The sequence below is a fragment of the Corynebacterium phocae genome (assembly GCF_008693075.1).
Lineage (GTDB): Bacteria > Actinomycetota > Actinomycetes > Mycobacteriales > Mycobacteriaceae > Corynebacterium > Corynebacterium phocae.
On the sequence record NZ_VXKJ01000048.1, the window covers coordinates 230,687 to 288,357 of the forward strand.

Annotated in this window: 36 protein-coding genes; 16 read left to right on the forward strand and 20 right to left on the reverse strand. The window is 58.3% G+C overall.

Annotated elements, in window-relative coordinates:
• The first annotated feature begins 292 nt into the window (after positions 1 to 292).
• The 4 genes from F4V58_RS10735 to F4V58_RS10750 all read left to right on the forward strand — a co-directional run bounded on the left by F4V58_RS10735 (position 293) and on the right by F4V58_RS10750 (position 3,632).
• Positions 293 to 1,246, forward strand: coding sequence for an ABC-three component system protein (locus tag F4V58_RS10735; RefSeq protein ID WP_211272750.1), 954 nt, complete (start codon positions 293 to 295; stop codon positions 1,244 to 1,246).
• Positions 1,230 to 1,484 carry an ABC-three component system middle component 6 gene (locus F4V58_RS13095; RefSeq protein ID WP_425429748.1) on the forward strand — a complete coding sequence of 85 codons (255 nt, stop codon included), beginning with the start codon at positions 1,230 to 1,232 and terminating at the stop codon, positions 1,482 to 1,484. Before F4V58_RS10735 ends, F4V58_RS13095 begins: the two co-directional genes overlap by 17 nt.
• Positions 1,471 to 3,171 carry an ABC-three component system protein gene (locus F4V58_RS10745; RefSeq protein WP_075735877.1) on the forward strand — a complete coding sequence of 567 codons (1,701 nt, stop codon included), beginning with the start codon at positions 1,471 to 1,473 and terminating at the stop codon, positions 3,169 to 3,171. The genes F4V58_RS13095 and F4V58_RS10745 overlap by 14 nt, the downstream gene beginning before the upstream one ends.
• Before the next feature lie 140 nt (positions 3,172 to 3,311).
• Positions 3,312 to 3,632 carry a transposase gene (locus F4V58_RS10750; RefSeq protein WP_075735879.1) on the forward strand — a complete coding sequence of 107 codons (321 nt, stop codon included), beginning with the start codon at positions 3,312 to 3,314 and terminating at the stop codon, positions 3,630 to 3,632.
• Positions 3,633 to 3,734: 102 nt separating this feature from the next.
• Here the strand turns inward: F4V58_RS10750 and F4V58_RS12735 are convergent, their stop codons facing one another.
• The 3 genes from F4V58_RS12735 to F4V58_RS10760 all read right to left on the reverse strand — a co-directional run bounded on the left by F4V58_RS12735 (position 3,735) and on the right by F4V58_RS10760 (position 7,722).
• Positions 3,735 to 4,436 carry a Fic family protein gene (locus F4V58_RS12735; RefSeq protein WP_211272751.1) on the reverse strand — a complete coding sequence of 234 codons (702 nt, stop codon included), beginning with the start codon at positions 4,434 to 4,436 and terminating at the stop codon, positions 3,735 to 3,737.
• 6 nt (positions 4,437 to 4,442) lie between these two features.
• Complete coding sequence (locus F4V58_RS12740) at positions 4,443 to 4,838, reverse strand: antitoxin VbhA family protein (RefSeq protein ID WP_211272752.1); 396 nt, start codon at positions 4,836 to 4,838, stop codon at positions 4,443 to 4,445.
• 385 nt (positions 4,839 to 5,223) lie between these two features.
• Complete coding sequence (locus F4V58_RS10760; protein WP_150385798.1) at positions 5,224 to 7,722, reverse strand: hypothetical protein; 2,499 nt, start codon at positions 7,720 to 7,722, stop codon at positions 5,224 to 5,226.
• A 534-nt stretch (positions 7,723 to 8,256) separates the two neighbouring features.
• Between F4V58_RS10760 and F4V58_RS10765 the strand changes: the two genes are divergently transcribed.
• Positions 8,257 to 9,012: an ATP-binding protein gene (locus F4V58_RS10765; RefSeq protein WP_084559774.1), complete on the forward strand. Its 756-nt coding sequence runs from the start codon at positions 8,257 to 8,259 to the stop codon at positions 9,010 to 9,012.
• A gap of 168 nt (positions 9,013 to 9,180) precedes the next feature.
• On the opposite strand, the gene F4V58_RS10770 is transcribed toward F4V58_RS10765, so the two are convergent.
• The 7 genes from F4V58_RS10770 to F4V58_RS10805 all read right to left on the reverse strand — a co-directional run bounded on the left by F4V58_RS10770 (position 9,181) and on the right by F4V58_RS10805 (position 30,929).
• A complete protein-coding gene (locus F4V58_RS10770) occupies positions 9,181 to 9,597 on the reverse strand; it encodes a hypothetical protein (protein ID WP_075735886.1) in 417 nt (138 codons plus the stop codon).
• Positions 9,590 to 10,810 (reverse strand): hypothetical protein, encoded by a 1,221-nt coding sequence (locus tag F4V58_RS10775; protein WP_075735888.1) that lies wholly within the window; start codon positions 10,808 to 10,810, stop codon positions 9,590 to 9,592. The genes F4V58_RS10770 and F4V58_RS10775 overlap by 8 nt, the downstream gene beginning before the upstream one ends.
• A 1,152-nt stretch (positions 10,811 to 11,962) precedes the next feature.
• Positions 11,963 to 12,472 (reverse strand): helix-turn-helix domain-containing protein, encoded by a 510-nt coding sequence (locus tag F4V58_RS10785; RefSeq protein WP_169833323.1) that lies wholly within the window; start codon positions 12,470 to 12,472, stop codon positions 11,963 to 11,965.
• Between the two features lie 365 nt (positions 12,473 to 12,837).
• A complete protein-coding gene (locus F4V58_RS10790) occupies positions 12,838 to 22,638 on the reverse strand; it encodes a SpaA isopeptide-forming pilin-related protein (protein ID WP_075735892.1) in 9,801 nt (3,266 codons plus the stop codon).
• A 1,460-nt stretch (positions 22,639 to 24,098) separates the two neighbouring features.
• Positions 24,099 to 25,796, reverse strand: a complete 1,698-nt coding sequence (locus F4V58_RS10795) for a VanW family protein (protein WP_245802989.1) — start codon at positions 25,794 to 25,796, stop codon at positions 24,099 to 24,101.
• Between the two features lie 278 nt (positions 25,797 to 26,074).
• Positions 26,075 to 28,927, reverse strand: a complete 2,853-nt coding sequence (locus F4V58_RS10800; RefSeq protein ID WP_150385800.1) for a hypothetical protein — start codon at positions 28,925 to 28,927, stop codon at positions 26,075 to 26,077.
• 802 nt (positions 28,928 to 29,729) lie between these two features.
• Complete coding sequence (locus tag F4V58_RS10805; protein WP_075735896.1) at positions 29,730 to 30,929, reverse strand: glycoside hydrolase family 3 N-terminal domain-containing protein; 1,200 nt, start codon at positions 30,927 to 30,929, stop codon at positions 29,730 to 29,732.
• Between the two features lie 61 nt (positions 30,930 to 30,990).
• On the opposite strand from F4V58_RS10805, the gene F4V58_RS10810 reads away from it, so the two are divergent.
• The 3 genes from F4V58_RS10810 to F4V58_RS10820 are packed head-to-tail and all read left to right on the forward strand — an operon-like array spanning position 30,991 to position 34,676.
• Positions 30,991 to 31,485, forward strand: a complete 495-nt coding sequence (locus F4V58_RS10810) for a universal stress protein (protein WP_075735898.1) — start codon at positions 30,991 to 30,993, stop codon at positions 31,483 to 31,485.
• A gap of 18 nt (positions 31,486 to 31,503) precedes the next feature.
• Positions 31,504 to 31,701 carry a DUF2613 domain-containing protein gene (locus tag F4V58_RS10815; protein ID WP_075735900.1) on the forward strand — a complete coding sequence of 66 codons (198 nt, stop codon included), beginning with the start codon at positions 31,504 to 31,506 and terminating at the stop codon, positions 31,699 to 31,701.
• A complete protein-coding gene (locus tag F4V58_RS10820) occupies positions 31,701 to 34,676 on the forward strand; it encodes an alpha-(1->3)-arabinofuranosyltransferase domain-containing protein (protein WP_075735902.1) in 2,976 nt (991 codons plus the stop codon). The genes F4V58_RS10815 and F4V58_RS10820 overlap by 1 nt, the downstream gene beginning before the upstream one ends.
• Here F4V58_RS10820 and F4V58_RS10825 read toward each other — a convergent pair.
• Entirely contained in the window at positions 34,609 to 35,646 is a 1,038-nt protein-coding gene (locus F4V58_RS10825) for an acyltransferase family protein (RefSeq protein ID WP_075735904.1), read from the reverse strand. The two genes, F4V58_RS10820 and F4V58_RS10825, sit on opposite strands and share 68 nt — an antisense overlap.
• A 67-nt stretch (positions 35,647 to 35,713) precedes the next feature.
• Here F4V58_RS10825 and F4V58_RS10830 point away from each other — a divergent pair, with 67 nt between their 5' ends.
• Positions 35,714 to 36,799 carry a porin PorA family protein gene (locus F4V58_RS10830; protein WP_075735906.1) on the forward strand — a complete coding sequence of 362 codons (1,086 nt, stop codon included), beginning with the start codon at positions 35,714 to 35,716 and terminating at the stop codon, positions 36,797 to 36,799.
• Between the two features lie 10 nt (positions 36,800 to 36,809).
• Positions 36,810 to 38,240 (forward strand): MmpA family trehalose lipid delivery protein, encoded by a 1,431-nt coding sequence (locus tag F4V58_RS10835; RefSeq protein ID WP_245802991.1) that lies wholly within the window; start codon positions 36,810 to 36,812, stop codon positions 38,238 to 38,240.
• Here F4V58_RS10835 and F4V58_RS10840 read toward each other — a convergent pair.
• Entirely contained in the window at positions 38,185 to 39,285 is a 1,101-nt protein-coding gene (locus F4V58_RS10840; RefSeq protein ID WP_075735910.1) for a glycosyltransferase family 4 protein, read from the reverse strand. The two genes, F4V58_RS10835 and F4V58_RS10840, sit on opposite strands and share 56 nt — an antisense overlap.
• Positions 39,286 to 39,332: 47 nt before the next feature.
• Here F4V58_RS10840 and F4V58_RS10845 point away from each other — a divergent pair, with 47 nt between their 5' ends.
• Entirely contained in the window at positions 39,333 to 40,094 is a 762-nt protein-coding gene (locus tag F4V58_RS10845; protein WP_075735912.1) for a class I SAM-dependent methyltransferase, read from the forward strand.
• Positions 40,095 to 40,120: 26 nt separating this feature from the next.
• Here the strand turns inward: F4V58_RS10845 and F4V58_RS10850 are convergent, their stop codons facing one another.
• Complete coding sequence (locus tag F4V58_RS10850; protein WP_075735914.1) at positions 40,121 to 41,947, reverse strand: phosphoenolpyruvate carboxykinase (GTP); 1,827 nt, start codon at positions 41,945 to 41,947, stop codon at positions 40,121 to 40,123.
• A gap of 333 nt (positions 41,948 to 42,280) precedes the next feature.
• Here F4V58_RS10850 and trmB point away from each other — a divergent pair, with 333 nt between their 5' ends.
• The 5 genes from trmB to F4V58_RS10875 are packed head-to-tail and all read left to right on the forward strand — an operon-like array spanning position 42,281 to position 47,374.
• Positions 42,281 to 43,057, forward strand: a complete 777-nt coding sequence (gene trmB / locus F4V58_RS10855; protein WP_075735916.1) for a tRNA (guanosine(46)-N7)-methyltransferase TrmB — start codon at positions 42,281 to 42,283, stop codon at positions 43,055 to 43,057.
• The gene (locus F4V58_RS10860; RefSeq protein WP_075735918.1) at positions 43,058 to 43,645 is read left to right on the forward strand and encodes an NYN domain-containing protein; all 588 of its coding nucleotides are present in this window, start codon (positions 43,058 to 43,060) and stop codon (positions 43,643 to 43,645) included.
• A 9-nt stretch (positions 43,646 to 43,654) separates the two neighbouring features.
• Positions 43,655 to 46,030: an MMPL family transporter gene (locus F4V58_RS10865; RefSeq protein ID WP_075735920.1), complete on the forward strand. Its 2,376-nt coding sequence runs from the start codon at positions 43,655 to 43,657 to the stop codon at positions 46,028 to 46,030.
• Entirely contained in the window at positions 46,020 to 47,027 is a 1,008-nt protein-coding gene (locus F4V58_RS10870; protein WP_075735922.1) for a lysylphosphatidylglycerol synthase transmembrane domain-containing protein, read from the forward strand. Before F4V58_RS10865 ends, F4V58_RS10870 begins: the two co-directional genes overlap by 11 nt.
• A gap of 2 nt (positions 47,028 to 47,029) precedes the next feature.
• Positions 47,030 to 47,374, forward strand: coding sequence for a DUF3054 domain-containing protein (locus tag F4V58_RS10875; RefSeq protein ID WP_075735924.1), 345 nt, complete (start codon positions 47,030 to 47,032; stop codon positions 47,372 to 47,374).
• Between the two features lie 16 nt (positions 47,375 to 47,390).
• Here F4V58_RS10875 and F4V58_RS10880 read toward each other — a convergent pair whose 3' ends face one another.
• The 7 genes from F4V58_RS10880 to F4V58_RS10910 all read right to left on the reverse strand — a co-directional run bounded on the left by F4V58_RS10880 (position 47,391) and on the right by F4V58_RS10910 (position 57,541).
• Positions 47,391 to 47,831, reverse strand: coding sequence for a hypothetical protein (locus tag F4V58_RS10880; RefSeq protein WP_075735926.1), 441 nt, complete (start codon positions 47,829 to 47,831; stop codon positions 47,391 to 47,393).
• A 9-nt stretch (positions 47,832 to 47,840) separates the two neighbouring features.
• Positions 47,841 to 48,491 carry a type II toxin-antitoxin system antitoxin SocA domain-containing protein gene (locus F4V58_RS10885; protein WP_169833324.1) on the reverse strand — a complete coding sequence of 217 codons (651 nt, stop codon included), beginning with the start codon at positions 48,489 to 48,491 and terminating at the stop codon, positions 47,841 to 47,843.
• Positions 48,492 to 48,922: 431 nt separating this feature from the next.
• Positions 48,923 to 50,467: an acyl-CoA carboxylase subunit beta gene (locus F4V58_RS10890; protein WP_075735930.1), complete on the reverse strand. Its 1,545-nt coding sequence runs from the start codon at positions 50,465 to 50,467 to the stop codon at positions 48,923 to 48,925.
• A complete protein-coding gene (gene pks13, locus F4V58_RS10895) occupies positions 50,451 to 55,202 on the reverse strand; it encodes a polyketide synthase Pks13 (RefSeq protein ID WP_075735932.1) in 4,752 nt (1,583 codons plus the stop codon). The genes F4V58_RS10890 and pks13 overlap by 17 nt, the downstream gene beginning before the upstream one ends.
• Positions 55,203 to 55,473: 271 nt before the next feature.
• Entirely contained in the window at positions 55,474 to 56,013 is a 540-nt protein-coding gene (locus F4V58_RS10900) for a hypothetical protein (RefSeq protein ID WP_075735934.1), read from the reverse strand.
• A gap of 163 nt (positions 56,014 to 56,176) precedes the next feature.
• A complete protein-coding gene (locus F4V58_RS10905) occupies positions 56,177 to 56,404 on the reverse strand; it encodes a hypothetical protein (protein WP_075735936.1) in 228 nt (75 codons plus the stop codon).
• Positions 56,405 to 56,929: 525 nt separating this feature from the next.
• On the reverse strand, positions 56,930 to 57,541 hold the full coding sequence (locus tag F4V58_RS10910; protein WP_075735938.1) for a hypothetical protein: 612 nt from the start codon (positions 57,539 to 57,541) through the stop codon (positions 56,930 to 56,932).
• Between the last annotated feature and the right edge of the window lie 130 nt (positions 57,542 to 57,671).

Consider the following 57,671-nt stretch of genomic DNA (forward strand, 5'->3'; position numbering starts at 1 on the left):
GCCAGCCAGCAACTCAGTATGGATGCTGCCTCGCGTCCGTGTCGAGAATTCCCAGACGGGGTCTGAACGGCGCATGGGGCGTCCGCTTCAACTCTGAGCCCAACTCTCTGTGATCTCAGGTCTCTGCCGGCTCGCCTTGAGGATGCCGTTGACGAGCGGTGACACGAACCGACGGGGAAGACGATGATCGGGCGTGGACAGCTAGACTTGGTTGACAAGGTTACGTAACCTTTAAAGGACGACACCGTTTCGCCGAATGCGCAAATCATCTACAGGAAGGGGGGTGCGGCTCATGATCGACTCGGCATGGAAGATCTGGTATCGAGCACAACATGACCAGCGGTGCCTCGCTTCTGGTGAAGCTTTCGAGGACTACGCCACGGCGCTCTTGGCCCGCCTCCACAATGATTACCTGAACCCATCCCCGATGGGCAAGCACGGCGACGGGGGCTGTGACGGACTCGCTGACAACGGATCGATCCTATACGCCTGCTATGGGCAGCGAGCCACTACCGGGGTTGACCAGAAGACTAAGGACAAGCTGGAGTCTGACTTCGCCAGAGGGCTCGCTTGTTGGGACGGCTTCTCAACTTGGCGGTTCGTCACGAACGCTCTCCTTGGCCCCACGCCGACGCAGAGTGTCCTAGCTCTGCGACAACAACACGCGCCGGGGACGCAACGTCCTATCACTATCGAGATCTGGAAGGTTGACGACCTGTGGTGGCAGGCCGCTAACAAGCTAACTCCAGCGCAGCTAGATGAAGTAATCCCAGGCGTCCCGCATGCCGAGAACGTGGAGCTTGCTGACCTTGTGGAGCTCATCCTCTCTCTGGAGGATGTAGACGGAGATGGCCCTGACCACATCGAATCCATCCGTCCAGTCCCCTCCACCAAGATGGACTTCAATAATCTCCCGGAAACTGCGAGGGCAGAGTTCAATGCGGGAAGGCTGCTTTCGGCACGTATCGACAAATGGTTCTCCGAACAGGCAGATCCTGGGTTGCGTGATGAGAAAGCCCAACGCTTCCGTGTCATCTACGAAGAGGCTCGACAGGCTACAAGGGACGTGCGCGAGGTTGTTCGCCAAGTCTATGGGGCGCTTGGTGGGCAGGACTTCGATCTGTCCACGAAGCGGGCTAATGCCGTGTACGCCGTCACGGCTTACTTCTTTGACTCATGTGACATTTTCGAGGAGCCGCCTGCTGACAATGCTGGAGGCGAGGTGCGGTATGTTGCTACCAACTAAAGGCATCGAGCCTCAGCGTGCTTTGCTGACCATTGGGGCAAGCCTGATCTCGCTTCTGGAATCGCCCGCAACCGTGTCGGGGCTTTGGGAGCGGTTCTCGAAGTGCTCAAGTGAGATTCACGCAGACTCCAAGGTGACCTTCGATTGGTTCGCTTTGGCATTGTCCATGCTGTTTGCGATTGATGCAGTTTCCTGGAATGAATCTGGGCAGTTAGCGAGACGGCATGTTTCTGCATGAACTAGGCTCGTCCGACTCGCGCTTCAAGCGACTGCGGTTTCACGAGGGGATGAACATTCTACTCGCGGACAAAACGACCGAATCCACGTCTGGGGATAGCCGGAATGGAGCGGGGAAGACCAGTTTCGTCAGAATCATGCGCTACCTGCTTGGCGGTCGTATTACCGACAGTCTCAAGGCTGAGGCATTGTCCGAGCACTCCTTCTGGGCAACACTTGACTTCGGAGAGTCGGCAGGGATTAGCCGAGTGGAAAGACCTGTTTCGCCGCAAAAGAAGGTCTATATTGATGGTGCCACGACTAACGTCGAGGACTGGAAACGTGAACTCTCTGCAATTTTAGGTATACCCGATTCTGTCAGAAAGCCGACAGTGGGCCAGTTGTTTGGACAGCTCGCCCGCGACTACTTCGGTGATCCGTTCAAGATTCATCGTGTCGAGTCCGATTGGGAGTCCGGCACCCGGATAGGCTTCTTCCTCGGATTTTCCCCTGAGATTCTCGCGAAAGCAGGCGAAATAACCGCGCTGGAGAAGAATCAAAAAGCGCTCAGGAAGGCCATCTCCGAAGGTGCAATCGGAGCCATCACGCTCAGTGAGCCGGAACTGCGCGCCCGTTTGGCTCAGACACGTGAGAAGTGGTCGCGTTTGGAGTCCAATCTTTCAGGGTTTAGAGTCGACGAGCAGTATGCCGACCACCAAGAGGATGCAGACCGCCTGACCCATGCAATCAGAGAGCTCAACGATGAAGGACTCTCGCTTGAACAGCGGAAGCGCGACCTTGAGCTGGCAATGACAGAAGAGCGTCCAGCAGTGGCAGGAATGGACCTAGCAAAGCAACTGGAGAGTATGTATGCGGAGGTCGGCATCGTCTTGCCAGGAGCTGCAATCCACCGGTTCGCCGAGGTCGCTGAGTTTCATGCTTCAGTAGTGCGAAATCGCCAAATGTACCTTCAAGCAGAGCTTCTGGCCGTCACTCATCGCTTGGCGGAGGTCAACTCGGAACGTCAGGCCCTCGATCAGCGACGGTCGAGCATCATGAATCTATTGAACGACTCAATGGCATTGGAAACATTCCGAACCGCCGAACGTGAACTCACAGATCTGGATGCTCTTGTTGCTGATCTGGAGCGGAAACTCGAACTGGTGCAGTCTGTCAGCGACACCGGCATCCGCCTGCGCGCAATGAAGTCCGAGGCCGAAGCGAACGTTCGAACTGAGATCGCAGACCGCGAGCTTCTTCTGGAATCAGCCATCGTTTTGTTTCAGCAGCTCGGCGAAGAGATCTATACAGACCGCAACGTCTCTTTGCTGATTGAAGCTACACCCAAGGGCGTGCTGAAAGTTGTGCCGAAGATTGATGGTGATGCATCAGCGGGAATTCTAGGTGTCAAGACCTTTCTGCTTGACATGGTGTGCACAGTCACGGCAATTAAACTCGGTCGCGCCCCGCGAATTCTGGTGCACGATAGTCAGTTGTTTGACTCTATGGATGACCGCCAGATTGCTTCTTGTCTCAACATTGGCGCTCGGCTGGCAGATGAGGTTGGGTTCCAGTACGTCGTGACACTCAACTCGGATCGTCTGACAGCGGCTGAATCCGAAGGATTCGACCGGCAGAGTTACGTCATCGATCCGGTGCTCACCGACGCGGGAGAAGAAGGCGGACTGTTCGGGATCCGCTTCATCTAACTCCTGTCCAGTGGTGCGATACCTCTGGCTGCGTCCCGTAGAGTGGTGTAAAAGTCTGGTGGATTTTTGGCGTAAAACGCTAAGGGAGCCACCGTAGGACTCGGTTTAATTTCCTCCAAGAAATGAAAGGACTCACTACGATGGCTCACGACCATTCTGCCCTATCTGAACTGTTTTCGAAAGTTAAAGAAGACCCCGACTACGCCAAGGACATCATTCGCTTGACGCTTCAAGCGACCTTCCAGGACCTCATCAACGAAGAATCCAAGGAATTCATCGGTGCTGGTACCTACGAGCGGTCTGAAGGCCGCACCAACTCCCGAAACGGAACTAGGCCAAGGACGCTCAAGACCAAAGGTGGGGATCTAGAGCTAGCTATTCCAAAGATGCGAAAAGGCTCGTTCTTCCCCTCCCTGCTAGAACCACGCAAGCTTATCGACAAGTTGTCAAGCGACGTTTAAAATGTTCCAACTAGCGTCATTAAATTGTTCCAGCCCACACCACCACTACCCCGGAAATGATAAAACGGCGTACCTGCCAGCGCGTACGCCAGCCCTAGTCCCTCAGCCTTGCCGCCGACGGAACTGATACTTACCTTTACCACGGCCAGACACGGGCTCAATAAGCCCGCGCTCTTTCATCTCCAGAAGGATCTCGGAACTCCTTGTCCGCCCCAGGCCAAGCACCTCCTGAACGTCCGTTCTTCCGAACGCACTCTTAGTCCCTAAAGCCTCTTGCAATTCCCGAACGTGCGAAGCGGTCTTTGCGGAAAAATCTTCCCCAATGTTCGCTTTCCCACGTTCAATGTCCGCCTTTTCGGCCCCAATGTTCGCTTTTTTAAGATCGGCGAATCCGGCGTTAATATGCATGACCCGGTTGCGAAGCGGGTGATTCTCGTTCAGCAGAAGATTGCGCAGGAACAGCTCAAGGAACTCTGTCGTTTCATAGATTCCATTTTTCAGATCATTGAAATTCGCCCGGACCAGAGCGTTTCGAAAATACCAAGCGTTGCCAGCAAAAACGTCGTTTGTTACATCAAAACCCAGGGTGCGCAGATACTTAATAAAGAACACCGACACCGTTCTGGTGTTCCCCTCTCCGAATACATGAATCTGCCACAGTCTGGATACAAAATCCGCGAGGTGCTCAATTGTCTCATCCAACGAGAGACCTTTATAGGAAAATCTTTTCTCCTCAGAAAGGTCATAATTCAGTGTTGCACGAAGCTCCGATGCACTTCCATAAAGAACGGTCGCTCCGTTCAAAACCCATTATTTCTTAGTGATATTGTAGTCCCGAATGCATCCAGCATGAGGATAGATACCGGTAAATAACCTCCTGTGAATGGAGAGAAATTCGTGGGACGTGAAACTGAAAGCTCGCTCCGAAAGCAACGCGGCTAAACGGATAGAAACTTTGTCTGCCTCCTCGGTGCGGTCCTCGCTATCATGAGACGGATTTTCTTCGTAATAAGTCTGCAGGAGCTCGTCCGCCTCGGCGAAGGAGATTTCACCCTCAATATTGCGAATGGCGGTACGCACCAAATATTCTGAAGTCTCCAGGCCATCAACCGCTTGCAAGCCTATCGCGGTATGCCAAACATAGCCCTTGCCCCGCCTACCTGGTTCAGATTCTCGAATGTATTCCGCAAAAGGATCTTCAGTCACGCCCTCGCACCTCCCTACGGTTTGATCTCTGTCGGAAACACCGTTACCGCTAACACTCTACTCGGGAACGCTAGCACTGACGTAGTACTTGCGCCCGCCCCTGGCTCAGATTGATTTTCTCCACGTTGCGCGGCCGTGAATGCTTCCGGGAAGCTAAATACTACGAAGCCAAAAGCATGACCTCACAATGAAACCAGCAGTTTACACCCGTCAGTTGTAACCCAGCCCCTGAGACTTCCCTTTGGTAACGCCTCTATCAACACCCCGGCCACAACAAGACTGAAGGAAAGAAATCGCACCACGCCCGGGGACTTAATCAATGGCGCTAGATGCTCGTTCCAAAATGGCGCTCGACAGTTGGGACGCTCATTGAACAGTCATGGTTCTAGAAGTGCCACGGAAACCTAAGCGGCAAGAATCCACTGGTAAACCGCTGCACAAATGGTGCCAAGAACTTACCCAGCAAGAATGCCAGGGAGGTTCCTCCAAGAATACCGATTAGCCAACCGTTCCCATTGAAAATCTTCCTCTTAAAGCTTGAAATAGGACGTTCGGGATCCTTCGGGGTGGGTTTGACGCCCGGAGACTTCGGCTCCGCAGGCTTCCCCGGGGACTGCGGCGCAGGACCGACCTCTGGGTCCCCTGCGCCGCTCTCGGGGGTCATGGAGCCATCAGCCCCAGGTTGCTCCGGCATAGGAGCTTCAGATTCACCAGGACCATCAACCTCCGGCTGCTTGGGTTCTTCAGTTTCAGGATGCTTGGGGTCCTCAACCTCCGGCTGCTCCACCTCCGGCACCACCGAGTCCTCGGAAATATCAGACTCTGGCTTCTCAGGCTGATCAGACTCCGGTTTCTTGGGTTCCTCAGAACCACCGGCCTCGGGCTCCTCAGGCGTCGGGACTTCAGATTCACCAGGAGCACCAGCCTCGGGCTGCTCCATCTCCGGTACCTCTGGCCCCTCTGAACCTTCCTCAGTCTCCGGCTTAGAGTCACCAGAACCACCATCCTCCGGCTGCCCGGGTTCTTCAGACTCCGGCTGCTTGGGGCCCTCAGTTTCCGGCTGCGAGGGCTCCTCAGTCTCCGGCTCCGCGGGCACCTCAGTTTCCGGCTCCGGCACTACCGACTCATCAGAACCGCCAACCTCGGGCCGCTCCGGCATAGGAGTTTCAGATTCACCAGGACCATCAGCCTCGGGCTGCTCCATCTCCGGTACCTCTGGCCCCTCAGAACCTTCCTCAGTCTCCGGCTTAGAGTCACCAGAACCACCATCCTCCGGCTGCCCGGGCTCTTCAGACTCCGGCTGCTTGGGGCCCTCAGTCTCCGGCTCCGAGGGCTCCTCAGTCTCCGTCTCCGGCACTACCGACTCATCAGAACCGCCAACCTCGGGTCGCTCCGGCATAGGAGTTTCAGATTCACCAGGACCATCAGTCTCCGGCTGTTCCATCTCCGGTGCCTCTGCATCCCCAGCCCCTTCTTCGGTCTCTGGCTGATCGGGCTGGTCATCCTCCGACTTCTTGGGGCCCTCAGAACCACCGGCCTCGGGCTTCTCAGGTGTCAGGCCTTCAGATTCTTGAGGATCACCAGCCTCAGGATGCTCGGGTGCCTCGGTTTCTGGCCCTTCAGGAGTCTCGGAACCGCCAGCCTCCGCCTGGGGCTTTGGAGACTCGGTATCAGCAGATTCACTGTCTCCAGGCTTTACCTCCGGGGCTTCCGGCTGTGATTCCTCGTTAGTGCCCTCATCACCGGACCCAGCTTCACCATCTTTCTCCGGTTCTTTTTCTTCCGGATCCTGAGGCTGTGCCTCATTCTTTGGATCGTTGGGATTTGTTACCTCATCGGTTGCGGTGGAGTCCTTGATGGTCTTCCCATTGCTATCGACAACGGTGTTGAGCTCCTCGCCATCCTTGGCACCGTCATTGTCCGTATCCGCTTTCAGTGGATCGGTGCTGCCGGCCGGGTAGTCCTCCCTAAATGCATGTTTGGTATAGGGATTATGATTTCCAGCCAGTTCGTCGAGGTCGTTGACACCATCTTTGTCGGTGTCAGCCTTCTTCGGATCAGTCCCAAATTCAGCTTCTCTGGCGTCGGGAAGTCCATCGTTGTCAGTATCTAGTGCAACATTCGGGTCCGAAACGACATCGGTGGCATTCTTATCTTTGATTGAGGACTTGGCTTTCTCGCTATAAATAAGGTTGAGCTCATCACCATCGCTGATTCCGTCGTTGTCGGTATCTGCAGACGTTGGGTTGGTATTTCCAGGCCCACGATCTGGGTGGAACTTGGTTTCAAATGAGTTTAACTGACCATTGATTTCAAAATAGTCATCTACGCCATCTCCATCGGTGTCAGGTTTAGTGTCGTCAGTACCAAAAGCCACCTCCAACGCAAGGACCAGACCGTCCCCGTCTTGGTCAACATCCTGGGTATTTGGGTCACTGGGATAATCATAGGGAAAGTTTGGATCCCAGACGGTCTTCTTGGACCTACCATCAACAAGAGTCCCCAACTCCGCACCATCATTTAAGCCATCACCGTCAGTATCAGCGTCAGTGGGATCGGTTGAACCTGGAGCCGTGGGGTAGTACCTAGTCGTGTACTGATTGAAAGTGCCTTGAATCTCATCGTAGTCACTGATTCCATCGCGATCAGTGTCCACCTTCTCCGGGTCTGTCTCGTAATACTCTTCGAGATAGTCCGGCACCCCATCACCATCAGTATCCGTGGGATTGTCCTCCTGCCCAGCCGGGGGATCTGGGAACTTATCTTCCTCAGCCAAAGCCGGGACGCTTACCGTTCCAGTGACCGCCAACGCCATAATCGCGGCAGTGGAAATCCTAGACTTCGCTAGGGTCCTAAGATCGCGCGACCTTGAGATTCTTTTCATCAGTATTCCTTTCTGCGCAGCCCCCAGAGGCATGCGGTACATGTGGGAAAAATGCAGCCAGTCAATCAGGGAGCAGACTTACCTATACAAGAACAGATCGGTCAAACTGAACTGTTCCCCTGTTGCAGACCACTTAGTTCAGGTGCTCTAGAAAGCTACACCGAAAGTTCCCATTCTCCAATTCTCGAATGTATAGACAGGCTCCCACATGGAAAAAGTTGAAGAAACTGTGAGCAAAACCTCACCGATTGAAAGAATTGCGTTGATTTTCCAGGACTTCGGAGGCCCAGCTTTCCGCCCACATGAGGACCTGTTCAAACCTGGAACACCGCGCTGCGCTTTCTGACGAGCACGAGAGGTTCGCACGTGAGATTGCTGCACAGGTGGGCGTTGACCCGCGTCGCGCTGAAGTGGGCTAAGCTTCGTTACTGTTGGATGGATAGATGAGAAAAAGTACCTTTGCCATTTATCGAACAGGGACAAAGCTCAGCGCACATCAGGGAGGGTTTCCTGGGCGGGGTACCTATTTAGTACCTGCAGAGTAGCTACGGGGGCTCCACGGAATGCAGGTACACCACGCTAGCGGACGCTACCCGGGGGCTCTCCCCGGAACAGCTCACCAGCATCGAGCTGACCAAGAGCCCAGTTAACAAGCACCTTTACGAAATAGCGAAGTACCTGAAAACTGCAACTGGGCAACGCGTCATCGAGGGGGAAGGCGGTGGGATCAGAGAAGTACTGATTGCCGCCAAGGAGAACGATCTGCCCGATCCGTTGTTCATTGACACCGGGGTGCAGTTCAAGGTCATCTTCCGGTGGGGGTCGCGCTTCACGCCCCTGGAACGTGAATGGCTTGACGCCCTGGGCGCGCAGCTTTCCCCCATCGAGGAGGACATCCTGGTGAGTTTGCACCGCGGGGAAAAGTATTCGCGGGCACGGTTGCACCAGGAGTACGCTCCTTATTCGGAAGCCAACCTCGACCGTGTGATCGCTGGCCTGACCCGCCGGAAGCTCATAATCGTGCGGCACGAAGAATTTTTCCTGGAACAGCCTACCAAGGAGTCTGCGGCTGCGGCTGCGGTGGATTTTCAGTCACTGGGAAAGAACGTCCCCGCAGTGGCCGCCGTAGTACAGTCTGCGGGAAGAGCCACTATCAAGGAACTAACGCGGCGCACCGGACTTTCCGTCGGCCAGGTCCGTTACGCGCTGACGCCCCTCCTGGAGCACAGCTTGGTGGCAATGGAAGGCGGTCAGGGAACGAAAGTTACCAGCTACGCATGGGAGAACTAGGTGACAGCCACCGCGACCTCTCCGCGACGTCCAGGAAGAAATAAACCAGCAAGCTCACCAACACCAAAACCACCCCGGAACTGGTTTTTTAAACCCCCACCCACGACCATCCCCCAAAGAGGAACCACTACACGGGACTTAATCGAACGGCTGCCCTACAGCAGAACTCTAGGGGTGCAATATCCCGCGTTCAACTGCCACATTTCGTAGCGATTGGGCAATCTTCTTAAGCTTTTTCTTGCCAACCCAACGCTTCATGTTGATGAGGCAGTGACCAGTCACTTTTCCCGGTCCCTCGTCCTCACTCCACCCCAGAATAATTTCATTTCCGGCTTCGTCCCTAACCTTAGGCACTGGAGAAATTTCCCCTTCTGAGATTCCCCACACGCCTCTCGACGCCATGCCAGCCGAAATAAACTCCTGGTAGAACTGTTTGGGGTTTGTCTTGGCGGACTGTGCAACGGAAAGCAGCCCCTCATCGTTGGAATTTAACATGAATAACTGCGATGACGGTCTATCTCTGGCGTCATCCCAGAGAGCGGCGGCGGGGGCGCAACTCCTATAGAACAACAACTCCTCACTCATCGGATTTGCTCCCAGCTTTCGCCGTCATCGATTCCAAGGTTTTGATTACTTTCGCTGTGGTCTCTTGGTATGTCTGAGCTGCTGGGACTTCACCATCGAGGTCGATGCCATCACCGAAAGCACTTAGCTCAACGTTCCCCACATTATCAACCTCAATCGACCAATCCACCCCATCGAAATCCCACTCAAGCTGAATGCCACCGCGAAGCAGCGGGTAGATCCCTGGCCTGTTCCCCTCAAGAATTTCTTCATCATAGAAATACGACAAAATTGCGTCAACAATGCGTTTAGCCTGCACGGACACTGCCTCGCCATTTTGTCCGTCAATCCAGCCATCTGCAAAGTTCATTACAACGGCCATCCTCCGATACCAATCATCCGGATATGATTCCTCAACAAAATCAATGGATCCAGATTTGGAGATTTTCCCGGACGGAGAGGCTAGAAAATTCCCTTCCATTCGGATAGGCCTAGATAGGCGGTCCGGGGCCAACCATTTCTTGTACTGGTTCCATCCCTCGCTCGCAGGATCCTCAAATATCTTTACAGATTGCCCGTCGTAGGTAGAAAGAATCAATTCTCCCTTGGCATCAAGGCTAGCCACCCAACCAGAAATCTGGAGAGTCTGCTCCTCATCTTTCGCTCCATACTTTTCGCGTACGTCTGCCCGCTTGGACCTTGTAAAAACAACACTGTTGAGGCCTCTGCACCCGGGGCGGTATAGCTTAACCTCATCTTCTGGTTCTAAAGTCTTCCCGAATGTCAGCGCCTCATCTAATGCCTTAAAATCGACAACTTCAGATTCATCAGCCTCACCGGCGAGTATCTTCAGAAAAACCTCCGCTGCCTCATCGAACACAGCGTAAGAGTCATCGACAAACAACTCGGTTTGGGACCCCGTGGTGGGGCCGGCTACCAACACGGTGTTCACGCAACCCTGACTCAGCCTATCCAGGAACAAATTGAACTTGCTCGAGAAGCCTTTCGGAACGCGCTGCTTTCGGTATCGCTTAATCCACATCTCGCGGGCCAGGGCTTTAATTGCTGACTCAACTACCCCTAGTTCCTTAGCCGCCGATACGGGAAATTGGATGTTCTTAAACCGGCGCCCCTCCCAGTGAAGTTCCAGAAAAGGTTCACCCGAGTGCCCTGAGCACGCCTGACCAGCACTCAACGCTTGAGCTTCCTTGTTCAGACTCTTCTCCGGCTCCATAACCCACCACTCTAGCGCACCTCCAGAGTTCTGCCATCCCGTAGCGCGCCAAAATACATGACGCTACACGCGCAAAATTAGATGGCGCTTGACATCCGCCAAAGGACTGCCCAAATGGCCCACTTTTCAAAGCCATTTTGGCCCACCTTCACTTGGCAAAACCCATACTCGAAATCTACTCGAAACGACTATGACAGAGCAGGTTTCGAGTAGCACACCCCCAAAAAAGTACGACAACCAGGCATTTCCCGCCAACCAGGCAGGGTACTCGAAATCTACTCGAAACGGCTATGGCAGAGTAAATTTCGAGTAGCGCACCAAAAAACGTGATGACCAGGCAGAATACCCGGAACCTACTCGAAATCTACTCGAAACGACCATGACAGAGTAAGTTTCGAGTAGCCCATGATCAAGTCCCCGTGGACCAGCGCTTGGTTCGGATTTCCGATGGCCAGTTCCTCCTAGTTACCGGTGAGCAACAGGACTTCCCCGATCCCGAAGAACTGAAAGCCCTAGGCAGAACTTCCCCGCCGTAGCGACGCACTTGCAGAGGGCTGGCAGGGTCACCGTCAAAGACCTCAGCAAGCAGACACCGGCTAATCCCCAGACCGTCTTGAGTGACACGTTAGGGTTTACAGCTAGCGACAGAAAAGACGTTCCAGGGTTGGTTCGTGTGGGGCTGTTGGAGAAGCCTTCTACTGGGTCATAGAAGCGCGGTACAAGCGCGCATCACTCGCACTAACGTCCAACTTCCCCCCAGGAGACTTTGACAAAATACTCCCCACCAGCTTAGTAACCTCCCTGGTCAACCGACGAATGTACACACCCACACAATCACAACCCAAGGCGTGTCGGTTCGATACAAACAAGCGAAAGCCGGCCCAAGTGTAAGGCCCCATCACATAACCCACACCACCAACAACCCCCAAACTCCGGAACAATTTCATGTCGCTGACTGGAACGTTTTAAATGTCGCTTGACAATCCGTCGGCGCACTGAGAATAACTACCTCAGACGTCGTCGTGTCTTCGATGACCTTGATGAGGTCATGAATGGGCCCGGTACCAAGACCGTTTTTCCGCCGGAAGCTCTCCGCAGCTGCTTTCCCTTCCAGCTCATTGGAAAAAATCCTTCCACTCATCTTGATGGTCCCTAAAGTCCCATGTCAGTGAGATGAGCTTCGATCTCCAAAAGTTGGACCAGCTGGGCCCTCATCTCATCCATCGCGGAACTGTTGGTGGACCTAGCTGCTACTTCAACCCGGTCAGCGATCTGGCTGCCGCTGAGCTGATCAAACGGCAATCCCAGAGCTTCGGTGATGAGCATTACTTCGCTGATAGTAGGGGTCTTCTGGCCAGAAACAATCTGGCTGATGCTGAACTGAGAAATTCCCGTTTCTGCGGCCAGATCGCGCTCGGAGCACTGCAGCCGTGTAAGAGCTGCTGCAATTCTGTCGTTGATGGTTTGCGCTGGCATGATTTCCTCCTCACTTGAAACAAGCCCCTTGAAATAAATTCGGAACTGTGATTCAGCTGGTATCTTGAATGAGCTTAGCACTGCAAAGGGGAAAGAGTTAGTCCAAGCGTTCGAAGTCAATATTCTGAGAAGAACTTCCTGAGGTCTTGAAGCGGTGAGTACTGCCATATCTTTGTCCGTATTCAAGGATAGGACATGACACGCTAGATGCCCGTCCTTAGCACCCGGCATAAACCCCAGAACCAACAAAACCGAACACCCGAAGCGATCCCCTTTTAAAAAGATGGAATCCCTTGCGGACTCGCAACGGCCCACGCTGTCCGGGCCGAAGACTCCGTCACCGCCCCAACACACCGGGAAAACCTGCAGAGCCGGACACCTTTAGCGCAAAGCCTTGGCCAAATTGGCCAAAAGGGGTCGGGATCTGCAGTCTCCACCGCCATCTGTCCCTACGGGGTGCCCGCAAACGCCGGTTCCAGGGAGCGGAGCAACTAAAACCCGCCACAGCCTTGGAAAGGCTGCGGCGGGGTTAGGTTAGTTGCCGTCGGGGTCTAGTCGCGGCGGCGGCGAAGGAACAGGAGGCCCAGGCCGCTGAGGATGAGTGCCAGCGCAAGGCCAGCTACCAAGCCAACGTTGGCACCGGTGTTTGCCAGTCCACGCCCAGAAATGGATGTCGGTTTCTCAACTGCAGTGTCCGCGGGGCTCTTCACTTCCGAAGTACCCGGTGACTGCGGTTTATCCCCACTCGGATGCGGCGGGGTGCCGGAAGGAGATTTCCCGCCAGAAACGACGCCCTTAATCCAGTCCAGGAATCCGCCTGAGCCTGAAGGTGGTGGCGTGTCTTCAGGGATCGGCTTGTTGGTCACGGTGCCGGCGTCAACAACGGTGCCATCGGTAGTAACCTCGACCTCCACGGCAGCGTCTTTGGACAGCTGGTAGCCCTTCGGAGCCTTGGTTTCAACGATCCGGTAGGTACCGAATTTAAGATTCGGGAAGGTGACCACGCCATCCTTGTCGGACTTTGCGGCTGCCAGGACCTTACCGGGTTCGACGCCATCAACGCTAAGTGCGGAGACTTCAAACTCTGCACCGGCCAGCGGCCGCTTGGTGTCGGCGGCAATCTTGTGAACCTCAACGGTACCCCGGATTGGTTTGTTGGCAATCTTTCCTAGCTCAACCACCTGACCGTCAGAGTCGATGGTTACCTCGAATTCTTCGGCGTTGAGCACGTAGCCCTGCGGTGCCGCCTTTTCACGCACTAAGTACGTGCCAAAGGTACGGTTGAGGAAGGTGACTTCACCATCAGCGTTAGAGCTTTGCGTATCCAGCGCAGTGGACTGTCCACCCTCGCCTTGAGCGAAGATTTCAAAGACTGCACCGGCCAACGGCTTACCCGTCTCGGAATCAACCTTCACAGCGTGGACGCTTCCACGGGTGTGCTTGTTGTTCACCACTCCTAGGTCAACGGTCACGTTGGCCTCGGTGACTAGGACACCCAGTGGGCGGTCAAGTGGTTCGAATCCCTCGAGGGGTTTAATCTCCTGTAGCTCATAGGCTCCGTAGCGAACATCTTCGAAAGTGACGCGTCCGTCTTCACCGGTTACGCCCCGGTATGCCGGGGTCGCGTCAGCCGCGATGGTTCCATCCTCGCCGGCCAGGAACAAACCGAATTCAACGCCGGGTAGAACTGCGCCAGCCTCGGACTGCTTCACTGCAGTCACCGTAGCGCGGATAGCGTTATTGAGTACTTCGCCTGCGTCGGTGACCGGTGATGTAGCACCAACCACTACGTCCTTGGTCTCTGCCGATAACACGAAGCCCTCCGGCGCGACAGTCTCTTTCAGCACGTAGGTACCCCAAGGGACATCGGTGAAGGTAGCCTTGCCAGTTTCACCGGTGGTTGCTTTCAAGGTGGCTGCATCAGCTACGCCCTGCTCCGTCTTGAGGAACAATCCAAACTCGGCCCCGGAAAGAGCACGCTGTCCGTCCTCGGCCTCGCCAGATTTTTTGACCACGGAAACCTCACCCAGGATCTTTGTGTTGGTGACCTCACCTGCGGCGACAACCTCGTTCTGGGGGCCTAGCTCAACATCAATAACCGTACCGGACTTGGTATAGCCAACAGGCGCGGCAATCTCCCGCAGCTGATAAGTTCCCCACTCCACGTCGATGAATGTAGCAAACCCGTCTTCTGCACTCTTTGCCTTAGCAACCGGAACCGTTTGGCCTGCGGCAAACAGCCCGAACTCTGCACCAGCAAGCGGCGCCCCTTCGGCGTCTACCTTAGACACAGTAACGGTACCTGGGATGCGCGGGTTGGCCACCTCTCCCAGGTTAACCCGTTCCTGATCGTTGACTACAGCAGCAGTCAACTGTTTCTCGGTGGCGGTCCAGCCCTGCGGCGCAGCGGATTCGACCACTACGTACTCCCCATACAAGACATCCGCGAAGGTAAGCGTTCCATCCTCCCCACTGGTCTGGGTATCCAGTGCTGCCTGGGAATCGGCGGTGTCAGCGCCCTTCGCAAACAGCAAGAACGTGGCACCGCTTAGCGGATCCCCGGTGGTCTTGTCCGTCTTGGTCAACGTGATGGACCCGCGAATGGGGACGTTAATAACCTCACCCAGATCGTAGGTCTTGTCGTGCTCAGTCACACTGACGGCCAGGTCCTCCCCGTAGGGCAGGTAGCCCTCAAGTGGTGCCAGCTCCCGCACAACGTACTCACCGTAAGCAACATCAACGAACTTCACCTTCCCGTCCTCGCCAGAAGTTTGACGGGCAACCGGAGTAGCCAGATCATCCTTCGCGAAGAGCCCAAACTCAACACCAGGCAGAACAGAGCCGTTATCAGACTTTTTCTCCAACTGGACAGCGCCCCTGATGCGGGCGTTTTTGATGCTTCCAGCATCGACGTTAAGGGCAGTCGCGCCAACCGTAACTTGCTTACTCTCGGTACTAAGCAGCCACCCTGTCGGCGCGTTGGTCTCCTTGAGCACGTAGGTGCCCCAAGGCACCACTTCGAAACTCACTACGCCGTCATCACCACTAACCGCCGTCACAGACGGAGATTCAGAAGCAACACCGTTTTCATCCACGGCAAACAGCCCAAACTCTGCACCAGCAAGCGGCGCCCCTTCGGCGTCTACCTTAGACACGGTAACGGTGCCTGGGATGCGCGGGTTGGCCACCTCGCCCAGGTTAACCCGTTCCTGATCGTTGACTACAGCAGCAGTCAACTGTTTCTCGGTGGCGGTCCAGCCCTGCGGCGCAGCGGATTCAACCACTACGTACTCCCCATACAGGACATCCGCGAAGGTAAGCGTTCCATCCTCCCCACTGGTCTGGGTATCCAGTGCTGCCTGTGGGTCGGTGGTGTCAGCGCCCTTCGCAAAGAGCAGGAACGTGGCACCGCTTAGCGGATCCCCGGTGGTCTTGTCCGTCTTGGTCAACGTAATGGACCCGCGAATGGGGACGTTGATAACCTCACCCAGATCGTAGGTCTTGTCGTGCTCAGTCACACTGACGGCCAGGTCCTCCCCGTAGGGCAGGTAGCCCTCAAGAGGTGCCAGCTCCCGCACAACGTACTCCCCGTAAGCAACATCAACAAACTTCACCTTCCCGTCCTCGCCAGAAATTTGACGAGCAACCGGAGTAGCCAAATCATCCTTCGCGAAGAGGCCAAACTCAACACCAGGTAGAACAGAGCCGTCGTCAGATTTCTTCTCCAACTGGACAGCGCCCATGATGCGGGCGTTTTTGATGCTTCCAGCATCGACGTTAAGGGCAGTCGCGCCAACCGTAACTTGCTTGCTCTCGGTACTAAGCAGCCACCCTGTCGGTGCGTTGGTCTCCTTGAGCACGTAGGTGCCCCAAGGCACCGCTTCGAAGCTGACTGCGCCGTCATCACCACTAACCGCCGTCACAGACGGAGATTCAGAAGCAACACCGTTTTCATCCACGGCAAACAGCCCGAACTCTGCACCAGCAAGCGGCGTTGCGTCCTCACCGAGCTTGGTGAGGCTAACGCTAGCGTCCCGGCGGTCGTTCGTCACTGTACCTAGTTCAATGGTCTCTTCGTCGTTTTCAACGTTGGCCTCAAGAGGTGTCGTCGTTGCGGTGTAGCCAGCCGGTGCTGCCTTCTCGCGGACGATATACTCGCCGTACACACGGTCAGCGAAGGTGACGGTTCCATCCGCCGCCGATGTCTGCGTGTCGAGTACTACATCCGGGTTATCCTTAGCCACCAGTTCAAACTCGGCGCCGGCCAGCGGGGCCTTCGAGGTAGCGTCGGCCTTAGCCAGGGTAATGGATCCACGGATCTGGTTGTTAGTTACGTCATCGAGCGTAACTTCCTGGCCGTCGGTCGAAATCGTGACCTCAATGTCCTGTCCCAGCGGCACGTAACCTTCCGGAGTCTGGATCTCACGGAGCTTATAGGTCCCGTAGAGGACGTCAGTGAAATTGACCTTACCGTCTGCGCCCGAAGTCGCTTCGTAGGCGGCGGCGGTCTGCCCGTCCTTGAAGAGCCCGAACGTCACGCCTGGCAATGGCTCGCCAGATTCGCCCTTATCGGACTTCTTGGTGAAGGTGACCGAACCCCTGATTTGGGTGTCGGTAATCACTCCCGCATCAACGACCACCGTGCCGGACTTCTGATCAAAGTTCTGGGCACCGATGGTGACGTCAATGGCCTTTGTTGAGAGGGCGTACCCCTCCGGCGCAGCGATCTCCCGGACTTGGTAATTTCCCCACTCCACGTCGGTGAAGGTGACGGTGCCATCCTGCGCGTCGGTGGTTTGAGAGTCGGTCTGAACAGTAAACTCCCCTTGCGCGTCAGGGGCGAAAAGCCCGATTTCCGCGCCGCCTAGAGGCGCGGCCGCTTCGTCTTGCTTGGTCACCGTGATCTGGCCCGGGATCCTCTCATTGGTCACCACTTGGGTAGCCGGGGAAAGGTTCTCCGCGCCCACTTTGATAGTCACCACGTCCGTGGAAGGCCGGTAGCCTGCGGGCGCGGCGGTTTCGGTGAGTTCGTAGGTACCCCACTCCAGGTCCGCGAAAGTAACTAGGCCGTCTTCGCCCGTCTCCGCTGTCCTGGTGGCGGGATCCATGAGCGCACCGCCGCCGATGCCAGCAACATGCTTGAGCTCAAAGCTCGCACCCTGCAGGTTCGCGTTGTCGGTGGCGTCAGCCTTCCTGACGGTCACCGTACCGGGCTTGCGGACGTTGTCCACCTCACCCAGGTTGTAGGTCAATTTATCCGCCGTTTCAGCCGCGCTCGCTAGGGCGCCCGGGCCGACTTCAATCTGGCGGGTGAATCCGGGGGCATCGGCAGTAATGTCCGCATACCCGGTGGGGGCCGTTACCTCGGTGACGGTGTACACGCCCGGGGCAACATCGGTGAAGCTCACGGTGCCGTCTTCGCCGCTTACTGCACTAACAGCGTCTTCTGCGGCCTGGCCCGCTTTGGTCAGGGTGAACGTAGCTCCTTGCAGCCCTGCCTTCGTGGCGGAATCAACCTTCTTCAGGTTAATGACACTTGGCTTGGGTTGGTTGATGAAAGGCTCGGTTATGTTCACTGCTAGATGGTCAGCGTCTATCACAACCTCCAGTGCAGTCTCCGAGACTAGATATCCAGCCGGAGCACTGATTTCCTTGAGGACGTAAGTTCCCCAGTCAACATCCGTGAAAGTGAGGTTGACTGCTTCAGCGGTGCTGGTCGCTTTATACGCGGCGGTTTCAGCTACGTCGTTGTTCTCCCCGGTCACGGCGAAGAGTCCGAACTCTGCGCCCTCCAGCAGTTGACCGTTGGCGTCGTGCTTAATCGCAGTTACGGTACCCAGTTTCTTCCGGTTCTCGACCTGCCAAGGTTTACCTCCAGGTGGGCTAACCAGTGTGGTGGAGCCGTCCTCATTAGTAACTTTCTCTTGGAACCCGTCTTCGCCCAGGACGAAGGTCCGGGGCTCAGTGGCGGCCTCGTAGCCGTTTGGAACCGTCGATTCAGTCAGGGTGTATTCACCCCACGGGACATCGGGGAAGGCCACAATTCCGTCTTCGCCGCTCGTAACACTGACCCGCAACTGGGAGCCGTCTTCGCCAGTTTCTTGGCTAACCAATTCAAATGTTGCCCCGGCCAGGGCGTTGCCATCTTGATCAACCTTGTTGATTCTGACGTCATCGATTGATAGGGCATCTACAACGGTGGTTTCAATAGGGGAACGGTTTCCGTCAGCGTCGACTTGAATATCGCTGTTGTCAACAGTGATGTCCCTTGAATCAGCTTTCTTATGGCCTGCTGGAGCCGTAACTTCAGTCAGCGTGTACTGGCCGTAAGGAATATCGGCAAAAGTCGCCTTCCCTTCTGAGTCAGTGGTGACGGTCCACACCCGTTGAGTGGGTTCTACTACAGCTCCGTCTCCCGGCTTTTCGCTTTCTAGCCAGTTCTTCCACTCAAGGGTAAATTCAGCTCCTGCTAGTGCACCGCCACCCACAGTAGAGGTTTTGGTCAGGATAATGTTCCGCGTACCAGCCAGACCAGCGTTGCGCTCAGCAAAGCGGTTTGCTGGGTTCAGGTCAATGCCACCGGCAACGCCGTTGTTGTCTACGTCGCTGACGGCCGGGCTATCCGCACCCGGCGTGCGGTCCGCGTGGGTCCAGAAGAAGAACTGGGCTTCATCCTCCGCAGTCTTGGCAAACTCTATACGGCGTTCTCCGCCACGGGGGAAGACCACGCGGTCATATGCGCCGGCAGTTCCTTGGACAGGGTTCTCACCGTTTGGGTCAGTTACTACTTCCCCGTCGGCGTTCACCAATTTCCACTCGTGTTCAGGCAGGAGGTTCTCGCCTTCATCGCGGATGCCGTTGGCGTTGAGGTCGCGGAACACCACGCCAGCAACTCGGTAGCGGACTGGCTCAGAAGTAACTTCGTTACCTTCTAGGTAGCCAGCGTTATTTTCAGACACTGCAATACCGGCTACTGCGCGGACACCGTCTTCAACGTCTGCCATAGTTTTCCCGTAAAGCACTGGCTCGTCGTAGGGCATCTTGGCCCTAAGAACCAGGCGGGCTGACTTGCCGGAAGCCAGGATACTTCCAGGCTTAAGGTCCATTTTTACTGCGGTGACTGCGCTCCAGTCGGTGACGTCGGCAGCGGCCACCCACGTGGCGTCCGTGGTAATAGAGTCAATCCGTGGTGTCTGCTTAGCCGTGGTGAAAAATACCTCGTACTGATCACTGATGTCATCACCCGCTTCATCAACTATCCTCACGACCGGAGAGTCCGTACCTTCGACCGGCTGTAGTGGGGTACTAAAACCCGAGTAAGTATGAGTAGCACCTTCAGCATCGGTCCACGTTACTGGGGGATTTTCCCCGTCAGGGGTAGCCAGCTTGTAGTCCTCCGTTGTAGGCAGGACGCCGAGGAGAGAAATATTATTCGAGTCGGTATAGGAATTATTAACCACATTCAGACGGTAATAAAGGTCCTCGTCCAGGTCCTGAGGCGGGGCGTTGAACACCCATCCCTGGTTATCGTTATGTGAAACTTCAATCCTGGTGACAAGCTGACGTGGCCCGGTGACCAGAACCTGGCGGCGCGCCTCTACGAAATTTTCGGTTGTGTCACCATCCCGGTCGAGATCCTTTTCATCTGGGTAGACAGTACCGCCGCGATCTGATTCCGTAGCAGTAATCTGCTTCGAGTTATCCCACACGGTGTAACTCTTAATGGTGTTGAGTCCAATCTCCGCGTGGCGGCCAAAGTCCAGGTTCAGCATGGTTGAATAACTGTCACGGTAAGGATGGTTTGACTGAGGTTGCTCAACCACAACATCCCCGAAGGAATAGATGATGGCAGTCTGCCCGGTGCCGTTGAAATTCTCCACCACCTCCGGTTCGCCTTCACCCCAGTGCAGAGAGTTATCGTAGATCTGTCCCACGGTGTTTGCGTACTCTACTCCGGCGGGAAGTAGGACTATCTGGCGAAGATTCTCAAGAGTCTGCGGCAGGCCACCCCAATCGCCCTTCGGCTGGGTTTTCACCATAATAGTCTTAACGCGGGAGCATTCAGCGGGGACAAGTTCAACGCCTTCACAATTATTGTAGGACGTTGTTTGGGTTTCAGGCTTAAATTTTGCATGGACCGCCTTATAGTCCCGACCTTTCACATCCGTGAATTTCGTGGAGAGAATTTCCATGCTGAGTTTTGGATTAATTCCCACTACTCTTACAGCATTGTAGGGCTCCTCAGTTTCATGGTTAGACCAGCGCGTCTTGTCACCGTATTCGTTAAAATAGCCCTCTTGACCCTCCGCATAGGGCTGATATACCTCGCCCGTCGGACTATCTTGTGTGATAGTGGCCTTCACGCGGTTTTGATAGGTCTTTTGGTTGTCTTCGATTTCCCGGTTTGCCCACAGCTCGGATTCCGCCGCAGTAGGGAACGCGTGTATATGGAAGGGAAGCTGGACATCGTTAAGAAGAATTGGGGCTTTGTATTTCACCTTGATTGCAGTGAACTTGCGCGCGGTGTCTTTGATGGCCACGCTTTGACCCACCTTGACGTCCTCCGCTAGGAGCTCCTCCGATCCATCTGCAAGGATGCCGTAAACAAAGTTCCCGGTCCCGTCAATGGTTTCTATCACTTCTTCTTTAGTCTTGTCGCTAGTGGTGGTAAGCCACTTCAAGCCAAAGTGAATCTCTTGGTAGTACAGTCCTTCTGACAGCCCGAAATCCGTAAATTCGTGCAGGTAGTCAACCTTTCCACCGGTGGGGTTCTGAAAGTCAGTACCGTTGTTGTTTTGCTTTATCATGATTCGCCAGGCTATTCCCGGGAGCTGTTTCCGCTTTTCTGGCGTATAGATACCGGGGCTAACGTCTTCGGGATTCACATAGCTACCACCGTTGGAGTAGATAACGCCCTGCCGCCAGCCGAATGCTAGGGCTTTTCCGTCGTAGACGTAGTCATGAGTCTTGTAACGGGCGGCGTCATAAGCTTCATAGCTGGGGACTGTTGGGTACTTGTACATGGAGACCTGACGGTCACCGCGGAAATCCTTAATGCGCGGATTGAACCGTAGGGTTTCCTCATCGTTGCCCGCGTATTTACGCTCGTCGCCCTCTGCATAATTAACATAGGTATTAAGCTGCACGGGATAGTGCTTGAGGGTTGTTCCATCATCTTCGTAGACGGGGAGATTGGGGTAGGTGAGGTTAAGTTCAAGTCCGTAGTTACTCCTTTTACAGTTGAAATCTCTTTCATTTCTTGCCCAGTTCATGGTGCGGGTAAGAACCTTGTGCGCATCCGTCTTCCAGGTCCAGTATTTTGCAGTCCGGGAAAGGAGCTCCGCGCCCTCCGGCGGCGTTATCTCATACGTCACCGACTCTGGGGTGTAAATACCCAGGCCAGCTGGCGGGGCTACCCCATCAGCAGTGGTAGGGTTGGCGCACATGTAGTAGGTGAAGAAGAGCTCAGTCCCTTGCTTAGTTTCTAACGGAGTCTCATTAGTAGCCTGGGCCACATCCCACTGATACTCCAGAACTCCATCCTTCCAGAAGGAATCAGTCTTTCGCCGGAGCCGCAGATCGGTTGCATATTCGTCCGCGACCCTTGCGGTATAAGTAATCTCAAGGGTTTCGGGACCAAAGTTGTCTGCTTCGACCGTCATCGTCGGCGTTACAGTTGTACCATTTGGCGTTACCCCATTGAGGAAAGAAAAGGTAAAAGGCAGACCCAAGTTGCCAGCCTCAGGATTTCCCAAGTGATAGGTCCGGTACCAGGCTTCATCATCTTCACGGGTTTCCATCTCACCTTTAGCCGTGAAATTGGGGCTATTGCCCGGTCCGGATCCGCCGATGACCAACTCACCATCGACCTTGACCTTCGGAACTTTGAGGGTCATCACCAGGTTGCGCACCGGCCCTGAGAAGTCTAGAAACGCGGTGGTACCAATAGCTTCACCTGACCAATACTCAGTTTTATCCTCGCTGATCTCATTTTCAAATCTGTCCGTACTACCAAAATCCATGCGAATCTTCTGGTTAACAGACTGGCTTTCCCTCAAGTCAGCGCGGACGGCCTGCGCTCCAACGTCGCCAGGCGGGGTTTCACTGAGCTCCGGAAGTGGTGCCGGATCAATGTCTCCGGGCCCCTCCTCAGAAACGACTTCCTCTCCTGCTTCTTGCCCTTCAAGCACAGGAACCACTGGGGGAACAGACTCAACCTCAACCAATGCGGGCTGGTCACCCGGCGTTTGGGCAGTAACGGGTACTGCTACTTGAACGAAGAAAAGTGCCCCTATGACAAAGAGGATCCAGGGAATTATAGTGCGCCGCGAGTTGAGAAAGTCAGAGAACATGTTCACAGCGTAATCTAAGGTGCGACTTAAATGCAATACCCCCAACCAGCACTTTTCCGCTAAATCTACATTCCTGGAGGTTACTGAATCCTTTAACTAACAACTTGCCTGGAATTAACACTAGGGGGAAAGCGATTCATATACATATTTATTAAGCCCAGAATTATGAGAACAACCCCAAACAGCGACGTAAGCATCCTCCCCCAGCAAGACCATCACTATATTATTTTATAAATCTTGAGGGTAATCCCCTTAGAACTTCCCGGTTTTACCGATACATGTACAACACCATGGTTTCTCTATTTCTGCCTCTTTCCCCCTTTCAGGGGCAACGAGAACCAGGCCGCAGAGTGCCACGAGGTCAAGGCAGGAACCACCACGAACTATTTACACTTTCTTATAATCAGATAGAAATGAACCAAATGGGCACCAAAAATGTACCACCTGGGTGGTCTAGTTTGTGAGGCTTGTGTGGCGGAGGTCCAGGAGATAACCCGGCCTGTTTCCGTGAGGAAATAACCGACTTGGTGAGACCATGTGGGCGGTCTGGATGGCCGCTGAGACAGGCAAGAAGACCTCAGAATACCAACGCCAATTCCTGAGCTCCCCACCCCGGAAGCTGAAAGGAGAGGTAGCCTTCACACCGAGCTCGAAGAACTTCGTGCCACGGTCCGCGTAGACTCCCCGCGTTTGTGATTCAGGCCCGCCACTGCCAGGACAAAGAGCGGCTTCGCCGCGACTAAGCGTTCAGTTTGCAGCCCAGCACTGTGAGTGAAAAGGTAACTAGCAAACTGTAAAAAGACACATGCCGTCACTTACTATCACTGGCAAAAGTGCTGGTCAACAAAGTGTGAAACTGCGAAAATTATTTTGGACTTTAACGCGGATTTTCCGTACCAATACCTAAAGATGCAGGTAGAAAAAGTGTGAAATCAAAAGTTCTAACTGAAAAAGGAGTTTCACTATTTACACTTAGCGCTTACCCTGGGAACGTGACCTGGGACCTGAATAAGCTAAACACCACCCTCGCCGAACTGCGGGCCTTCGGGGATGACGTACTGAACGCACCCCCCCCCACGACACCCCAAGCCCACACCAAGGGCCTGCCAAGCAAGCCGGGATAGCGAGCGTTAACGCAGACTCTGACCCAAAACACCCGCCGGTACGTTGAGCAAAGAAGCAAGGAGACAGAACTGCAAAAACTGTTGTGTAGTTCGCCGGGCGACTGCCGAACGAAGTGCAAAAACCCTGGTAGGAAAAGTGCAAATCAAAAGTCTAACTTACAAACGCTCCTTCGCTATCTGCGCTTAGGAGAGCATCTCCGGGGCATTTTCCCGGGATTTTGAGGAAACTAGACGGCACGCCAGCCCAACTGCGGGCGCTTGGGGGTGCCCCAACGCCCATCGAGTCCCAAGCGGGTAAGTGCAGAATGGAAAGGCAGGTGGCCAACTATGGGAATTCTAGCCGCACCGCACAATCGGGATGGGGTCGTACACGGTGGTCTGAGTTTCTTGTTTGATGACGTTGCCTGCCAGATCCCGGATGGTGCGGGTATCGGAAGTGGTAAAGCCCGGTGCGCCGGAGGACGGGATGCAGTTATTGGTCACGTTCATAGTGGTGGGTTGAGTTTGCGCCCACCGGCCGTTGTTGGTGGAAGTCACTTCAACGGTTTTGACACCCATCAGCCTGACGGTGATTGAGCCGTTGCCAAAGCTGGTATCAATCCGCACCGGATGGCCAGTGGTGTTCTTAAACTGCAAATCAATGACACCTTCGTAGACGGTGGCCTCACGCCCGGCTGGATAACGGGAAATGTAATAGGAGTGCGGGGTGTGCGTGACATCTTCCATGCCGGCAAAGTACGCGGCGTTGTACAAAGTGGTGGCGAATTGGGAGATGCCGCCGCCCACGGCGGTGCCGGCACGGCCGTTGATGATAATCCCGGACTCCACGTAACCCTGCGCCGCGCCACGGGTACCTGTGTAGCCATTGAGGGAGAACGTCTCCCCCGGGCCCACAATGGCGCCGTCTACTTCTTGAGCCACCAGCCGGATGTTCTCACCGGACGGCCCGGAGAAACCGGAGGTAGTGAACTCACCCGCGACCTCGTCGAAGGTAGCTTTCTGCGCGATTTCCGTGGTGAAAGTTGCAGGAACATCCTTGTAGGTAGCGGGGAAAGTGCGGTCATCGCCAAGAACGCGGTCGCGGAAGCCGTCCATGGTTTGTTCCCAATCAATCTTGACGCCGTCTTGGTGTGGCGTGACTGTCCGGGTATCCCCGCTGAAGGTAAGGCGCGCGTTCTGGGGCTCGATTTCCGATACCCCCAGCTGTTCCGCGATCAATTCCTGCGCGCGCGCCACGTCCACGTCCAGGACTAAGTTGCCCTCATGATTGTTAACAGCCACGAACTGGGCAATGGCCCCACGGTCCAAGACAGCGCGATGATCTTCGCGTCCATTAACCACAATGTCGCGGGAGAAGGCAGCAGTGGCATCCCCGTCCTTCATATTTTTAATTACTTCTTTGTTAATCACCGGTTCGGTCTTCTCCGGCTCTACCACTACGCCTTCTGGGTTCAACCAGTTTTCCACTACTGCAAACCGCAGACTATCTGGTTCAATCCTTTGACCTAGGACTGGTTCAATGACCTTCCAGTCGGCGTCTTCAACTACCAAGGCACCGTCTTGTGGCGCGTACTCCAGCTCCTGGCGCACGCGGTCCAGCTGCGGGTTGAGGGCTGCTTCATCAACAGATATAGCCACGGGAATCTCAGCGGCTGGTTTGAAGAAGCTAGCAATGCGGCTAATCGGGTTGAGTGACGCCTCACCGATCCCGTCAACTGCTGCTTGCAGGTCAAGGCTCAACCCGGATTGCTCTGGCACCAGTTGGCTAGTGCGGTCACCGGCACGAACAGCAACAGGCTTGGCCTCCACGCCACCCAGTTCACGGCTGAGCTTGTCCACGGCGGCGTCGCGGTCCATTGCGGAGATATCCACGCCACCAACGCTGGTTCCACGTGGAACCTTGCCCTGATTGACGGCGACATCTATCCCATATGCCACACCGGCAATGAGCAGGAGACCGAGGATAAGCCCGGCGGTAATGATCCATCCGCGCGCACCTTTGCGCTGCTGGGGTTTGCGTACTGCAGTATTCACACTTGAAAGACTATCGCCCCCGGTATGTACATGTCAGCTCTACCCCCTTAAAACTTTGTAAGAGAGTTCAAAAATTGCATTTTAGGCCAGCGCCTGCCTGGGACTGCCACGCCATACTTTCCTTAAAGAAATCTTTAGCACTTTAGAAATTACGCACGAAACCCCGCTCCAGGGCATAAGCCCTAGGAACGGGGAAGGCATCCACGCTGTTTAGTTCCACGTGCCTACCTGGCGGGGCTAGAGGTGGCCAGCCGCAGCCCTAGCCCCTCTTGCACCTTTTAGGAGTTCTTGCGCCGGCTAGCAAGAACTAGAGCTCCAAGGCCAGCAATCAGCATCAGAAGCCCTAAACCAGCAACGCCAAATACTCCGGCACCAGTCTTAGCCAATGTAGACGGCTTAGCTGCCGTAGTAGACGCGGTTGACGTGGACTTTTTTCGAGTCTTTGAGCCCGACTGTGTGGTTTTCACCTGCGGCGCCTTCACCGTGGAGGCAGCAGGTTTAGACGTTGTGGTAGCTGCCCCGGGTGCGGGGGTAGCTGACATCACCGTGCTCGCCTGAATGGAAGGCTTGGGCTGCGAAGCCTGCGGTAGCCCGTTGGAACTTCCAACTTTGCCAGAAAGCCCACCGGCTATTAGCCCGCCCAGCACAAGTCCACCCAGCCCAATTCCAAGGCCCGTTGCTATATCCTCATCCGATGAGCCCTCAGGCTTACCGCCCGATCCACCCGGCTGGACAGTTGGATCCGGATCTGGCACTACAGGCATCCCGGTCACCGTAGTGGTTTCCGTAATTACTGTGGGAACTTCTTTCGTCTCAGTCACAGTGGTAGTAGCAGTCTCAGTTTCCGTGGCAATGTCCGTCACCGTAGCGGTGTTCGTAACCGTAGCCGTTGCTGTGGCCGTTGCCGTTGCCGTTGTAGGTACCGGCAACGTTTCAGTCTCCGTTGCTGTTTCAGTAGCTGTTTCCGTCTCAGTTGCTGTTTCCGTAGCAGTCACCGTGTTCGTGGCCGTTGCTGTCTCAGTTGCCGTCGCCGTGGCCGTGGCCGTGTTCGTAACCGTAGCCGTGGCCGTTGTAGGTACCGGCAACGTTTCAGTCTCCGTTGCCGTTTCAGTCTCAGTTGCTGTTTCAATCTCCGTGGCAGTTGCTGTCTCAGTTGCCGTGGCTGTGTCGGTAACCGTGGCCGTGACTGTAGTTGGTACTGGCAGTGTCTTAGTCGCTGTTTCAGTCGCAGTTACCGTGGCTGTGGCTGTCTGCGTGGTTGTGACCGTGACAACCTGGTCTTTTTTATAAACATGGAGGTCACCGCAAACGCGGGTGGCTCCGTTTCCATCTTGTTCGAAGGAATCCTCTTTCGGATCAATGTTCGGATAGTCAGCGTCCACGCCTTCTGGTGCGAACACGTGAAACTCATCATCCGCGGACCCAACTGGGCCAAACTTACGGTCCCCACCTACTGGTTTGTTAAGGGGATTCGCAACGCTGGTTCCGGCAATGATTACTCGCTCCGCGTAGGGATTTTCATCGATTGGACCTTCCACAACGTCGCCGTTGCTATCGGTGGTATCCGCGCCACGGTGGTAGTACTTAACGCTGACAGCCGGGGCCCACACGTGTTTATTTCCGTCATCGTTGGTCTTAGATACCTGATATTGCTCACCATCCGGCTGGCATTTATCAAACGCGTCAATCCCGGCATCACGGGAAACAAATTCTTTCAAGGGCTGCCCTTGGGAATTTACGGGTTTGGCGTTGGGGGGAAGATCAACGGCACCACTGTCAATTATGACTTTGATCCCAGCGGGAACACTGTCTTTGCCATCACCTTCGCCGGTGATATCAACCTGGGAATCCCCCGTAACCCTAATGATCTTATCCCCTCCCTTTTTATAGTCGACTCCCAGGGCGTCGCCTTTCAGCACCCCGTTGTGGACATTGTAGGTAGCGCCATCAAATTGAAAATCTTGGTGATCGCTGTCGTCTGACCTGATGTCACTGGTCACCGTACTGTTGTTGATGTTAATGGTGGATCCGCCTGTGTTTAAAGACACCAAAGGTTTCTTACTGAACCACCCAGTGTCCGCCACGGCGTCAGCGGTGGTGACCAAGTCCAGTGTGGAGTCGGTTAGCGTCAGGGTGGTGCCACCTACTATGGAGAAGTTGTAGTCGCGGACGGTTGTAGAGGTCACCTCTGAGTTGATTATTTCCACCGGGATTTCCGAATAGAAAGAAGGGCGCCAGTTTGGCGCTGAGGCTTTAGTAGAGGCTTTCTGCAGGTCCATCCTGACATTGTTAAATACGGCCTTGGTGGTGTCCGTTTGAAAATCACGCTTGGAGAAAATCACCGGCCCTTCGTTGTTTTCCTCACCGGGAGCAACGTTGAGCGTAAGGTCTTTCGCCTCAAAGCTGCCGCTGATGAACTGACCATCAAGTCCATACCCGCCGGTGGGGCCTATGTTAAAGCTGCTGGTATCGCGTCCTGTACCGGCAAAAAGAACATCGAATTTCGGCTTGTTACGGCCGTCTATCTCAACGCCGCGTTTGCCTAACGCTGGAGCTGAGATATTGACCGTTCCGCCGTTGCGGAAAGTAAAGGTGTCGTGGATATTGAGGGCGTTTCTAGTTGGGTCGCTAATTCCTAAAGTCTTTCCGTCATCGACCACAAAGGTAAGGGGCCGGGAAATAGTAAATCCCTGCTCAAACTGTTTATCCACGGTGAACCGGACTGTGTCGTACGCGGGGTCAGCAATGGCGGCTGCCACCTGCTCATGGGTAGTTGATTCCACTACCTCGAAAGTCGCGGCGCTGGCAAAGGCCGCTATGTCAAGGCCCGGCATCTCTTCATTTCCGGAACCGGCTTCTGATGTCTCTAAGGCAATGGGCTTAGGCGTGGGCTCGGAATCCTCACCTGATTGCGCAACGGTTTCAACGCTTTGAGAAGCGGAGGTCGGGGAATCTTCGGAAAGAGACGGAGAGACAGTGACCCCTGGTGTGGCACCCTCCGGAGAAGGGTTTTCCGGAGAAGAGTTTTCCGAAACCGCAGGGGTTCCGGTTTCTGCCCCAGAGTTGGGGCTTGAACTTAGCACCAAGCTAGCGGCCACGACAGTACTCAACGTTCTTTTCTTTATATTCATGGCCGTCACGGTACCCGACATAACTCGCTCCCACAACGCTTCTGAAATTAAATAATGTTTCATAATGGGACGTAGAGAGAACCTTCCGGCCAGTAAGGGTAATTGTGGAGACAACTCTTCAACTCCAGCCGGTGCCAGCGGAGAGTAATCCAGACCGCCCCGCACGGACAAGCCTTAAGCCCTCACAATATGCGCCACAATTCACGTCCCAAACCCCAACTCCAGAGAAAGTCAACAATCGCAACTTATAGCCTTAGAAGGAGATTGTCACCCCGCTAGGAATAGCGGAGGTCCCAAGTAACGTTGATACATGCCCCAAATGCTTGTCCGCAAAAGCCCCTATCCAGGAGCTTGTAGGGGCAAACCCCCACAAAACCTTCACCACTGTTAACTAAGGCAATACCGCGGGAAACACCATCCAAATAGCGCACTGCGCCCATCACGGTAAAAGACTCAACTAATGGATAGCGGTAGAGAGCTAAGGCCGGGCACCGCCAGGAATCCACCAGACGCAGTACATTTACTCCCCCCTCAGTTCGGGGGCCCGCGCAGTACTTCCGGATCTTCCCGGCCCCTGTACCCAAGGGACAAACGGACAAATGTCCTAATTATTTTATGCGAGGAAAAATTTTAAACTTGCAGAAACCCTAGGCAACTGGGGCTGACCCCTATCTGGCCACTGCTAGCTTCACGCCTCAGTAAGAATCTGCCGCCACGCCATCGCAAGCCGCCGGGCAGGTTACGGTGTAAACCGGCGGAGTTAACACACTTCACCGCCATACCCGCACCTGGGACAGAGGAACTATCCAACAGGGTTGAGGCGCCGCTCAATACGCTCGTGCGCAACCGCAAAGCGCTGGGGGTGGATAGCGCCGTTTGCCACGGCTTCAACCACGCGGTCGATGATGAAGTTGATGTCCACATTGGTAGACCACAGCGCTTGATCGGCTCCGGCGGCTAGTGCGGCTACCACGGCTTGGTCCGGGGAGAAATGGTCCGTGATTGCCTTCATACCGGTGAGGTCGTCCGTGTAGGCAATGCCCTCAAAGCCGTGATGGTTGCGCAGTAGGCCGTAGGCGTGGGGATTTAGGCTAGACGGGCTAAGGCCGTCACCCAGGCCGGGCACCACCATGTGTCCCACCATCACGCCGGGCCCGGTTATCTGCGGCAGGACGATGTCGTAGGGGATGAGGTCAGAGCCAAACAGTTCGCCCAGTGGTGGTGTGACTGCCGGAGCGAAGTGGGTGTCACCGGAGGCCCGGCCGTGGCCGGGGTAGTGCTTGAACACCGGCTTGATTCCCGCGCGCTGCAGGCCGCGGGCAAAGGCCGCGCCGTAGTCCCCCACGCGCTGCGGGTCGGTGGAAAAGGACCTATCCCCCACCACCTTGAGCCCTGCGCCGTCAATGTCTAGAACGGGTGCGAAATCCACGGTGATGCCGTGCGAGGCCAGGGTTTGACCAATCCGGAACGCGGTGTCCTCAACCTCCGCCGGGGAGCCCTGCGCCATTATCTGCGGGGAGGGAAATCCGCCCAAGATTTCCGAAAAGCGCTGGACCCGGCCGCCTTCAAAATCGATTGCCACGTCAAAGGGGCGGCCCACTTGGGCACGCAGCGCCCAGATATCGCGTCCCGGCTCCGTTAGCAGCCCCGGGTCCGCCCAACTGGGGATGAAAATCCCGCCCACGCCGGCGTTGAGCTTAAACAGGGCGTCATCGTAGTTAACGGCAGCGGGCATGAGTAGGGAGGCTGCCGCGGCGCGCCGTTGCGTCTCGGGGATTTCGGGGCGTATGGCCGGTGGGGAGGCGACAGGGGAGATACTAGGAAGCGTTTCGACCGAGGTTTCGGACTGCGCCGGCGCAGTATCAGCCGGACTCGACTCCGGGGAGGGAGCTGAACTCTTTGGAGACAGCATATCCGCAGGTTGCGAGGAGCACGCACCGGCTAATGCGGCCACGGCAACTGCCACGGCCGCACTGACGAAACGGGTACGCAAGAATCTCATTGTCTTCTTAGTTTGCCCCAGCGGGACGAAAAATGCACTTCGCACCGGTAGGATTAAGCCCATGAATAACGGTCAGACCATGCTCATTGCCTTTGACGGCTCCGAAGAAGCCGCTCGCGCTTTGGAATACGCTGCAAAATTGTTGCGTCCCGAGGTAGTAGAAATCCTCACGGCTTGGGAACCCGCAGCCTTGCAAGCCGCCCGTGCGGTAAGCCGCACCGGTATGCACCAGTCCACCGTGGGCGCGGAAAGCAATGCGATTGAAGATGACCCGGCCTATGCCGAGGCAAAGGAATTGTGCCGCCAAGGAGTTGCTGTGGCGGAAGGGCTGGGACTGGCAGGGCGCGCGCACTTGGTGGAGGTTTCCACCAACATCGCCGCTGCCATCGTGGAATCCGCCCATGAGCTTGACGTTGACGTCATAGTCACGGGCACGCGCGGATTGACTGGCCTGCGCGCCTGGTGGAACTCCTCCACGGCGGAGCATATTGTGCGCAACTCGGGCGTGCCGGTTTTCGTGGTACCACCCGAGGAAGAGGAAGAATACACGGACTAGCTGGTAGAATTTCACCCCATGGCACAGACAACCGGCTCGCTCAATAAACGCACGCTCAGCCCCGTCGTGGGCTCAGCGGTGGTGGGTCTGGCGCTGGGTGTGGTGGCCGTTATCGGGGTATCCCAATTTAGCTCTTCGTCCACCATCCCTGAATCAGGCGCAGTCCCGGCAGATAGTGCTGTGCTGGGAGGCCCGGAGTACGGCTCGCGCAACTAATGCGGGGCACTTTCAGGTGGCACGCCCTGGGCTGGCTGTGCCTGGCGGTGTTGGTTTTCCTCCAGCCTTTTGGGCTCATAGCCGCTGATACCAAGCTGGACCTCACGGTAGATCCACTGGGGTTTTTAGCCGGCGCACTCACCCCGTATTCGGACAACTTCCCGCTCGGTCAGCTGCAAAACCAGGCCTACGGATACATCTTCCCCCACGGCCTCTTTTTTGTCCTTACTGACGCTCTCCCTGACTGGATAGCGCAGCGGCTGTGGTGGACGCTGGTGCTGGGCACCGGGTTCTCCGGGATGCTGGCGCTTGCCCGGCGCGTGGGACTCAACTCTTGGCAGGCAGCCGTGGCGGCGGTGGCCTTTGCGCTTAGCCCCCGGACGCTGACCACGCTAACGGCCATTTCCTCAGAGGCCTGGCCGGTCATGCTGGCTCCTTGGGTGATCTACCCGTTCCTAGGACGCCGGGTTGATTCCCGCGCGGTGGCGGCGGCAGTCCTCCCGGTGGCTTGCATGGGCGCGGTCAACGCCACGGCCACCCTGGCGGCCTGCCTGCCGGCGGCGGTGGTGGTTGTCTACCGGCGCCAGTTTAGGGCGCTGGCGCTATGGCTGGCCGGGTGCGCGGCGGTGAGCCTGTGGTGGATTGGACCCTTGCTCATCCTGGGCCACTACGCACCGCCTTTCACGGATTACATCGAGTCCGCCTACGTGACCACCCGCTGGCTGAACCTTCCGGAGATTCTGCGCGGAACCACCAGTTGGTCACCCTTCGTGGATACCGAACGCCAGGCGGGGCACCTTCTGGCCGCCAGCCCGGTGTTTGTGCTGGCTACCGCCTTGCTAGCTGCGGTGTCTTTGGCCGGTCTGACCCGCGCGCCCCGTGTGTGGAAAAACATGCTACTCATTGGCCTGGGCATCATGGCCTGCCACTTTCCTTGGTACCTGGAATTCCTGGACGGCCCGGGCGCGTTCATGCGCAACCTGCACAAGTTCGAGCCCCTGGTGCGCCTACCGCTGGCCTTGGGGTTGGGTTTTGCCGCCCAGGCGCTAAGAGGTTCAGCGCTAAGGGGTTCAGCGCTACGGGGTTCAGCGCGGCGGAATTCCGCGCTGGCTCTGATAGTTACGCTGCTAGCCGTCCAATCCGCCCCGGCCTGGTCCGGGCGCCTGCTGCCGCAGGGCGCTTACCAGGAAATTCCGGCCTATTGGTACCAGGCCGCAGAATACATCAACCGCCACGCCGCGCACACGCGCACGCTCATCTATCCGCCGCGCATGTTTGCCCGCGAGGAGTGGGGCTGGACCCGCGATGAGCCGGCCCAGGCGCTGCTGGACACGCCGTGGGCGGTGCGTGACGCCATCCCACTGGTGCCGCCGGAGGCTATCCGCGGCCTAGACGGCGTGATGGCCGCTGTGGAACAGGGGCGCCTGGACTCGCTCAAACGCCTAGGCATTGGCGCGGTTATCAGCCGGACAGAGCTTGCCGATGCCCGCCCCTTTGGCCCCCTCTACGTCCAGGTCATCGATCCCCACCGCGACGTGCTGCTTACCGCCGATGCCCCCGTCCGCGTGGCCGGCGGCGGGGAGTCCCTGGCGTTTATCCCCGGGCCTGCCCAGCTGGTGACCGAGGACGCGCAGGTGGTCACGGACACCCCACTGCTCATCGACCGCAATTTTGGATCCATGCCGGGAAGTTCCGCCCCGCTGGTCGAAGGCGCCGCGCCAAAGACTTTCAACCGCGAGCGCGATTACCCCTCAGCGGGCCGGCGGGTGAGCGTGCGGGAAACCGGCGGCGCAGTACGGGCATCTTCTAGTTGGGCGGATGCCACCGCCATCGAGCCGGATCCAGCAAAATCGGTGACCGCCGCGGTCGACGGCCGCCAGGAAACGGCGTGGTGGCCCGCCCCCGGAGACCTGGGATGGTTGGAGTTTGCAGGCAACTACCCCGCCCGTGTGCAGTTGCGTATCACCGCCACCGCTGATATCCCGGTGATAGTGCGCAACGGCCACGATGTGGGTGCCGCCGTGCGGGTCAACCTACTCGAGGATGAAGAACAGGTAGTCACCGTCCCCGGCGGTGCCACGGACACCATCCGGGTGGAGCTGCTAGCCCGGGCGGGCATCAACGCCCAAGTCATAGGCCATGAGGTCCGCCGCGTAGTCAGCGTGCCGGACCATTCCCCCGGGGTTCAAGAGTTTTTCTTCCAACGGCTCCTGGTGGACACCGGCGTGCTTATCCGGGAATTTACCGCGCCGCGCCAGATGACCGTGACCCTAGACTCCAACCGCTGGGTCACCATTGACGGCAAGGACTACTTCCCCGGCCAAGAACTGGTGTTAGACGCCGGGCCGCACGTACTGGAAACCCGGGGCCGCTGGGTCCGGCTTAACACCGGGGAGCTTAACTACGGGCGGTACCAGGCCGCGGGCCGGGAAATCACGGCATCGGAAACTCAGCGCCTGCTAGTCACCGGCCGGGCGTACAACCCGGGGCTCCGCGGTTTCCTGGGGGACCTAGAGCTTGAGCCGCGTGAGGTGGACGCCGCCACCCAAGCCTTCGTGGTGCCTGCGGGCGCGGCTGGCCACTTCTCCCTGCGCTTTGTGGCCACCCCGCTCTACCGGCTGGCACTCGGTGGGGGTGGTGCGCTAGCGCTGATGACCGTGCTGGGGTGCGCATGGTTTAGGCGTACCGACCGCCAGGACTGGAAGGAATCGACCCGGCGCGGCGTCCCCGTATGGCTGCTAGCCCTGGCCGGCTGGCCGGCGGCGGCAGGCTGGGCGGTGGGCTGGGCGGTGGTTCGGTGGACACGGTTGCCGCAAGCACACCTTGTGGCCGGGCTGATGGTGGCCGCCGGGGCTATGCTCGCCCGCGGTGCCTGGGGCTCCGGGGCCTACGCGGGGGATTTCTGGCTCACCGCGGCCTTTTCCGCAGCTGCCGTAGCCGTTGCTGTGCTGGAACCTCCACAAAATAATAGCTAGCGGCGGCCACGGGTATGGTGCCTGCCGCCGTGGCCACCAGCACTGGGAAGAAATGCCCGCTGAAAAAAGGAATGCCCGTGACGGGAAACACTACCCACAGCACCGCTACGTGCCACAGGAATATCCCATAGGACCACAGGCCCAGCAAGCGCATCAACCGGGACTCAAGGACCAGCGAGCGCGCCCCCAGTGCGTAGGGCACCACCAGGCAGGCCGCGAACACGGCCCCCAAGACCACGCGGCCCACAAACTCCGCCGGCTGGGGGTGCACCAAGCCCCTGGGGCCAAACCACTCGCGGCTAGCCAACCACAAGCACGCCAGCGCCAACAGCCAGAAAGGCCATACCAACCGGGGCGCGCGCACCCGGCCCTCATATTCGGCCGCCAACATGCCCACTGCAAACCACAGGGTGAAAGCCGGCGGCCAGATTTGGGCATTGACACCCGCGACATCCACCAGCTGCGCCACCCAAGCCCAGCCCAAGCTGGCCACCCCCGCCGCCGCTATCCACGCCACGCGGTGTTTTTTCACTCGCGCCAACAGCGGCAGGGCCAAGTAAAAAGAGAACTCCACGCACAGCGACCACAGGTGGGTAAGCCCCTGGGCCAGGCCGTTGGGGACAAAGATTTGGGTAGCTGTGAGGTTGGCCACCACCTGCGCGGCGGTGAAACCCGCCCCAGGAAGAAGCAGTAAAACTGCGGCTGCACACGCCCAGTAAGCAGGCATGACCCGCCTGAAGCGGTGGAGATAGTATTCCCGCGCCGAGTGCCGGCCACGCCGGCGCCACAACAGGAAAGCGCTGAGGGCAAAGAACACGGCCACCATGAAATCCAGGCGCTCCAAGATGGCCACGGTGCCGCCGGTTTGGAAGGCCACGTGCGTGACCATCACCCCCATGGCTGCCACCGCGCGCAGGCCTTCCAGCGCGGGAACAAAGGGTAGGTCCACCCGCTGGGGTATGGTTTTCATGCAGTCCCTATTTTCTAGCTTTCACCACGGGCCGCACCCGTGGTCCTCGATTGGATATCCTACAAATATGCAACGCTCGAAAAGGTCATTAACCCTTAAAGACCCGTTACCCTGGCTACTTATTCTTGCAGTGGTGGCGGTGGCCGCAAGCTTTGCCATTCCCAGTATCTTCATCAAACGGGATCTCCCCCTACCACTGGATGTCACCCTCAACACAGTAGCAGTCGCTCCAGATTCCCTAGTCTTGATGAGTAGGGATGAACGCCCCCACCGAACGGAAGTAACCCTCGACTGCAAAATGTCTACTTCAGTCAGTGATTCTGCTGAGAAGGACTCAGTTGCCACAGTTGACACCTTGGTCAAGGTTTTCGCTGATGAAGCTCTGATTATGGAAATGACGGATTCACTGCACGTGAACCGGGAATCAACCTACCCGGTGGAGGGGAGCGCAAACCTGCAAATCATTACCGTGGAGAACTTCGGGGTGGGCGCAACCAAAGAGAACACTTACCGCCAGGGCCTCACCGCGTTTTTCCCTAGTAACACAGAACAACGCTCTTACCTCTACTATGACTCAATCCGGCAAGCGGACTACCCCCTGGACTACACCGGAAAAGAAAAAATAGACGGCGTGGAGGTCTACGTCTACCAACACACGCTCCCGGCGGTCTACATCCCCTTTTCCTCGGTCAAGACCCCACCGCCAGGGATTGACCCAGAAGACGTTGCCCCGGAACCCCTGGTGATGGAAGCCAAGTACCTCTACACCGAGCCAGAACTATCCGCGCTGGGCTTAGACCCAGAGGAAATAGTCACTGTACTGCCCTATTACAGTGTTGACCGGTTGGTCAAGGTAGAGCCCCGGACCGGCACGGTGGTGGATTTGCATGAGAATTACCACCTTTTCCTAGACACGGACGAAAAACGCGCCCGGGCGACCGTCGACCTGGGAATACGCCCAGTTTACCGGGCCATTTTCGACGGTGACTTACGCTGGGACCGGCCCAGCCGGGAGGCCGCCATGGCCTTGGCCACCCCGGTACTGCGCCGGGAAGAGGTCTTAAGTACCCTGGCGCTGGTTCTCAAACTCATCGGAGTCCTACTGCTGATTGCTGCGGCCGTGCTCTTTGCTGCCAGAAGGCAACAGGCGTAGCGTGCCCCGCGTGTGGCCCCTAGTCTGGGCTGTCATCTTGGTGGCCTTAGTAACGTGGCCCTTCGCTATGCCGGGGGAGTTTTTATGGCGGGATATGGCCGTACCAGATCACTTTGGCTTCATCCCGGAAAACTTCGGCGCGGGCGATCTCCCGGCGCGCAACGTGCCCCAAGACGGCGCCTTGGCGTTATTTTCCATGTTCGCTCCGGCAAGCTGGCTGGTCCGCGCCGTGGTGATCGGCGCGGCTGGCTGCGCGGCTGCGGGCGGGTGGATGCTGGCCAAAAGCGCGCCGGCCCCCGCCATGGCCCTGGCCGTTGTCAACCCCTTCGTAGTCGAACGCCTGCTGCAGGGCCACTGGTCCGTGGCGGTCGCGGCGTGGATGTTGCCAGCCATTGCCGCTACGGCACTGCGCGGTCACCGCACCTGGGCGTGGCTGGGCATGTTTGTGGCCTCCCTAACCCCCACCGGCGGGCTGCTAGCCCTGGTGTGCGGGACCGTCACCGCGCGGGGCTTTCGGTTACCCACCGCCGGTGTGGGCGTGGCACTGTGCCTGCCGTGGATAATCCCCGGCGTGCTGTCCCCGCCGCTAAGCCCCAGCCCGGCCGCGGTAGCCGCCTTCGCCCCGCGCGCGGAATCTAGCGTGGGCACCCTCGGTTCCTTACTTACCCTGGGCGGGATCTGGAACGCTGCGGCTCTCCCTCCCTCGCGCCAGGTGGGGTTCGCACTCTTTGGGCTGGTGGTAGCGCTGTGCGTGGCCCTGGGCGTGCGGCGCATGGACCGCCCGCTGCCGCTGGTGTTACTGGCCATCACCGGCTGGGGGCTGTCCGGCGCGCTGTGGCTCTACCCGGATACGCTGGCCGCCGCCATGGAACACCTCCCCGGCTCCGGGCTGCTCCGCGATAGCCACAAACTTGTAGCGCTAGCCATCCCCTTCTGCGTCGCAGCGGTGGGAACTATGCAGGCTTCCTGGCGGGTCGTGGCCGTCGCGGCTATCTTCTTGCAAATGCCGGACTTCTCCTCCGCCCTGGGCGTGTTAGCCCCCCGCCCGGCGGAAACCATCAACGCCCGCCTGGTGGGGCAGCTCAGCGGCCGCACCGCGTTCTTCCCAGAGCGCACCGGGCTCATAGATATCCCCGGCGCGGTAGCCGTAGACCCCTACACCAAGGCGGTGTCCATGGTGCACAGCGGCCAGCTGACCGTGGACGGGGAGGTCATAGACCCGCCGTCCCCGCGCTTTGTCGCAGCGCAGGCCGCCTGGGCGGCCGGGGATATGGGCAAGCTGGAGGAAATGGGCATCGGCGCAGTAGTAGTAGACGGCGCGGTGGTGGCCACCACCGCTGCGGCACGCCCTGCGGTGCCGTGGGTGCTCACCACCGCGTGGGCGTTTAGCCCCGTGCTACTGGTGGGGGCTGCTGCCTACCGCCGGGCACGGCAGCGCTAAGCAAGCGCTCGAAACGCTCCCCGGTGCGCTGCCAAGAAAAATTCTGCGCAAACTCCCGCGCGCCGGCACCCAACCGGCGCCGCAGCTCCGGGTCCTCAATCAGCCGTGTGGTGGCGGCCACCAGCCCAGCTACGTCCTGGGCCAGCAGGCCTGTTTCACCGTGCCGCACGGAGTCGCGCAGCCCATAGCTGTAGCCCACCGTGGGCACCGCGTGCTGCGCGGCCTCCATGACCGCCAGGCCCCAGCCCTCCATGCGGGAGGGCATGAGGTGGATATCGGCACGCTCAAGCAGGGCGTGCTTGTAGTCCTCGGTGACCTGGCCACGGAACCGCACCCGGGACTCCACGCCGTGCGCGTGCGCATACTCGCGCAGGTTGGCCTCCCACCACCCGGAGCCAATCACGTCCAAAACGCTGCCCGGAATCTGCGCCACGGTGTCCATGGCGTGCTCAATCTGCTTGTGCGGCACCAGGCGTGAGAGCGTTACCAGGTGGATATCCGCCTCCCGCTCCAATCGCGGCACGTGCTGCGGGATGGGGTCCACACCGTTTTCGATGATCTCTACCCCCTCCACGCCCAAGTGGCGCAGGTCCTGGGCAGAGGCTTCCGATACCGTCACATACCGCGCGCCCCGGTACACCCGCGGCGCTAGCTTTGACTCTAGAAACCACCCCACCCGTGAGAGCACCGGGCCGGCCACCGGCCACTGCGCCTGATGGCAGTGGTGGGTGAGCAAAACCACAGGGCAGCGCGCCACCAGGCGGGCAAAGAACGGAATGCCATTTTGGGTATCCACCACCACGTCGGGCTTGTGGCGCAGCGTAGCTAAAAGCCCCAGCGGGTAGACGGTGAACTTGCCGCCGCCGCGCTCAAACTTCACGCCGTTGCGGCGCTCCCGGCGCGCGCCGTTCATGTGCTTGGCGGTACGAAACACCACCTCATGGCCCTGCGCGGCCAGGTAGCTGGCCACGTGCTCCAGGTAGCGCTCCGAGCCACCTCCTTGGGGGTGGGTGGTATCACGCCAGCAGAGCAAAAGAATTTTCATAACGGATTTCCACCCTACCGGCCGGTGTTAAATATAGGGTTGAACGGGTGCCCTCCAAACTTCCCCAGACCGCTGCCCTGGCCACCTTAGCCCGCTCCTGGCGGCTGCTGCGCTCCTTCCGCTTTGAGCAGACCCGGCCGGATATTTTCTACGGCGGGCTAGCTGCCGACACCGCCGCGCTGGTCGGCGCGCTGGCTGCAGACCACGGGCTGGGGCTTCACGGTGCGCGGGTGTTGGACGTAGGCGGCGGGCCCGGCTACTTCGCGGCGGCATTCGCTGCGCGGGGCGCAGACTATTTTGGGGTAGAACCGGACGCCAGTGAGATGACCGCAGCCGGGATTACACTCGCGGGCGCCGTGCGCGGGGACGGGACCGCGCTGCCATTTGCCACGGGGACCTTTGACATCACGTATTCCTCCAACGTGGTTGAGCACGTGGCCCGGCCCTGGGATATGGCTCAAGAGATGCTCCGGGTAACCCGGCCCGGCGGGCTGGTTATCATCAGCTACACGGTGTGGCTGGGTCCCTTTGGCGGGCATGAGACCGGGCTATGGCAGCACTACCTGGGCGGGGAGTTCGCCCGGGACCGCTACGCCCGCAAGCATGGGCGCGCCCCCAAGAACGTTTTTGGCCAATCCCTGTTCGCGGTTAGCGCCCGGGAGGGCCTGGAGTGGGCCGCCCGCCACCGGGCGCGCACCTTCCCCCGGTACCACCCGTCCTGGGCGTGGTGGGTAACCCGCGTGCCGCTGCTACGGGAGTTTTTCACCTCCAACCTGGTGATAGTGACAAAAAAGCACCGGCAGGGATAACCCGCCGGTGCCTTAAGTGGAAAGAGCTACTTGGTTGCTTCCTCGTAACGCTGCTTCAGGGCTTCGAGCTGTTCGAAAATCTCCTTAGGCACGCGGTCGCCCAGCGACTTCAGGTACTCTTCATTTTCCGCTAGGTCGCGGCCCCACTCTTCCGGCTTGACCTCAAGAGCTTCCTTCACGTCAGCGATCTCAACGTCCAGGCCTTCGAGGTCCATGTCCTCCGCGCGGGCGGTGTGGCCAACAATGGTCTCCTTCGCGTCTACGCGGCCTTCAATACGGTCCACAATCCACTTCAGGACGCGGGAGTTCTCACCAAAGCCCGGCCACAGGAAGCGGCCATCATCACCGCGGCGGAACCAGTTGACCAAGAAGATGGAAGGCAGCTTGTCCCCGCCGCGCTCCCCCATGTTGATCCAGTTCTGGAAGTAGTCACCCACGTTGTAGCCAATGAACGGCAGCATGGCCATGGGATCGTGACGCAGGGATCCAACGGTGCCTTCTGCGGCGGCGGTCTGGCCGGAGGCCAACAGGGAACCAATCATGGTGCCGTGGTTCCAGGAGAACGCCTGGGTTACCAGAGGAATGGTGGTCTTGCGGCGGCCGCCAAACAAGATGGCGTCAATCTTGACACCCTTCCAGTCGTTGTACTCCGGTGCGGCGACCGGGCACTGCTCAATGGGCACGCAGTAACGGGAGTTCGGGTGGGAGGAAGGCTTGTCAGAATCCGGGGTCCAATCATTGCCGTGCCAATCAATGAGGTGGTCCGGGGCTTCGGTGCCAATGCCTTCCCACCAGACGTCACCGTCATCGGTCAGCGCCACGTTAGTGAAGATGGTGTTGCCCTCTTCCATGGTCTTCATGGCAATGGGGTTGGAGTCGTAGGAAGTACCCGGTGCCACACCGAAGAAACCGTTTTCTGGGTTGACGGCGTAGAGTCCGTCTTCGCGCAGGTGCAGCCAGGCAATGTCATCTCCCACTACCTCAGCCTTCCATCCCGGGATAGTGGGGGTAATCATGGCCAGGTTGGTCTTGCCGCACGCGGACGGGAACGCGCCGGTCACGTGGTAGGCCTTGCCCTCCGGGGAGGTCAGTTTCAGGATGAGCATGTGCTCAGCCATCCAGCCCTCTTCCTTAGCCATGACAGACGCGATACGCAGGGCGTAGCACTTCTTGGCCAGGATGGCGTTGCCGCCGTAGCCGGAGCCGTAGGACCAGATTTCCTTGCTATCCGGGAACTGGGTGATGTACTTGGTGTCGTTGCATGGCCAAGGCACGTCTTCCTCGCCTGGCTCTAGCGGTGCGCCCACGGAGTGCAGAGCGCGTACGAAGTCTCCGTCTTTGCCAATCTTGTCCAGGGCCTGCGTGCCCATGCGGGTCATTACGCCCATGGAAAGGACCACGTAGGCGGAGTCAGTTAGCTGAATACCCAGCTTGGGTTCCGGGTCATCAATGGGGCCCATGCAGAAAGGCACCACGTACATGGTGCGGCCGCGCATGGATCCGCGGAAGACCTCGGTCATTTCCGCTTTCATCTCTGCTGGGTCGCGCCAGTTGTTGGTCGGGCCGGCGTCTACTTCCTGCTCGGAGCAGATGAAGGTGCGGGATTCCACACGGGCGACGTCAGAGGGGTTGGAACGAGCCAGGTAGGAGTTAGGGCGTTTTTCCTCATTGAGCTTAACGAGGGTGCCCTTTTCCACTAGCTCTGCAGCCAGGCGGTCAGCCTCTTCCTTGGAGCCGTCAACGAATACCACCTTCTCCGGTTGAAAAAGTTCAACGCTTTCATTAATCCAGTTGATGAGAGCTTCATTTTGTGTTGGCAATTCACCAACGAGGCCACGAATCTGGGTGGTCATCAAAATCTCCTGTTTTCTATCGGCAATTGTTAACGGTTCAGTCCATACCAGGGTAAGCCTTTTTGGTTTCTCCCGGAACAACCTCTACCCCCGGTTATACCCGCCCCCGCCTACTAAGTTCAACTACTTGAACAAGAAATTTTCTGCGCAATACCCCCTAAACTGCCACCCGATCTAGGCAAGAGGGGGCCTGGGGATTGCACTTTATGTGCCCGATTTCACTTTCCACTCCGCCGTCGCTAACCCCCCTCCCCCGCCACTGGTTATATCCAGCCGATTTACCAGGTGGCGAAAAGTGACAACGGCGGCCTGACAGTGGACAATAGGAAGGCAATGAATAGTACAGATTATCCCCAAAATTTGACCGAACGCCCCAGCGGCGAAAAAGGTCCCCTGCAAACCGACTTCAACGCCACCTTTGGCAATGACTTGGACTACCCCCGCCTCGGCCAAGTGACCTTCCGGCGCGGAACCCTCACCGAAAACCAGGAGGCTTTGTTCAACGAACACTGGCCGCAGCTAGGCAAGGACCTTAGCAACAGCGTCATCGACATCGATGCCTGGTTTGGGCGCTCCGGGCACCCCACCATCGTGGAAATCGGCTCCGGCACGGGCACCTCCACCGCCGCCATGGCCCCGCTGGAAAAAGACACCAACGTCATCGCGGTCGAGCTCTACAAACCCGGCCTGGCCAAGCTCCTAGGACAAGTAGTACGCGGCGGTATAGACAACATCCGCATGGTGCGCGGAGACGGCATGGAAGTCATGATGCGCATGATCCAGCCCGAATCACTAGACGGCATCCGCGTATTCTTCCCCGACCCCTGGCCCAAGGCCCGCCACCACAAACGCCGGATCATCCAATCCGGAACCCTCAACCTCTTTGCCAGCCGCCTCAAGAAGGGTGGCGTGCTCCACGTTGCCACCGACCACGCAGACTACGCCGAGTGGATAAACGAGCTGGTCACCGTGGAACCTAGCCTAGAATACAAAGGATGGCCGTGGACGGACTGCCCGCAGCTAACTAACCGCCAGGTCATCACCAAGTTCGAAGGTAAAGGCCTGGATAAAGAACACGTGATCACCGAATACCTGTGGGAGAAGAAGTAAATGCCAGGAAAATACGCCCTCGTCTGGGACGCGCCCAACATGGACATGGGCCTGGGTGCCATCCTGGGCGGGCGCCCCACCGCCGCACACCGCCCCCGCTTTGACGCGCTAGGGCGCTGGGTTGCGCTCCGCGCCAAAGACCGCGCCGCCCGCCCAGAGGCCAACGTTTTTACCAACGTCACCCCCGGCGGCGCGGAATCCATCCGCAGCTGGGTAGAGGCCATCCGCAACGTGGGCTTCGCCGTGTTTGCCAAGCCCAAGCTAAACGAATCCTCCGACGTGGACCCGGACATGCTGAACTACCTGCGTGACAACCGCGCAGAGCTCACCGGCGTTGTCGTAGCCAGCGCGGACGGCCAAAACTTCCAGACGCTGCTGGAGGAATTCATCGCGGACGGGATCCCCGTATCCGTAGTCGGGTTCCACGAGCACGCCGCGTGGGCCGTGGCCCACCCAGACATCGAGTTCATCGACTTAGAAGACATTGAAGGCGTGTTCCGCGAACCCCTGCCGCGCGTTAACCTGGACAACCTGCCTGATGAGGGCGCTTGGCTCCAGCCCTTCCGTTCCCTCAACGCGCTGCTGTAGGAGGACACCGTGTTTTATTCCTGGGGCAAATTTTCCTACGCCCACCGCAAACTTATCCCGCTAGTCATCATCGCCGGAATCCTGGCGTTGTTTGGCATCTTTGGCACGCACCTGGACCAGCGCATGAGCCAGGAGGGCTGGGATGACCCGGCCTCAGCCTCCACGGCGGCCGCCCGGATTGAACAAGAAACCTTCGGCCGCGACAACCGCGGGGACGTCATCGTCTTGATTGAGGACCCCAAGGCCAACTTTGACGCCGCCAAGGCGTACCTGGACGCCATCAAGAGTGGCCACCCGGACCAGGTGGATTACATCACCAGCTATTTTGACACCCCCAACCCCAACCTGATTAGCCAGGACGGGACCGTGGCCTTCGCCGCCATTGGACTCAAGGGGGACTCAGAACAAACGCTCAAGGACTACCACGCCATTGAGCCGGCGCTCTACGACACGGAACTGCCCGTACAGATTGCGGGTGCCACCGCTGTTGCCGATGCCCTCGATGACGGCATGGCAAACGACGTCGCCCGCGCAGAAAAACTAGCACTGCCGCTGGTGGGCCTACTGTTGCTGTTTGTTTTCGGTTCCGTGGTAGCCGCCTTTATGCCGCTGATAGTAGGTGGCCTATCCATCCTGGGCTCGCTGGGAATCTTGGCAATCTTGGCGCAATTCCTACAGGTCAACACCTTCGCCCACGCGGTGGTAACCCTGCTGGGCCTGGGCCTGGCCATCGACTACGGGCTGTTCATGGTCTCCCGTTTCCGCGAGGAACTAGACAAGGGCAAGGATCCCCAGACGGCCGTGGCCGTTACCACCGCCACCGCGGGCCAGACCGTGGTGTTTTCCGCCGCCTCGGTGGCCGTGGCGTTGTCCGGGCTGTTTATCTTCCCCCAGGCCTTCCTGAAATCCGTGGCCTACGGCGCCATTTCGGCGGTGGGACTGGCGGCGCTGTTATCCGTTACCGTCTTGCCCGCGCTCTTCGGGCTGCTGGGCACAAACATTGACAGACTAGCCGTGCGGCGCACCAAGCGCACCGCCCGCCGGATAGAAGACACCTGGTGGTACAAACTTCCTCAATGGACTTTCCGGCGCGCCACGCTGGTCACCGGCGCTGTCACCGCACTACTAGTGGGGCTGACCCTGCCCATGCTGGCAGTGAGCTTTGGCGGTATCAACGAAACCTATCTGCCTCCTAACCAGGAAGTGCGCGTAGCCCAGGACCGGTTCAATGAGACCTTCCCGGCGTTTCGCACCGAGCCCGTCAAATTGGTAGTGGACGGCGCCAGCAACCAACAGCTGGTAGACATCTACCTGCAGGTGCGCGGGATCGAGGGCCTAACGGAGCCCATGAGCCCGTCTTCGCCCACCAAGGACGGGACCACCGTACTGTCCGCCGGAATCGTAGACCGCGAAGATTACTCGCGGATTGTCCACGAGCTTAAATCGGTCGAAGCCCCCGCCGGCGTAGGGCTTTACGTGGGCGGCACCCCCGCCTTGGAGGTGGAGTCCTTAGACGCTTTGTTTGCCAAGCTACCCTGGATGTCCCTCTACATGGTGGTAGCCACGTTCATCTTGATGGCGCTGGTTTTTGGCTCGCTTATCCTGCCGGCCAAGGCCATCATCATGACGCTGCTTACTGCCGGGGCTACCCTGGGTATCCTGTCTGCCATGTTCGTTCTGGGCGTAGGCTCCGGGTTGCTCAACTACAGTGCCGGCCCGCTGATGTCTCCCGTGCTGGTGCTCATTATTGCCATCATCTACGGCCTTTCCACGGACTACGAGGTCTTCCTGGTCTCGCGTATGGTCGAGGCCCGGGAGAAAGGCGCCTCGACTGATGAAGCTATTGCGCGCGGCACCGCCCAGACCGGCGGGATCATCACTGCGGCCGCCCTCATCATGATCGTGGTCGCCGGGGCTTTTGGTTTCTCCGATATCGTGATGATGAAATACATTGCCTTCGGCATGATCTTTGCCTTGGCTATCGATGCCACCGTTGTGCGTATGCTCCTGGTCCCCGCCGTGATGCACCTGCTGCGCGAGGATAACTGGTGGGCACCCGGGTTCATCAAGGCCGCGTACGAGAAACTGGGCCACGGCAAAGAGCCGGTCTTGGTCGCGCCAGACTTCGAGTCCCGCCGCGCGGGCGACCCGCAAGCGCACGAACCCGTGCAGCCAGAAGCCGTGCAGCCAGTAGCCAGAGCGCAGGTCTCCAAGCAGCCAGAAGTCGTGCAGCCAGAAGCCAAACAGCCTAGCGAAGGCACCGGACGCGGCCGGGTGGCGCGAGGAAAACCAACGTCCAGCGCCGGCGGAGATCACTCGCTGCGCGAAGGGCAAGTGCCGTTTAGCGAGCTGCTAAAACGCATTGAGAGCCAACGTGAACAATAAGCAGGTGACGTGGATAGTCTCCCTGGTGCTGCTCCTGGTACTAGGGTGGTTCTTCCGCGACCAGTTGCAGTTCATCGGCCAGGGCCTTAGCCATCTCAAAGACGCGGATCCCGCGGCAGTACTGGCGGTGCTGGCCTTTTCCCTTGGCTCGATCGCGGCCATGTCGGACGTCACCCGGCGGCTCACCGGCGCCGGCAACGTCAACGTCTCCCTCCGGGAGGCCTACGCCCTTACCCTGGCGGCAAACTCCTGGTCCACCACTTTGCCCGCCGGCCCGGCTTTCTCCGCCATCTTGATGTTTAAAGTCCAGGCAACCTGGGGGGCCTCGGTGGCGCTGCGCAGCTACTTCTTCTTCCTGTCCTCGATAATCTCCACCGTCAGCCTGGCCATCATCGGGCTAGCCGGGGTATTTTTCCTTAACGCTGACATGGCGCTGGGATCTTTGCTCACCACCGTGGTGCTCATGCTGGTTGCTGCGGGAGCCGTGTTTTGGGTAACCTCCCACCCCGATGAACTAAGCCGGTGGATCAGGCGCCAAAAGATAATCCCCGGCGCTGAGCGAATAATCCCTGAGATCCAGGCGCTCAAGGAAGTCCACCTCTCCCGGCGGAACTTCGCGCTAGTATCCGCTGCCTCCTTCGGCCACCGGATCCTAGACATGCTGGCGCTGTGGGCATGCGTGTGGGCTGTAACGGGAGAAATCCCCTGGCTACGCGCGGGCGAAAACGCCACCACCATGGCTGGCGTTGCGCTGGCCTTCCTGGCGGCCAAGATAGCCGGCTCCGCCCAAGTCACCCCCGGGGGACTTGGCACCGTGGAGGCTGCGCTAATAGCGCCCCTAGTTGCCACCGGAATGACCGCGGTGGACGCAACCTCCGCCGCAGTTATCTACCGTTTGATATCCTTTGCCCTGGTAACAGTAATCGGTTGGATAATCTACTTCTTCCACTATGCTCGGCGCGGACTTTCCTACCGCGCACTAAACCGAAAGGACTAAGCGTGCGTCTAGCACCCGTCATCGACATCGTAGCGCTGGCCATTTTTGCCCTCCTGGCCCGCGCTGCGCATCCGCCGTTTACTTTCCAAGGCGTACTTGACGCCTTCTGGCCCTGGGCGGTTGGCGCCCTGGTGGGCTGGGCAATCATCAGCTTCGGGAAGCCACGAACGCTGTTCAAAGAGGGCCTATTGGTATGGCCATGCGCCGTAGTCGTGGGCATGGGGCTGTGGGCAGCAGTCAACGGCAATCTGCCACACATCAGCTTCCTCATTGTGGCCTCGGTGATGTCCGCAGTGCTCATGTTCGGCTGGCGCGCCCTAGCCACCTGGCGGGGCCTCCACCTGTAATCAGTCCTCTTGCCCGTCAGAACTGGCTTCCTACTGCCTTCTTTACCCGCGGCGAATGTCTGTCTGACTTCCGGATAGCCCCAGTGATGCGCTGCAATAATTCCGGCTCTGCCACTCCCGCAGCGGGCTTTATATACCCCTCAACCAACTCTTCTGCTTTCAAGGCCCACACTTGGTTACCGTCAATCAGGCTGGTTTTACTGAGCAAGCACGAGTCTTCCGGTCCCGCCACCACGTAGGTTTTCGAGGGGTCGTCTTTGGTATGGCAAAGCCCCCGAATCCTCTGCTCACTCCGTTCGATCTGTGATGTCGCGTGCACGCAGAGGAAACTGTCGTTCATTTTTCCCACAATGATGAAGATGTGAGGGACTTGCGAAGGAAATGGTGGGTCGCGCTGGAACCAGATGGCATTGCCTAGTTGTAGGGCGGACACAAGTTCTAGTGCGAGAGGTTTCATTATCAAACGTCAGACGAGAACGCCAAGGTCCCCGAGGATAGACTTTTGGTAATCGTAGAGCTCCTTTGCCATGGCTAGCTGCTCCGGAGGGAGGGCGAAGTACCGATCATGTCCATCCGGATTGTAGAAAAAATCCGTTTCATCGATCTGTCGGCGACTTTTACGATTCTCGGGTTGGGCGAAGAAGTCTGCGAATTTTTTCCACTCCGGGTAGCGGTGGCTAACCTCCGTAGCCAACTTCCACCGGTCCATGCCGCGAAAGTTGCTTTCGGCTTTGTTTATCCATTTCTCATCGAGCGGAGATAGGAGATCATCACCCGGATCCGCAATGAGAATGATTCCGTGCTCGGTCTTGTCAAAGTGCTCCCTTGCATACGCTATATCTGCTGGCGGCAGATATTCGGAGGAGTCCCTCATCATCGTGAGCGGTATTGAGGGTACCGGACCATAAAACATAGCCGAGTAGGGAGATTGGGTAACCAAGGCTCCCTGAGACCGAATGCTGTAACGGTCCGCAGCCCAGACGAGCTTCGACAACTTCAACCGGTTTTCTTCGTTATTCCGGCCATTCTTAAGCAATGCAGCAATCACCTGCGCGGCCTTTTCCACCTGCAGGCTCGGTGCCTGCAGGCTCGGTGACGGTGAAGTCTCAGCTTTCATTTCTTCCCCCATTCCCTTTAAAGAACGAGCCTATTGTCCGTGAAGATACAAGTCAATACCTGCGTCCGAAGATTCATTCGCTGGAGTCTAACCGGGTCCCACACCCCAGTCTGCAGGTCAAGCTGATCAGTCATCCCCATTAATCATGCTATTAGTGATTTCCTTAATCAAGACGTTTAAACAATTTGACATCTGAAACAGCCTAAAGCCCAGCTCACGCGGTCTGTGGACTGCGCAGCTGGGCATGAGCTATACCGCCGCTAATGGGCTGGCGTAGATAACCTCTTTTACCGGCACCGCTTGTTAAAGCACTGATCGAAAACGGCTAAAGAGAGGAGCCGCCAAATAGCTGCATGAACAACATGACGAGATAGCTGATGGCGTCGCCGGAAAGATCTAGAACACTGCTCAACATGGAATTAACTTCTTTCTTACATCGGGTGAATATTGTGTTTTTTGGGCAAGTCGAATTCCTGTTTGGTCTCCAACTGCCTAAGCGCCTGGCGCAAAGCCAAACGCGAGTCTGAGGGTTTGATCATAGCGTCAATGAAACCACGCTCCGCCGCCACGTCCGGGGAAGTCATAGTCTCATCGTAAAAATCCATGAACATCTTCTTGGTAGCCGCGCGCTGCTCGGGGGTTTCGGCGGCCTCTAGCTGCTTGCCCGCAATCATCACCACGGCGGCAGCGGAGCCCATCACGGCAATCTGCGCGGTGGGCCAGGCCAGGTTGATATCCCCGGAGAGGTTCTTTGAACCCATCACGGCGTACGCACCGCCGTAGGCCTTGCGCACAATCAACGCCACTTTGGGAACCGTGGCCTCTACCAAGGCAACCGCGAACTTCGCGCCGCGGTGGATGAGTCCCACCTTTTCCTGTTCCACGCCGGGCAGGTAGCCGGGTGTGTCAACAACGTAGACCAGCGGGATGTTGTAGGCGTCGCAGATGCGTACAAAACGCGCGCCTTTATCGGCGGCATCGGCGTCAATGCAGCCAGCTAGGTGGATGGGATTGTTGGCCACAAACCCCACCGTCTTGCCGTCTATCCGCCCAAACGCGGTGATCATGTTTGGCGCGAAGTTTTCCTGGATTTCCAGCAGCTCTTCATCATCACCGAGCTGCTCCAGAAGCTCCCGCATGTCATATCCGGCGTTGGTGTCATCCGGCATGAAGGAATCCAGACCGGAGTCTTCCAGCTCAGAATCCGGAAGCGCGGGCACGGTGGGCGCCGGGTCGAAACACGTCAGCGGCAGGTGATCCAGGAGATCGCGAACAGTCTCAAAGGCTTCTTCTTCTGAGTCCACGACCACGGAGACGTTGCCGTTGAGCTCCTGCTGCGCGGCGGAGCCCAGCTCTGCGGAGGTGATGTTTTCACCCGTGACCTCGCGGATAACGGCGGGTCCGGTAACATACATCTCCGCCTCCCCGTCCACCGCGATGACAAAGTCGGTGGTCACCGGGGCGTACACCGCGCCGCCCGCGCACTTGCCCAGCATGATGGAAATCTGGGGGCTGCGCCCGGACAGGGGCAGCTGGCGGCGGGAAATCTCCGAATACATAGCCAAAGACGTCACCGCGTCCTGGATGCGCGCGCCGCCGGAGTCTTGGATACCAATAACCGGGCAACCGATCTTGATGGCCATGTCCATGATCTGCACCACTTTGTGCCCGAAGGTTTCACCCACGCTGCCGCCGTAGACGGTTTTGTCATGGGCGTAGATGCACACCGGACGGCCGCTAATGCGCCCGTAACCGGTGACCACGCCGTCCGAGTAGATAGCGTCCGGGTCCCCCGGGGTTTTGCCCAGCGCGCCGGTTTCCACAAAGGAACCATCATCAAGTAGTTCGTTGATGCGCTGGCGCGGGGTACTACGGCCGGCTTCGTCGCGCCGCTGGCGGGAGCGTTCGGAGCCAGGGTCTTCCGCCTGCTCCAGGCGCGCGCGCAGGTCAGCTATTTTTTCAGCTGTGGTTGCCACGAACTTTCTCCTCGATCCATTTCTCCATATGCCTGCCCACGATCCCAATGACGGGTTCATCGGGCACCGCCAGGTGGTCGCCTGGCAGCTGCACAATCTCCAGGTCTTCTACGATAGCGCCCCACCCACCGTCTGGGTCAATTTCGGCGTACGCGGGCTCTAATTCGATGGCGCCGTCGTGCATGCGCTCCGCGCGGAACAGCAGCACAGGCACGTCCACGTCGGCCCAGCGGGACATGTCCAGCCGTCCCAGGATTTGGTTATCCACGAAGGAAGCGCGCTGGTGTTCTAGCACGCCGGCTGCCAGGCCGTGCTCCGAGGCGTCCGTGGAGGACAGGAACTCGGTGAGCATGGCCATGACGGCGTCTTCACCCATGGTGTCCAACAACTCTAGCGGCACAGGTATTTCGATGCCGTAGGTTTTCTCCGCGAAAGCGGCGTAACGGCGCCAGCGGGCCTTGGTTTCCTCCGGGGTGTCCGGGGCGGGGTTGGCCGGCTGCGTGGTGTCTAGCAGCGCGATAAACGCCACCTCGGGGGCCTCCGGGTCACTGTGGAGCTGGTAGGCGACCTCGTAGGCCAAGGCACCGCCGAAGGACCATCCGCCCAGGACAATCTTCCGCCCGCGGGCGTGGGTCTTAATGTCAGCCACATACGCCGATGCCCTCTCATCCAGCGCTCCCTCTAGACGTTCCACGCCGTAGACGGCAACGTCCTCCGGCAGGCGGCGCGTTAGCGGCTGGTAGACGGCGGAGCTGCCGCCGGCGGGGTGGAACATGAACACGGCCGGGCCTTCGGCCTCGCGCAGCACGCGGATGTTGCCCTCAACCTCTGTCTCCAGGCCCTCCCGGGCCACATCCGCTAAAGGTTCCAGGGTTGTGGCTGCTAGCACCTGCTGGGCGGTGATCTCCACGCCGGTGCGTTCGGTGAGGCGCTGGGCGATTTGTCCGGCTACTTCCTCCGAGACCTCTGGCAGCGGGCTGGTCACGCCGGCTGCGGCTTTACCGGCGAAGGTGGCCCAGGTGGCAAACACCAGGCGCTCGGAGGCGTCCCGGGGCGCCACTCCCACGCCTTCGGAGGCGGGCTTTTCGGCCGTTGTATGGGGTTCGGAGGGGTCTGAGGCCGTGCCGGCGTCCTGGGGTTCAGCGGATTCCTGGCCCACGCCGGGGTCTGCCTTGACGGTACCTTCCAGGCCGGCCACGGCGGCTTCGACCATGCCGGTTACGTCCGCCAAGGAGGCGTCGCGGAGAGCCTGGACGTCCAGCGGCGGAATCTGGAAGTCGTTTTCCACGCGGTTTTTAATCCGCATGCCCATCAGCGAATCCAAGCCTAAGTCAATGAGCGGTAGCTCCTTGGGCAGGTCCGTGACGTCGTAGCCCATGGCCTCCGAGACGATGGTGGCCAGGTGCTCCTCTACCGTTTCCGTGGCCGGGTCAAAGCGAATGACCTCAATTTCCGGGTCCATGGCGGGCGCCGGGGTGGTATCGGCAGTAGTGGCCGCGGTGCCTGGGGCTACCGGTGACACGGCCAGCGTGCTAGCGAAGGCCTGGGCCAAAGGCTGCGGGTTACCCACCGCGTAAACCGCCAGGGAAAGCCCGCCCAAGGAGCGGTCCACTGTGGTGGTGATTTCCCCGGCAGGTGGCAGGTCAGCGTGTTCTTCCAACACGGAGATGACAGCGTCAGGGTCTACCGCATTTACGGCGGCTTCCAGAACGGCCGCCGCGCTAGGTGCCTGGTCCGCGTTGGCAGCAAAGGCCACCTGGCCAGACGGCAGGTTCACGCGTGCGCCCGGCAAGCCGGCAAACCCGGCGGAGGGCCGCGCGGAGGTCCACAAATGCTGGCGCTTGAACACGGTTCCCGGCGCGGTGCCCTTGCCGGAGCCAAAGACCCGGGTGTAGTCAACCGGAGCGCCGGCAACGTAGAGCTTGGCCAGCAGGTCCAGGAGCGTTTCCGTCTCATCCACCTTGCGCTTGAGCACCGGCAACAGCTGGGCGTTGGAGCGGCCCACGCCAAAAGCGGTGGTCATCATGGGCATGAGTGCCACCGGGTTGGGGGAGATTTCCACCAGCTGGTTGTGGCCGGCGGCAAAGGCTTGCTCAGTGGCGTCCTGGAAGTACACCGCGTGGCGGGTCATCTTTAGCCAGTATTCCTGGGTGTGTACGGTGGCTCCGGGCTGGTACACAGTGGCCTTATCCACCGAGCTAAACAAGGTGGTGTGCAGCGGCTTGGCCTGGATTCCGGAGATTTCCGCGGCCAACTCGCCCAGTAGCGGCTCCACGGCGGAGGTGTGCCCGGCGCCCTTGACGTTGAGCAGGCGGGCAAACTTGCCTTCTTTTTCCAGGCGCTCAACCAAGTCCACCACCTGCTGGCGGGGCCCGCCCACCGTGTTCATACCGGGGCCGGCATAAACAGCGGGCTCGATCTCACCTTCCAGGGCAAAAATGTCCTCGGTTGAGAGCTCCACTACCGCCATGGCGCCCTGGTTTTCTTCAGTCAGGGAGGCTTCGCCTTCGCCCATGAGGCGGGCGCGGTGGCAGGCGATGACCATGGCGTCCTCCGCCGTGATTCCGCCGGCGGCGTAGGCCGCGCCTATTTCACCCATGGACATGCCCATCACGGCCGCCGGTCTGACACCGAAGTAAGCCAAAAGGTCGGTCAGCGCGATCTGGATGGCCGTGACTGCCACCTGGCCGGTTTCCGTGTTATAGGTCTGCTCATCATCGCGGACGATGTCCAGAATGGACCAGCCGCCCTCGAAGTCAACAATCTGGTCCAGCTCTTCCAGGCGCCGGGCGAAAAATGGGGTAGTCTCCAGCAGCCCCTTGACCATCTTGCGGTGCTGGGAGCCAAAACCGGAGTAGACAAAGACCGGGCCTACGCCCTCCGGGGAGTCCGCTGCGGCAATGCCCACAGAAACCGTGCCCGCGGCCAACTGCCGCAGGCGGCGGACGGCGTCTTCGCGGTTGTTGGCGTTGACCACCGCGCGGGAGCGGCCGTGGTTGCGGCCGGCCAGCGCGCGGGCAACGTCTACCAACTCAGGGTTGTCCGCCTCGATATAGTCCGCCAGCACCCCGGCGGCGTGCGCCCGGCGCGAAGGCAACAGGCCAGATACCGGCAGGGAAACCTGCTGGGTGTCCACCTGGGGTTCGCTAAACTCCGTAGCGCCGTCTAGGTCCGGGCGGTAGTCACTGACCACCACGTGCGCGTTAGTACCACCAAATCCAAAGCCAGACACGCCCGCGACCTTGCGCCCGGAGTACTCCGGCCACTCGCGGGAGTCCTCAACCAGCTCCAGGTGCTCCGCGTCGAAGTCGATGTAGCGGTTGGGCGCAGAGAAGTTGGGCGACGCCGGAATCACACCCCGGCGCATTCCCTCAATAACCTTGATGAGTCCCACCACGCCAGCGGCGGCCTCGGAGTGGCCAATGTTGGACTTGGCGGAGCCCAGCAGCGTGGGCTCGTGGGTTTCCCGCCCAGGCCCCAGGACGCGGCCTAACGCGGTGGCCTCAATGGGATCCCCCAGGATGGTGCCCGTGCCGTGGGCCTCCACGTAATCGACCGCCTTGGGGTCAACACCGGCGTCCGCGTAGGCGCGTCGCAGCACGTCCACCTGGGCCTCCGGGTTGGGCGCGGTCAAACCGTTGGACTTGCCGTCGGAGTTGACGGCGGAGCCGCGAATAACAGCCAGGATATGGTCCCCGTCCGCGCGGGCTTCGCTGAGGCGCTTGAGAACCACGATACCTGCAGCGTCGGCCCGTACAATGCCGTCCGCGTCATCGGAGAATGCGTGGATGTTGCCCGTGGATGAAATAACGCCCAGCTCGGAAAAGGCCAGGGTGGCGTGCGGGGCCGCAAGTAGGTTGACGCCCCCGGCCAACGCGGTATCGGCAGCCCCCGTGCGCAAGTCGCGTACCGCCTGATGGATGGCAACCAAAGAAGAAGAACACGCGGTGTCCACGGCCACGGAAGGGCCCCGGAAATCCATGGTGTAGGACACGCGGTTGGGGATGACCGCAGAAGAGTTCCCGGTCAGCCCGTAGGGGTGCATCTCCCCCGGGTCCGCCACCATCAGCATGGCGTAGTCATTGTTGGTGGTGCCCAAATAGACACCGGTGTTGCTCCCGCGCAACTGGTTGGCGGGAATGCCGGCGTCTTCCAGGGCTTCCCAGGCCAGCTCCAACGCCAGGCGCTGCTGCGGGTCCATATTGGTGGCTTCTAGCGGGGAGAGCCCAAAGAACTCCGGATCAAAGCCGGCGATGTCCTCGATGTAGCCGCCCGTGGTGTTTTCGCGGGCCAGCTGCGCGCTGATGACAGGATCTGCCGCGTATTCAGACCAGCGGCCCTCCGGCAGCGGGCCGGTGCCCGTGGCACCGCGTTCCAGCAGCGACCAGAATTCCGCCACGTTGGCGGCCTGCGGGAAACGCCCGGCCATGCCCACGACGGCGATATCGGCTTCCTCGGTGCTAGCACGCGGGGCAAAACTTTCTAGCTGCGGGGCTTCCGGTGCGCCGTTGACCAGACGCTCAGCCAGTTGCGCGATGGTGGGATATTCGTAGGCCACTGTGGGGTCCAGGCGGGTTTCCAGCAGGGTCTCCAACTCACCGGAGAGCACCACTGCGTCTCGCGAGGACAGCCCAAAGTTTTCCAAGGGCTTGGTATCAGAGATTTCCTCAACGTTTAACCCCGCCGTGCGGGCGACCCAGTTACGCAGCCATCCGCGAAGTTCTTCTACAGTCATCAAACGCTCAGTCCTTTGTGGTCTCTGTTGTCCATTGTGCCGGTGTACCGTTGTAGGTCTTTCGAAGCCGCCTATAACAATCTGGCTAAATTTTACCCGTTTGATTCACGGCACATAAAACATTGATCGGTCTAGTATCCCATTGTGTTAACGTCCGCGCCATCTCCGACATTCAAAAACACCGGAAACCGCAGTCAATCGGCCCCGCCGAAGGCAGAAAAAAGCTCCCTCCACTGCGAAAGTGTGGGAGCTTAATATCACTTGGCACTGATTAAGGGTGGCCGCCCAAAACTTGCCCCACGAAGCCAGCTAGGCCCAGGCCTACCAGGACGCTGATGACCGCAACTGCGATTCCCGCTGGAGTGATGCCGTCCTCATCACTGAGCGAAGAAGAATCATCTTTGCCATCGGAGCTACCCGAGGATAATCCTTCGAACACCCCAGCGGTGGACAGGATTCCTCCAAGACCGGCTGCCACCTTGTCATACTCAACGCCTGCACAACGTTGGTTAGCCCGCCCAATTGCTTGGTAAGCAGCAGCTGCCCAATTGTCTTTGCCCCATTTGTTTCGAGCGTTCTCAGCGACAGTATAATATTTCAGTGCTACCTGGGCGGCGTCCGCAGGGGAGATCTGGCCACTTTGCACGCGATAAGATTGATTAGACAAATAATTCATTGCCCTCTGCTCGGTAGAGGTGTAGCTGATGTAGCAGTTGTTGTACCCAGAGTTGGTGGCAGCTTGAGCCGGGGCAACAACCCCGCCGGCAATGGTGGCCGCAGCCAGGGTTGCCGCAAGAGAACGCTTAAACATAGAACTCCTTAATTTCTAAAACATGAACATCTTAATTGTTCCAAAAATATAATTTAGCATCAACTTAAAGCTGCCCTCAAACATCTACTACCAGGACATACAAAAATCACCGCCCCAAACCCTAGAGGTTCGGGCGGTGCTTCAAGAAAGTTAACTTAAAATCTTACATGCCTGGCAGTACAGGAATCATCGCACGGATCTGAGAAGGCAGCAAAGGCAGAAGTACTGGTACGGCTGCAACAAGCAGCGCAAGAACGCCAGCCATGGAGCCAGCTACAATGACGCCAATACCGGCGTCAGTTGGCTTGCCGTCGGCAGCAGATAGGGTGGACTCAGCTTTGGAGGATGCATGCGAGATGTCCCGGCCTTCTACACAGGCGCGGTATCCCACAGCAACGCGGTGTGAACCCTCGATAGAAGCTTTGAACTGGGCTATTTCTTTCGGGTTTAGCTACCGGTCATTTGTAATCCGCAAAGACAATTCCAGCGTCTTGAGTTGTTTCCTACTGTTGGCTACTTGCTCTGAATACAGAGGGACCGCCACTTTAGCATCGGCCCTTCTACGCGGACCGATTCACCAGCCTTGAGTGAAGGCACAACCACAGAATCATTAGCATCCTAAGTAAAGGTGCAGGTATCACCGTCGACTTTGACCTCGATTGCTTGCACAGGTGCAATAAGGACAGTGGACATAGCTGCTGCGGCAGCGACGGTTTCTTCCCCGCTACGCGGTGGCCGATCTTGGCCGAGACGCGCGGTTAATCTTATTCGAAGCGAAGAACTTCACCACGTCGTGGTCAGCCCCCAACGGGTACTCGATTGAGTCAAGTCCGGTTTGGAGGAACACGTGGTTTTGGTGAGCGAAAAGTCCACCCGCGCGGGCAGCGCGGGTGGACTGGAAAAGCGGGAGCGGGTCCTAGAACGGGCCGCGGATTCCCAGCAGCTGCATGACAAACCCAGCCACACCGGTCAGCAGGCCTAGGCCGCCGATAACGCCCACAACAGTGGCAATGATGCCCTCCTGGGTCAACTCACCCTTGTTGTCAACGAAAATGGAGGATAGTTCTTCCTTGGCTCCTTCGGAGGACAGGATGTCCTTTACTTCACCGGAGGACAAAGCGTCAATAAGGCTTTCCTGCTTTGGCTCGGTGTAGGTCTCCCCAGCACAGTCCTTGTTGGCCTTCACGATTGCCTTGGCATAAGGCAGTGCCAGTTCAGCCGAGGCCTTGGTGGACTCCCGGTTTTTAGCAACCTCTAGGATTTCAACAAACTTAGACCAGGCCTGGGCAATCTTCACGGCATCTTCTTTAGCGACCACACCGCTGCGCACCTCAACGTCCAGTACTGCCGGGGCGTACTTGGCAACCTGCGCGCTGGCCTTAGCCTTGGCCACGGCATTCAACTCAGCTTCGCTGTAAGTGATGTTGCACTTGTCATCTCCTGCAACCTCGTAGGCCTGTGCAGGAACCACGACGGCACCGGTCAGGCAAGCGGTGGCGGCAACGGCCGCGATAGAGCGTTTAAACATATAAGACCCCTTCAAGTCATCAGTGCGCGTTGTCAGCAACGCGCTCATTTTGTAAACAAAAACGTATTCAGCCTAACAGCCCGGGCCAGCTGGTGGTCATAGCCCCTCCAGAATCCGCAGAAACCCCGCC

What these genes read in the sequence shown, in the direction of transcription:
- F4V58_RS10800 (WP_150385800.1), bottom strand. Translation starts at nt 28,927, where the DNA reads ATGAATATAAAGAAAAGAACGTTGAGTACTGTCGTGGCCGCTAGCTTG.
- F4V58_RS10840 (WP_075735910.1), bottom strand. Translation starts at nt 39,285, where the DNA reads ATGAAAATTCTTTTGCTCTGCTGGCGTGATACCACCCACCCCCAAGGA.
- F4V58_RS10860 (WP_075735918.1), top strand. Translation starts at nt 43,058, where the DNA reads ATGCCAGGAAAATACGCCCTCGTCTGGGACGCGCCCAACATGGACATG.
- F4V58_RS10760 (WP_150385798.1), bottom strand. Translation starts at nt 7,722, where the DNA reads ATGAAAAGAATCTCAAGGTCGCGCGATCTTAGGACCCTAGCGAAGTCT.
- F4V58_RS10815 (WP_075735900.1), top strand. Translation starts at nt 31,504, where the DNA reads ATGGCACAGACAACCGGCTCGCTCAATAAACGCACGCTCAGCCCCGTC.
- F4V58_RS10825 (WP_075735904.1), bottom strand. Translation starts at nt 35,646, where the DNA reads ATGAAAACCATACCCCAGCGGGTGGACCTACCCTTTGTTCCCGCGCTG.
- F4V58_RS10880 (WP_075735926.1), bottom strand. Translation starts at nt 47,831, where the DNA reads ATGAAACCTCTCGCACTAGAACTTGTGTCCGCCCTACAACTAGGCAAT.
- F4V58_RS10745 (WP_075735877.1), top strand. Translation starts at nt 1,471, where the DNA reads ATGTTTCTGCATGAACTAGGCTCGTCCGACTCGCGCTTCAAGCGACTG.
- F4V58_RS10830 (WP_075735906.1), top strand. Translation starts at nt 35,714, where the DNA reads ATGCAACGCTCGAAAAGGTCATTAACCCTTAAAGACCCGTTACCCTGG.
- F4V58_RS13095 (WP_425429748.1), top strand. Translation starts at nt 1,230, where the DNA reads ATGTTGCTACCAACTAAAGGCATCGAGCCTCAGCGTGCTTTGCTGACC.
- F4V58_RS10810 (WP_075735898.1), top strand. Translation starts at nt 30,991, where the DNA reads ATGAATAACGGTCAGACCATGCTCATTGCCTTTGACGGCTCCGAAGAA.
- F4V58_RS10775 (WP_075735888.1), bottom strand. Translation starts at nt 10,810, where the DNA reads ATGGAGCCGGAGAAGAGTCTGAACAAGGAAGCTCAAGCGTTGAGTGCT.
- F4V58_RS10820 (WP_075735902.1), top strand. Translation starts at nt 31,701, where the DNA reads ATGCGGGGCACTTTCAGGTGGCACGCCCTGGGCTGGCTGTGCCTGGCG.
- F4V58_RS10850 (WP_075735914.1), bottom strand. Translation starts at nt 41,947, where the DNA reads ATGACCACCCAGATTCGTGGCCTCGTTGGTGAATTGCCAACACAAAAT.
- F4V58_RS10750 (WP_075735879.1), top strand. Translation starts at nt 3,312, where the DNA reads ATGGCTCACGACCATTCTGCCCTATCTGAACTGTTTTCGAAAGTTAAA.
- F4V58_RS10770 (WP_075735886.1), bottom strand. Translation starts at nt 9,597, where the DNA reads ATGAGTGAGGAGTTGTTGTTCTATAGGAGTTGCGCCCCCGCCGCCGCT.
- F4V58_RS10900 (WP_075735934.1), bottom strand. Translation starts at nt 56,013, where the DNA reads ATGTTTAAGCGTTCTCTTGCGGCAACCCTGGCTGCGGCCACCATTGCC.
- pks13 (WP_075735932.1), bottom strand. Translation starts at nt 55,202, where the DNA reads ATGACTGTAGAAGAACTTCGCGGATGGCTGCGTAACTGGGTCGCCCGC.
- F4V58_RS10790 (WP_075735892.1), bottom strand. Translation starts at nt 22,638, where the DNA reads ATGTTCTCTGACTTTCTCAACTCGCGGCGCACTATAATTCCCTGGATC.
- F4V58_RS10735 (WP_211272750.1), top strand. Translation starts at nt 293, where the DNA reads ATGATCGACTCGGCATGGAAGATCTGGTATCGAGCACAACATGACCAG.
- F4V58_RS10885 (WP_169833324.1), bottom strand. Translation starts at nt 48,491, where the DNA reads ATGAAAGCTGAGACTTCACCGTCACCGAGCCTGCAGGCACCGAGCCTG.
- trmB (WP_075735916.1), top strand. Translation starts at nt 42,281, where the DNA reads ATGAATAGTACAGATTATCCCCAAAATTTGACCGAACGCCCCAGCGGC.
- F4V58_RS10805 (WP_075735896.1), bottom strand. Translation starts at nt 30,929, where the DNA reads ATGAGATTCTTGCGTACCCGTTTCGTCAGTGCGGCCGTGGCAGTTGCC.
- F4V58_RS10910 (WP_075735938.1), bottom strand. Translation starts at nt 57,541, where the DNA reads ATGTTTAAACGCTCTATCGCGGCCGTTGCCGCCACCGCTTGCCTGACC.